Here is a 57,671-nt window from a genome sequence, read left to right as displayed (position 1 = left end):
GATGAAGCTCTCAACGCGTCATTGCGAACTCGCGACAAATTGGCTGCCAATTTTGTGCTGAGCGAAGCAATCCAGATAGCAAGAAAGAGAGCTGGATTGCTTCGTCACCGTCGTTCCTCGAAGACGAGGAACTGTGCTCCTCGCAATGACGAAGCGCTTCAGTTCCAACCAAAGCAATCAAGCCCTCGTAAGACTTCGGCCGCGTCGGCAGTTCCGAGATCAGTCCTGAATACCGTAGCGATGGAGGTCGTTGCCTTCAACGTCGAGCCACTTCTTGGCCCGCTCGACATGATTACAGATGCGAGCCACCACCTTCCAAAACCGTGGCGAGTGATTCATTTCAACGAGATGGGCGACCTCGTGCGCGGCGAGATAATCCAGCACGAACGGCGGCGCCAGGATGAGCCGCCATGAGAACGAGAGCGATCCGGAGGACGTGCATGATCCCCAGCGGCTTGATTGGTCGCGGATCGAAAGGCGCTTGACCTTGACGCCAAGCGCGTCGGCATGGCGCTGCGAGGCTTTTTGTAGGTCTCGTCTTGCTTCCCGTTTCAGGAAATCATGGACCCGCCGGTCGAGATATTCGAGTTCGCCGGCGACACAAAGAATACGCTCGCCACTATCGCGCGTCTCGGTCCACACGGTACCGCGCTCGCCGGCGCGATGCACGATCCGATGGGCGATGCCGCGCAGCGGAATGACCGCGCCGTGGTGGAAGGGCGCCGCCTTCGGCAGCCGCCCGAGACGCGCCGCGATCCAGCCGCCGTGACGTTGCGCAAAGTCTTTTGCTTCCGCGAGCGTTCCTCGCGGCGGCATTGTCAGGATCGCTTCGCGGTCACTCGGATGGATTCGCAAGGTGTAGCGGCGCGCGCGGCGATGCCGGCGCAAGCGGACTGAATAAACCTGGGATCCATGCTTGATGAGAAGCCGGGATGGTTCGGCGGGACGTCGATAAAGGAGCGCACGGGCCATGTCTGCAAATCCGGGACGGGAAATCTCGCCCGGATTCTGCCATATCCGGCGCCACTCAAATCGATCGGCGCAAAAACAAATCATTTGCCCAATATACAGGGGTAATCCATCCCCGATTGGCTATATAAGGGGTGCAGGAACAAGAAAATTTGTATTTCATTCGGCTGAGTTGACCCTCGAAGCGATGAAAATGAATTCATCTCTTGAAAACAAAAGAAATGAACCGATCATTGGAGGGTTACCGCAGGATCCCGCGCCCCTGACTGCGGGATCGATCAGGCGATTGTTTCCGTTCGGATTTACGTGCGATCGATGCAGCGGCCGCAGCGTGCGATGCTTACGCTGGCTGTCTGGCGTTCGACTGCATGAAGTCATTGATGCGAGGGACGATCTCCGATCTGAACCGCGACCCGTTAAACACTCCGTAGTGACCAACATCCTTTTGCACGTAATGGGTTCGCCGGTTGTTTGGGATCGATGTGCATAACGCGTGCGCCGCCTCGGTCTGGCCTAGGCCGGAAATGTCGTCCTTCTCACCTTCGACCGTCATCAACGCGACGCGCGTGATCTTCGAAGGTTCGACCAGCCGGCCGCGATGGGTCATCTCGCCCTCGGGCAGCGCGTGCTTGACGAACACCAAATCAACCGTTTGCAGATAATACTCGGCGGTCAGATCCATCACAGCGAGATACTCGTCATAGAAATCGCGATGCTTGTCGACCAGGTCGCCGTCGCCTTTAACGAGATTCTCGAACAGACTCTTGTGCGCATTCATGTGGCGATCGAAATTCATGCTGATGAAGCCATTGAGCTGCAAGAAGCCGGGATAGACGTCGCGCATCACCCCAGGGTGCGGAAACGGCACCTTGGTGATGACGTTATTGCGGAACCAATCGGTGCCCCTTTCGGCGGCGAGATTGTTGACCGCGGTCGGATTCTTGCGGGTATCAATCGGCCCTCCCATTAACGTCATCGACAGCGGAACATACGGATCGCGCTCGGCCTCCATCACCGACACGGCGGCCAGCAACGGGACCGACGGTTGGCAGACAGCGATGACGTGGACGTTTCCGCCGAGCACATGCAGCATCTCAATCAGATAGTCGACGAAATCATCGAGATCGAAGCGCCCCTCGGCGACCGGTACCATTCGGGCATCGGACCAGTCGGTAATGTAGACGTCATGCGTTGGCATGAACGCTTCGACGGTTCCGCGCAGCAAGGTTGCGTAGTGACCCGACATCGGAGCCACCAGCAGCAGGCGCTGCTGCGGCACGCGCAGTGGATGTGTGTGCATTCGATCGAAGTGGAGCAGACGACAAAAGGGTTTCTCCCAGACCGAGCGGATCTCGATCGGTGTGCGCACACCGTTGACTTCGGTTTCGTGGAGGCCCCATTCCGGCTTCGCGTAACGGCGGGTGGTGCGTTCGAACAGTTCGCAACCCGCGGCGACGGATTTGCCCAACTCGGTATGCGCCCACGGATTGAGCGGGTTCTGGAACAGCATCCTGGTTGCATCGGTGATGGCGCGAGCCGGGTTGAGCGACGCCTGAGCCATTTCGTACATCCAGTACATCGGCGCCGTCATCGACGGGCTGACTTCCGCCGGCATCTCCGGCGGCCGTCCAAATTCACCGATCGGCATTGGCTTGTTCCCCTTTTTTTTGCGTCGCAACATAGTGACCGTTGCGATACAGAGCGTCAATCCACCGCTTGCCTAGATATAGTAGGTTGATGCTTTTAGAGAAACCTCAGGTGGAAAAAATCTCTTTCCGGCCTCGTTTGAGGCCAGGACGCTGCTATGCCGCGCAAGGTGGCGCTGCGTTATCAGTCTCGGAAATTTCATGCGGGCTTGGCCCGGTCCCATGAAATGAAAGCCGGCTCCGCATTTTATTTTGAGATGTCTTTTCCGAAAGCAGTTCTCACCTTTCAGAATGATGCTCTAGTCTTCGAGAATGACCGACGTTGCTGCTTCCGATTTCCGCCATCCCCGCCGCTACGTCCGGCTGGACACTCTTTTGCGGCTGCGGTGGCTTGCGGTATTGGGGCAGCTCGCGGCGATCTTCGTTGTTGAGCAGGGACTTGAGTTCGATCTGCCAACCGCTCCCTGTTTGACGATCGTCGGGTTGTCGTCGCTACTCAATCTCGCTTTGCAAGTCAGCTTCAATCCGATGAAGCGGCTCGAGCCATGGCATGCGGCAACGCTGCTTGCGCTGAACATTGCTCAACTGGCCGCGCTGCTGTTCTTCACCGGCGGTTTGCAGAATCCATTCTCCTATCTGTTTCTGGCGCCGGTACTGATCTCGGCCACCGCCTTGCCGACGCAAATGACCATGGCGCTCGGCGGCTTCGCGGTCGCCTGCGCGACGGTCCTGGGCTTCACGCATTTGCCACTGCCGTGGGATGCATCCAATCCGCTCGTCTTGCCGCCGATCTATCTCATAGGAGTCTGGCTATCGATCGTCCTGGCGATCGGTGTCACGAGCCTTTACACATTCCAGGTGACGGAGCAGGCGCGCAAGCTGTTCGACGCCCTGGCGGCGACCGAACTGGTGCTGACCCGCGAACAGCATCTGACCCAGATCGACGGCCTTGCTGCCGCGGCCGCCCACGAACTCGGAACACCGCTCTCAACCATCTTTCTGATTTCGCGCGAGCTGGAAAAAGCCTTGCAGGAGAATGGCGCTCAGGATCCACAACGGCTCGCCGGCGATCTCGGGATCGTACGGGAGCAGGCGCAGCGTTGCCGCGATATTCTCGCCAAGATCGCGCAACTGTCCTCATCTGGCGCGCCCTTCGATCGTATGCCGCTGTCGACGCTGATTGAGGAAACCGTTGCCCCGCATCGTGACTTCGGCATCGACATCAAGACCCGGATCGAGGCCGCAGGTGACCACGAACCGGTCGGCATGCGTAACCCCGCGATCCTTTACGGCGTCGGCAACATTCTCGAGAACGCCGTCGACTTCGCCCGCAGCGCGGTCGAAGTGAATGCCTGGTGGGACAGAGACAATGTTGAGATCGTCATTGCGGACGACGGACCGGGCATTGTCCCCGACATTCTGAAGAGGATCGGCGAGCCTTATCTGTCGCGCCGTCGCAACGCCGGCGATGCCCAGGGCGGACGTACAGGACTGGGTCTTGGAATTTTTATCGCCCGAACCTTGCTGGAGCGAACCGGCGCTAAGGTATCATTCAAGAACCGAAAGTTTCCTGAGCATGGCGCGGTGGTCAGGATTGTGTGGCCACGTGTCCGTTTTGAAACAGCAAAAACGATTGCGGAGACAATAGGATAGGGATCGCGGCCGTGGATTTGGGCAACAATTGCTTGCGGTGCGGTGTTCAGCGATCATATGATTTCAGACCAATCACGCGAGGTATCAATGTGAACGCCACCCCCGACGTTATCCCGCAAGCCGACCGCTCGCTGCTTATCGTTGAGGATGACAAACCGTTTCTGGAGCGGCTGTCGCGCGCCATGGAAACGCGCGGCTTCACTGTGACCTCATGCGGCAGCGTCTCTGATGGTCTTGCGCATATCGGAAAGTCCGCGCCGGCTTTTGCCGTGGTCGATTTGCGGCTGGGCGACGGCAATGGCCTCGACGTTGTGTCAGCGCTTAAGCGCGAGCGGCCCGATGCTCGAGCGATCGTGCTAACCGGCTACGGCAACATCGCGACCGCTGTGACGGCGGTGAAGATGGGGGCGATCGATTATCTGTCCAAGCCTGCCGACGCCGACGACGTGGTCGCAGCGCTGCTTGCCAGCGGTACAGAAAAATCCGAGTTGCCGCCGAATCCAATGTCCGCCGATCGCGTGCGCTGGGAACACATTCAGCGCATTTACGAGATGTGCAGTCGTAACGTGTCGGAAACGGCGCGGCGGCTCAACATGCACCGCCGCACGCTGCAACGTATTCTGGCGAAACGCGCGCCTCGCTGAGACTGAATTGTTATCCTCCGTTCAAGGGGCGACAGCCGTTCAGCTTTAAGTCAGACGCAGCGTTTCGAGCGAAGTGGCTTATCGCCTTGCGCTGGCGCCGCCCTCGAGTCACATTCATGCTTTAAAATTCACCGTCGGTGTAGCCCTGCGGATCGGCCAGGCGATTGAGACGTTGCGCCGCCGCGATCCCGAAGCGCAGCATCATCGCCTTGCGCGTCGGTGCCGACAGGCGGTGCTCGGGCGCCTCGCAATGCAAGTAGGCGCCATAGGCGTCTGCAACGATTAGCCCCGTATCGCCGGGGAAAATATCGCACGGCAGATCGCGCGTGAAAGCGAAGAACAGGCGATCACAATGCTCTCGGTAATCCTGCCACTTCCTGTCCGCACGCAAATCCTCGGCCGATGACTTGATCTCGACGATCCAGATCTCGCCGCGTGCATTCACTGCAACGAGATCGGCACGGCGCCCGGACGGAAGCGACAATTCGCTGAGACACGCAAATCCAAGCGATCGCAAAAGTCTGCCGGTCCCGCGCGCGATCGCCAGCGCGGTCTCCGACTGGCGGCGATCCGGCAGGGCCACAAAGGCGATGTGAGCGGTATTCGTTTCCATGCGACTATAGCGTCTTCGAGCGACGTGGGTGCCGGTTCGCGTGAAGAAAACGAGTCAAATCAAAACCATAGAACACTACTTCTGATTCCGTCAGAAGCGGAAGGGCTTAGAGCATTTTCCAGCTAAGTGGAATCCGGTTAGCCGTACGAAAATGCTCTTAATCAATAACGTGTGCGTACTCTGACCGCAAAACGGTATCCACCTTTGCGGAGTACGCGCTAGGCTCGGTGTGTCGCCGGTGATGACGTTAAATCGCTTGGCGAGGCCGTAAAAATCGGCATTGTGCGCGTATGAGCCGGGACGACCAAAGCAGCACCAAAGTCGGCGCCACCATCATCCCGGTGACGCCGTTCCGACAGAACTGCACCCTGTTGTGGTGCGAAGCCACCAAGGATGGGGTGGTGATCGATCCTGGAGGCGATATTCCGCTCGTCAGGGCCGCCATTAAAAAGGCCGGTGTGAGCGTCGGACGGATCTGGCTGACGCACGGCCATATTGATCATGTGGGCGGCGCCGCGGAGTTGCGCGACGCGCTGAAGGTCCCCATCGAGGGTCCGCATATCGCCGACAAGTTCCTGCTCGACCATGTCGTCGAAAGCGGATGCCACTACGGCATGACCGGAATGCGCAATTTTGTCCCGGACCGCTGGCTCGAGGAGGGCGACCGGGTCGAGTTCGGCCAACTTGCATTCGATGTGCTTCATTGTCCCGGCCATTCGCCGGGAAGCGTGGTTTTTTTCAGCCCGGAGATGCGCTTTGCGCATGTTGGCGACGTGTTGTTCAACGGTTCCGTCGGCCGCACCGACTTGCCAGGCGGCAGCCATGCCATGCTGATCAAGTCGATTACCGACAAGCTGTTGCCGCTTGGGGATGACGTTGCTTTCATCTGCGGACATGGTCCGGGGTCGACCATCGGCTACGAGCGCGCAAGCAATCCGTTCCTGACCGGCAACGTGTGACTCCTCTCAGGTTCGAGACCAAGAGTGATCGCCTGTCGGTCTCGACACAGAACGGATCACGCCATGCGCAGGACCGCCGCCACTCTCCACGGCGATGGATGATGGATGGTGCCGACACACACCTCGCAGCCGATATCAGCGGGAAATGATGTCGCGGACACGCTGCGAAAGATGGCTGAGATCGAACGGCTTGGTGATCATGTCCATGCCGGGCCTGAGGAAGCCTTTGGCGTTTGCGGCATTGTCGGCATAGCCGGTCATAAAGAGGATTTTCAAATCTGGCCGGAGTTCCCGCGCCTGATCCGCGAGTTGGCGTCCGTTCATGCCCGGAAGCCCGATGTCGGTGAGCAGGAGATCGACAGGAGTGCCCAGTTGCAGGATCCGCAAGCCCGCCGCTCCGTCCGCGGCCTCGCGTGTGACATAACCTTGATCGTGCAGCATTTCGACAATAATGCTGCGCACGACCGGTTCATCCTCGACCACCAGCACGGTCTCCCCGGTCGCGGTGATCCTGTTCACGGGAGACGCCTGACGAGCCTCGGCAATGCTATCATGGCGCGGCAGAGACAGGCTGATCGATGTGCCTCGTTCCGGCACGGTGTCGAGTGCTATGTGGCCATTCGATTGCCGGGCGAATCCGTAGATCATCGACAGGCCGAGTCCGGTACCCTGTCCGATCGGCTTGGTGGTGAAGAATGGATCGAAGGCGCGCGCCGCTATATCGGCGGTCATGCCTGTTCCGGTGTCGGCGACGGTGATGCAGATATAGTCGCCCGGTTGCTTGGCGGAGGCCCCGGACTCGATGGCCTCGAGGGTCACGTTCGCCGTGGTAATCGTGAGCCTGCCGCCGCTGGGCATGGCGTCCCGTGCATTGATCGCGAGATTGAGCAGCGCGCTTTCGAGCTGATTGGGGTCGCACAGCGTCGGCCAGAGCTGTTCTGATGGGGCGATTTTCAGCTCAATGGTCTCGCCGATCGTCCGGCGCAACAAGTCTTCCAGCGAGAGGATCAGCTGGTTGGCATTGACCGGTTTCGGCACCAGGGGCTGTCTGCGGGCGAACGCCAGCAGGCGGTGCGTCAGCGCCGCGGCCCGATTGGCGGAGGTCATTGCGGCCTCGATGTAGCGTCCCGCGCGATCGGTCCGCCCCTGATTGAGGCGCGTCTGCAATAAATCCAGCGAGCCCACGATGCCGGTGAGCAGGTTGTTGAAGTCGTGGGCGATGCCGCCGGTCAACTGGCCGACTGCTTCCATCTTCTGCGATTGACGTAGCGCTTCTTCGGCCGCCCGCAACCGTTCGGCAGCCGCCTTCTCGGCAGTGACATCGCGCGCCACGGCGTAAATCAGGTCCTGATCCGGAACAGCGGTCCAGGACAGCCACCGGTACGAGCCGTCCTGGTGACGAAGCCGGTTTTCGAATCGAACGGTAGCCTTGCCGCGTGCAAGGCGGCGGACCTCAACTCGGGTCTTAACGATATCTTCGGGATGCTCGATCCATTCGGCGGTGCGCTCCATCAGCTCGGCTTCGCTCCAGCCGAGCGTCCTGGTCCAGGCAGGATTGACGGAGCGCCAGATGCCGTTCTGGTCCATGACGAGCAGCAAGTCCCGGGACACGTTCCAGATCCGGTCACGCTCGCGGGTTTTTTCTTCGACGCGCTCGGCGAGCGTCGCATTCAACTCGGCGAGTTTTGCCGCGATCCGCTTCTGATCGTGGACGTCGGTGTTGGTGCCGATCCAGCGGGTGATACGACCGTCGTCATCGCGCGCCGGCACCGCGCGGGATAGAAACCAGTGATAGCTGCCGTCAGACCTCCGCAGCCGAAACTCGATCTCATAGGGTTCGCCGCTGTTCACCGCGCGGGTTCTTGCGGCGGCAGCGGCCGATGCGTCCTCCGGATGGACGATCTTACTCCAGTCGTAGCCGCTGAGTTCGCCCGGTTTTTTACCGACATAGTCGTAGAAGCGTTGATTGAACCAGTTAAATGAGCCGTCGGACGTGGCGGTCCAGACGTGATGCGGCAGCGCCTCTGCAAGCGTACGAAATTCCTGTTCGCGCTCGCGGATCGAACGCTCCGCTTCGACCTGGTCGGTGACATCGATGTGCGCGCCGAACAGACGGAGCGCTTTCCCCTCCGCATCGCGCTCGATCACTGATCGGGCGGAAATCCAGCGTGTCGCGCCGTCGCTCGGCCGGATGATACGGTAGCGTACCGCGTACTCGCGATCACCGCCCCGCACCGCATCGATGAACTGCCCTTCGGCGACCGCGCGATCGTCGGGATGAACGCGGCGAAGCCAGTCTTCACGATTCTCGTGGACGGCTTCGGGCGGAAGGCCATGTATCTTCAAATACTCGGGCGACTTGCGACTGCGATGCCCGGTGCGCAGATCGACTTCGAGGCCGCCGATCCGTCCAATCGCCTGCACGCGCGCGAGCTCGGTCTCCCGCTCCTGCAAGGCAAGTCTGGCAAAATGTTCACGCGTGACATCGCGGCATACGACGAGCACGCCTCCAACACCTTCATCGTTATCGATGGGGCTGAAGCCGTAGGTCCAATAGCCCTGCTCCAACCTGCCGTGCCGCGTGACCGGAACAAGCTGCTCCTCATGCCACGTCGCGCCGCTGCCGGCCATGACGTGCTCGATCTGGGGGCCGATGATGTCCCAGATCTCGGTCCAGCACTCTTTGCCCTTCTGCCCAAGCGCGCTGGGATGCCGCTCCGGTCCCATGGTCTGCCGATAGGCATCATTATAGAACTGGATCAGGTCCGGCCCCCACCAGATGAACATCGGGTGGTTGGTGTTCAGCATGATCCGGACTGCCGTGCGCAGACTCTGCGGCCAGGTATCGGAAGCGCCGACCGATGTAGAGGCCCAATCGAATCGGCGCGTCAAATCACCCATCTCCCCGCCTCCGGCGAGAAAGGCTCCGGAACTGACACCTTCCTTCTCAAACATTGATGGACAAGTTTTGTTAGGTAGCCCGTCGGGAGGGGTGACCCCAATGACGCCGCATACCGGGTCACAATCGGCACAGAACGCGCTGTCCCTCCCTTTGGTTCCAATTATTTTTTTGCGGATGTGACGCCGGCGCCCCCGGAGCCGACGTCGCGCCCCGCTCTCGCGGCGGACAGCCGTCAGTTCAGCTTGACCACTTCCACCCGGCGATTCCTGGCTCGGCCGTCGTCGGCGTCATTCGAGGCGGCGGGCGCCATCATGCCGACGCCGGCTGCGCGCAGCCGCTTCGGATCGATCCCGTGGTTTGCCGCCAACACCTTCACTACCGCCTCGGCCCGGCGCCGCGACAGGTCGAGGTTGTGGTCGAACGCGCCCTGATTGTCGGTGTGGCCGACGATCAGCACTGCGAGCTTCGGGTCGTTCTTGAGCAGACCTGCGATCTCGGCCAGCGTGGGGCCGGACTCGGGTTTGAGCTCGGCTTTGTCGGTGTCGAAGAAGATGCCGTAGAGCGCGACTCGGCCGGTCGTACCGATGCTCCGCGCCATCTCCTCGGCCTTAACCACGACCATCTTCTGCTCGCGGGGCTTGGGTTCGACGATATGGACCAGCGCCACGGTTCGTTCATTAAATGCCTTGCAGTACAGGTTGTCCTCGACCTGAAAGGTTTGCACGGTGACATAGGCATCGCCGCCGCCTTGCGGGATCTTCGCAGCGAAGAACCGCTGATCGTCGACATGGGATGTCAGCGCGCATTTGCCGTTTGAAAAGTCGGCGTCCTTCAGCTGGTTTGCGTAAACGAAATACATCATGAGACTCATTTCGTCGCCGCCGCCCTCGCTGGAGCGCTCGGGATCGCCGCCGCATTCTTCCTTCTTGCAAGTGTAGAGGATTTCGCCACCGGCCTCCTTCACGACGTCCTGATAGTTGCGCAACACCTCCAGCGGCGAGCGTCCGGCCGGTAGCAGATAGGCAATACGAGTGCGCGCGCCCTCGATTTCGATTTCCTTTTTCGGTTTGAACACCTGATTGTTCATCCGATCGCGCTGATCGTCGCCCGCCTTCTCAAGCCTTGACAGCGGCACTTTGAAATCGGTGAAGGCGAGGCGCTCATAGCTCACGATGAACGAGCCGTCGTAACGCTTCAGCAGCGCGTTATCCCTGGCGCCGGCAATATCCTTGGTTGGAATGATAGCGTCGGCGCGAGCCGTGGTCGCACCGAATAAACCGATCGCAACAGTCAGCATGGCAATCTGCTTGAGCATTCTATGAAATCTCCATGGCAAAGCATCACACCAAGCCGATTGGCTGTTCTCTGACAAGGGACTATCGCGTCGAAGGATCGCTGGGGAAAAGGAGTCGATGGACGTGCGCCGTCGGACTCGCCCGACGGGGCGCTGATTACCGTTGCTCAATACTTGACGGACTGCGGCTCCTTAACCCCACGGACCCCGGCGAGGGCCACTGTTCCAGGGGCCGCGGGAGTCGGGCGCCGCGCGGCGGGCAAGACCTTCGCCGGACTGCCCGGCGAGCTTCTGCAATGCGGCGATGCGGTTTTCGGTCGAGGGATGAGTCGCGAACAGGTTATCCATACCGTGTCCCGACAGTGGGTTGATGATGAACATGTGCGCGGTCGCGGGCACGCGCTCCGCCTCCATGTTTGGGATCTGATGCGCGGCATTGTCGATCTTGGCCAGTGCCGAAGCGAGCCACATCGGCTGGCCGCAGATGCGCGCGCCCATCTCGTCGGCGGCGTATTCGCGGGTGCGGCTGATCGCCATTTGCACCAGCATGGCTCCGAGCGGCGCGAGGATCATCATCGCCAGCGAGCCGATGATACCGGGGCCGTTGTTGTCGCGGTTACCACCGAAGAACATGCCGAACTGCGCCAGCATCGAGATCGCGCCCGCGAAGGTCGCGGTAATGGTCATCAGCAACGTGTCGTGATGTTTGATATGCGCAAGTTCATGCGCGATCACGCCGGCCAGTTCCTCGCGGCTGAGCGACTGCATCAGTCCCGTCGTCACCGCCACGGCGGCATTCTCCGGATTGCGGCCGGTGGCAAAAGCGTTGGGCTGCGGATTGTCCATCACGAACACGCGCGGCATCGGCAGGCTGGCACGCGCAGCAAGCTCGGACACCAGCCGGTGCAGGTCTGGCGCGGTGCCGGCATCGGCCTCATGTGCGCCGTACATCGACAACACCATGCGGTCGGAGTTCCAATAAGCGAAGATATTGGTCGCGGCGGCGACGACGAGCGCTATCGTCGCGCCGCTGGCGCCGCCGATCAAATAGCCCACGCCCATGAACAGGCCGGTGAGCCCCGCCAGCAGGATCGCAGTACGGAAATAGTTCATTAAACCTCTCGAAACCCTCACCGGATTTGGTGGCCGGCATCCAGAACATGGGAATTGCGTATCAGGGCGCGCAAGTGCGGCGGCCCGTCGCGGCGCCAGATAGATCGATTTTTCTTCTATGAAGCGATTAGCTGGCCAAATCTGGTTCAGGATCGGCATAGGCATGGCCTGCGACGCTCCCGCCAATTCCAGGACCAGAAACGTCGCCGTTCCAGCGCTCCGAAGCTCCGAGTCATCCGGCGAGATCCGGAGCGACAAGCTCGAAGGTCGCGGTCCCGAAACGGACGGCGTGATCGGACTCGGTAATGGCGAGAAGGTCGGCCCCAAAGGGGCTTGGATCAGGTGATGGGGTTATGGCGCGAGGACTATTTCCGCTTCCGCCGAATAACGGACTGCCTTTGGCCGGACCCGTACCGTGCCGCACATTACGATCAAGGCCTTGCGCAAGGACAGCGCATCGGCAGAGCTTCGATCGCGGAGCAAGAGCGCTGCCTGGCTAGAGTCTTTGATTTGACGCGTTTTTTTCACGCGAACCGGATTCCACTTCGCTCGCGACCGGTTCATGAAGAAAGCCGCATCGCGATGCGATGCGGCTTTCTTGCCCACTCCCCCAAGATTTATTCCGCCAGACCAGGACTTTGAAACCCTGGCCTTTTCCGATCAGTAGTTCGCGACCGTCGGCGTATTGAAGTGATAGTTCAGGCCGGTGCGGAAGATGTGCTCCTCCGCGCCGGTGCTCATTACGAACGGCCCGCCACCGATATTGAATCGTGAACGGCCGAGGTCGACGTAGAGATATTCCGTCGTTGAGGTCCAGTTCGGCCCGAACAGGGGGCCGCCGAACAGGTTCACGATGGGAAGCGGCGTCTCGATGCCACCGCCCACGGTGTAGCCGGTGCGGGTGTTGGAGAAGCTAAAATTGTTGAGCGCAGTCTTGACGTTGCCATAGGCGAAACCGCCGGTCGCGTAGAACATCGAGGGTCCGATGGCGTAGCCGAGGCGGCCGCGCGCGGTGCCAAACCACTGTAGCTTCGAATTGAAATCGACAGAGGCCCCCGGCACGCAGCCGAAGCAGGTCTTATTATCCTCCAGGGTCGAGCCCTGGAAGTCGGTCTCGAGGCCAAAGACGATGTTGCCAGCCTGCCAGTTGTAGCCGATCTGGCCGCCGCCGATGAAGCCGCTGGGCGCGAGATTGAATCGGGCGAGCGGATTTCCAGCCGCATCGGAGATGGTGTTGCGGTTGCGACCGAGTCCGCCGCCGGCATTGCCGCCGATATACAGGCCGTTCCAATTTGCCGTGACTGTCGGTACGTACGGGCTGCCGGGGCCGCCGATGCGATAGTTCACGCCGGCGCGGAAGATATTCTCGTGCAACTCGGAACGCAGCGCCTGACCGGGAAGACCGGCGAAGGCTTGGTTACCCAGATCGAGATAAAGGTACTCGATCTTGCCGGTCCAGTTGCCGCCGAGCGCGGCTTCGACGCCGCTGCCCCAGGTCCAGCCGCTGCGTCCGCCGCCGAACGCGGACGGCACGCCACCTTGAATGACTGTGGTGCCAACGTTACCGTAGGCCCAACCGCCGGTTAGGTAGGTCATCATCGGACCGTTAACCAGACCGACGCGGCCGCGCGCCGTGCCGAACCAGTTGAGTCTCTGATTGTACTGGAGCGCGCCGACAAAGTTGGTCCGGGTGTCGGTCATGTCGGCGCCTTGGAGGTCAGCTTCGACGCCGAATACGATCGGGCCCAGGAACGAATTGGTCTGCCAATTGTAGCCGATCTGGCCGCCGCCAACCGCGCCGAGCGGCTGCAGATGCGTCGAAATTGCCCCGGGGGGACCAAAATTATGCACGGTTTGATTGCGACCAACCCCGAGGCCGGCGTTCACGCCGAAGTAAAGGCCAGTCCAGTCATAGACCGGAGCCATCGGCGGAGCCTTGGTGTAGGGCCGCGGTGCAAGATCCGCCGCCTGGGCGCTCATCGCGGTGCTGGCCAGCAGAACGCCGAGCAGAATTTTTTTCATTTTCATTATGATGGTCCCCGACTGCAAATGACCGCAAGACTGTACGCTTCGGCGGGAAACTTGTCTGTGGTTCGGTAGCCACACCTGATAGGGAATGATGTGGTGACGGCGAAAACCTTGCAAAATCAGCATCAAAATCAGCATCTGGCATAACAATGCCGGACCCTATCGCGGCTTGTCCGCGCCTCCCAAGCCGCGCTGAACCCCACTCCGACCGTTTGCGGGGGGATGCTGATTCGCTTTCGATCCCCGCCAACTCGACCGGACAGGCGGGACGGCCTACCTTCTCGGAGCGTGGGAATCGCTGATCGCGAAAAGCAGCCCTTGCTGCCTGACGGCTTTCTGCGCTGGTTTGCGGCGCGGGGATGGTCGCCGCGTGCCCACCAACTGGCGTTGCTGCGAAAGGCCCGTGCCGGCCGTTCGGCGCTGCTGATCGCCCCCACCGGCGCGGGCAAGACGCTGGCCGGATTTCTGCCCACGCTGGTGGACATCTCTTCTCCCTCTCCCCTTGCGGGAGAGGGAAGGCACCTTCACACCCTCTATATTTCTCCACTGAAAGCGCTGGCGGTCGATATCGCCCGCAATCTGGAAACCCCGATCACCGAGATGAGTCTGCCGATCCGGGTCGAGACCCGCACCGGCGATACGCCGGTGTCACGCCGGCAGCGACAGCGGCGTTATCCGCCGGACATCCTGCTGACCACTCCTGAACAGATCGCGCTTCTGCTGGCGTCGGACGATGCGCCGTTTCTTTTTTCGTCGTTGCGGCGCGTTGTGCTCGATGAACTGCACGCGCTGGTGACCTCGAAACGAGGCGATCTGTTGTCACTGGCGCTCGCCCGGCTGTGGCTGCTCGCTCCGCGAATGCGTACGATCGGCTTGTCGGCGACGGTGGCCGAACCGGAGTCGCTGGCGCGATTCCTGGTGCCGCAGCTCGAAGGCAAGGCCGTTTCGGCTGACATTGTCGAGGCCGAAGGCGCAGCCGCTCCAATTGTCGAGATGCTGGACACCAGCGAACGGCTGCCGTGGGCGGGACATTCGGCGCGTCATGCGTTGACTGAAATCTACGATCTCATCAGGCGCAACAGGACCACGCTGGTGTTCGTCAACACCCGGAGCCAGGCCGAGATGTTGTTTCAGGATCTCTGGCGCATCAACGACGACGGTCTCGCCATCGCGCTGCATCACGGCTCGCTCGACGTCGCGCAGCGCCGCAAGGTGGAGCAGGCGATGACGGATGGCCGGCTTCGCGGGGTGGTCTGCACGTCGTCCCTGGATCTTGGCGTCGACTGGGGCGACGTCGATCTCGTCATCAATATCGGTGCGCCCAAGGGTGCCTCGCGGCTGATGCAGCGGATCGGCCGCGCCAATCACCGTCTTGATGAAGCCTCGCGCGCAGTTTTAGTGCCGGCTAATCGGTTCGAAGTGCTGGAATGCCGCGCCGCCATTGATGCGGTTAACGAAAATGCGCAGGACACGCCGCCGTTGCGCTCCGGTGCGCTCGATGTGCTCGCGCAGCATGTTCTGGGCTGCGCCTGCGGCGAGCCGTTCCGCGCCGATGAGCTTTATGACGAGGTGCGAACCGCCATACCCTATGCGGCGCTGACGCGTGCTGATTTCGACGGCGTGATCGATTTCGTCGCCACCGGCGGCTATGCGCTGAAGAGCTACGAACGATTTGCCCGCATCCGGCAGGACAAAGAGGGGCGCTGGCGCGTCGCCAATCCGAAGGTAAAACAAAGCTACCGCCTCAACGTCGGCACCATCGTCGAGGAGGCGATGCTGAAGGTGAGGCTGGTGCGTTTGCGGCACGGCGGTTCCGGTTCGACTGGCGCGATCGCGCGCGGCGGCCGCATGTTAGGTGAGATCGAAGAATATTTCATCGAAGGCCTGGTTGCCGGCGACACCTTCGTGTTCGGCGGCGAGATTGTGCGTTACGAGGCGCTGTCCGAGGATCAGGTCTATGTTTCGCGTGCCAATGACGAGAGCCCGAAGGTGCCGTCCTACATGGGCGGCAAGTTTCCGCTCTCGACCTATCTGGCCGAGCGGGTTCGCAACCTGCTCGACGACAAGCGCGCATGGCGCGGCCTGCCGGAACAGGTGCGCGAATGGTTGATGCTGCAGTCACATTTTTCGCGTGTGCCGCATGCGCGCGAGATGATCGTTGAAACCTTTCCGCGCGCCGACAAGCATTATCTGGTCTGTTATCCGTTCGAAGGCCGGCTTGCGCACCAGACTCTCGGCATGTTGCTGACGCGGCGATTGGAGCGTGCGCGTGCGCGACCGCTTGGCTTTGTCGCCAACGAGTATGCGCTCGCGATCTGGATGCTGGGGGACGCTTCGTCGATGATCCGGCAGCGCCGGTTCGATCTCGATGCGTTGTTTGATCCGGACATGCTGGGTGATGATCTCGAGGCATGGCTTGCGGAATCCGCGTTGATGAAGCGCACCTTCCGCAATTGCGCAATCATTTCGGGCCTGATCGCCCGCCGTTTCACCGGGGCGGAAAAGAGCCGACGGCAGGTCTTGTTCTCGACCGATCTTGTTTACGATGTGCTGCGCAAGCATCAACCCGATCATGTGCTGCTGCGAGCGGCCCGCGCCGACGCTGCGACCGGACTGCTGGATATCCGCCGCCTGAGCGATATGCTGGCGCGGATCAAAGGCCGGATTACCCATAAGCCGCTCGATCGCATTTCGCCACTGGCGGTTCCGGTGATGCTGGAAATCGGCCGCGAGGCGGTTTATGGCGAGGCGTCCGACGAGTTGCTCGCGGAAGCGGCCGAAGATCTCGTCAAGGAGGCGATGGAGCGGTGATGCCCTCGCGGTCCATATTTGCCTTGTTCCCATGGCCGCCGCTCTTTTCGGAAGATCGTTCGCATGATCTATGAAAGCAACGAGCCTCTTTCCGATTCGGATCATCTCTTGAGCGTGCTTGCGATCAACGACGTCCCGTTCCGCGCGACCGTGCTTGTCGGCGGCGTCGAATTTCTGGCTGATCTTTCGGGCGCGCTGTTCTGGGAACGGGAACGCTTGCTGGTCGTCTCCGACCTGCATCTCGAAAAGGGCTCGAGTTTTGCCATGCGTGGCGTACTGCTGCCGCCTTACGATACGGTCGCGACGCTCGGTCGTCTCGCCGCGGTCGTCGCACGGTTCGATCCGCGTACGGTGATCGCGCTGGGCGACAGCTTTCATGATAGCCAAGCGCATGAACGCCTGTCCGCACCGGACCGCGAGGCGCTTTCGGCTATGCAGGCGCGCCGCGACTGGATCTGGATTTCGGGCAATCACGATCCGGCGTTGCCATCCGATCTCGGGGGCGTTGTCGCCGAAGAAGTTGCGATGGGTGAGATCGTATTCCGCCATGAGCCGACCGGCGCTTTCGGCGAAATCGCAGGTCATCTGCATCCCAAGGCGCGGGTTTCGACGCGGGGTCGTTCGATAGAGCGGCGTTGTTTCGCCAGCGATGGCGCGCGCATGGTGATGCCGGCGTTTGGCGCCTATGCGGGAGGCTTGAGCATCCGAGACAGAGCGTTCGCCAAAATCTTCTCGGCCGATTTCACCGCGCACGTGCTCGGCTATGCCCACATGCATGCGATCGCGGCCTCGCGCTGCTGTTGAAAGCCGCCGCGGCTCATTTCACTCGGACAATGCCGCGCGGCGCTCGTTCGCCGTCGGCGGCGTCAGACGGACGGGGAACCGGAACCGGCCGGTCCGTGTTGTCAACGCGGTCGGAGCTAAGACACACATTCAAGAGCGACAACGCGCGGATAACATGGAAAGTGGACGCCGGAACGAGCCACCTATGAAAGGTGCGCCTTTACGGCCGTTTCGTGATGTCTTCAAAACGCTCGGGCCGGGCCTTATCACCGGGGCCGCGGACGATGATCCGTCCGGCATCGGCACCTACAGCCAGACGGGTGCGCAGCTCGGCTACGGAGCAAGCTGGACGATGCTGCTGACGTTTCCCCTGATGGCAGCGATTCAGGAGATTTCCGCGCGGGTTGGTTGCGTCACCGGGCACGGCATCGCTGGCAACGTCTGCCGCCACTATCCCGCAAGCCTGCTGAACGGCATCGTCTCGCTGCTGTTTATCGCTAACACCATCAACGTTGCCGCCGACCTTGGCGCCATGGCGGATGCGTCCAGGCTGCTGTTCGGCGGTCCAGCCTTTGCCTACGTGCTGCTGTTCGGCATCACCTCGGTCGTGGCGCAGATCTTTCTTGATTACGCGCGCTATGTCGCTGTTCTGAAGTGGCTGACACTGAGCCTGTTCGCCTATGTCGCCGCGCTCGCGGTCGCGCATGTCTCCTGGGGTGAGGCGGTTGCGGGATTGCTGATTCCGCGCGTCGAGTTCAGCGCGCCGTTTCTCACCACCATCGTGGCCATTCTCGGCACGACGATTTCGCCGTATCTGTTCTTCTGGCAGGCCTCGCAGGAAGCGGAAGACCAGCGTGTCGATGCCCGAAAACGACCCCTGATCCAAAGGCATCACGGCGCGCAAAAGGAATTCCACCGCATCCGCGCCGATACCATCGTCGGGATGGCCTTCTCCAGCTTGATCGCGATCGCGATCATTCTCACCGCCGCCGCGACTTTCCATGCCACCGGCAAGACCGACATCCAGACATCGGCCCAGGCCGCAGAAGCCTTGCGGCCGATTGCGGGCCGGTTCGCGGAAGTGATTTTCGCGCTCGGCATTGTCGGCACCGGGTTGCTGGCGATTCCGGTGCTGGCGGGTTCGGCGGCCTATGCCGTTGGCGAGGGGCGACGATGGCCGGTCGGGCTGGCGCGCAAGCCAAAGGAGGCTGCTGCGTTCTACGCGGTGCTGGCGTTGTCGGCGGCGATCGGAATTGTCCTCAATTTCACTCCCATAGACCCCATCCAGGCGCTCTACTGGAGCGCGGTTATCAACGGTGTGCTTGCGGTGCCCGTGATGGTGCTGCTGATGTTGGTGGCGCGGCACCACGAGATCATGGGCAACTTTAGGGTAGGGGGGCCGCTGTATTGGCTCGGTTGGCTCGCCACCGCCATAATGGCGTTCGGTGTAGTGGCGATGGCGATCGCATGGGCGCTATAGGGATATGACTCCAAGACCCTCAATCTCTGCGGAAAACGATCGATGCCATCCAGCCGGCCATCAACGCCATAAGCGCCGTCGCCACGCCGTAAACCAGGCCGTGTTGTTTGGCGGCGGTGGCCACGAACTGCTCGAAACCGACCTTGACGATTTCGAACGCCGTATCGGTCTTTGCGATCAGCGTGCCACCGGCAAGCAGCTTGATTCCGATGGTGTAGGTGCCAATCGGCACCTCTGCCGGGAGCGGGATGCCGGTACGAAACAGGGTCGGGGTCAGGAAAGTCACGGCCGAGGTGTTCTCGCGGTACAGCCCTTGTTCGCTTCGCAGCCTTATGAAGGCGCGCCGGAACGGATCGCTCGGTAGCACGTCGGCGTAGTCGGGACCGACGCGCTGCGTCAGCAGCACGTTGTTCAGTCCGAGTCGCTGCTGGCGCAGGATGTCCGGCGCGGCGATCTTGTCCAGCGGCCGGTCGGCGAACACCGCAAGATAGGCCGGAACCTGGAGGAATTGCCGGGAACTGGCGTTCACCCAGATGCCGAACCACCGCTCCTTGCGGCGCGTGATCATGTCTGCGGGAGGGCCGCTGACAGTTACGACGAGATTGTAGCCGGCGGACGGAAGCGGCGCACCGCCGTCACGCTCGATCGAGCCGAACAGCACCAGTTCCTCGCCGGAATAGTTCGGCGTGACGGTGACGCGATGGTTCGATACGGAGACGATAAGGTGCTCGGCGCGCGCATCGTCCGCGCCGAGCATGACCCATAGCAACAGCGCAAGTCCGGCCGACCATGTTGCGCGCATCCTCATATGCCGCCCGTCGCTTCGCGGACGGCGTAGAGATCAGTAGGTCGGATACCCAGTTCGATCGCGAAGCGAACACCGACCGCCAGAATCAACAGCCCGAGCAGTAACCGAAGGTGTTCGCCCCGGATGCGCTGGCCGGCGCGTGCGCCGAATTGTGCGCCGGTCACACCGCCGGTCATCAGGATCAATGCCAGCACAGCGTCGACGAGATGGTTGGTGGCGGCGTGCAGCACCGTGGCGAACGTCATGGTGATGAGTGTGAGCATCATGGAGGTGCCGATCACAGTCGACGTCGGTACGCGCAGCAGGTAGATCAGCAGCGGCACCAGAATGAAGCCTCCGCCGATGCCCATGATCGCACCGATGAAGCCGATCAAGAGGCCGATGACGATCACCGGAATGGCCGAAAGGTAAATCTTGGAGCGCTTGAACCGGATTTTCAGCGGCAGGCCGTGGACCCAGCCATGGCCGCCCGAGCGGCGCAGCGGAAGGGTCCCTCCTTTGCGGGCCCGAAGCATGGCGCGTAGCCCTTCCCAGGACATCGCCGCGCCGACGCCGGACAGCAGCACAACGTAGGAGAGTGCGATCAAAAGATCGAGTTGTCCTAGCGAGCGCAGACGCGTGAAGGTCCAGACCCCGAATATGGTTCCGACAATGCCGCCGCTCAGCAGCACCAGCGCGAGCATCGGATCAACAGCCCGCTTGCGCCAGTAGGACAGCGCTCCGGAGAAAGATGAGGCCGCGATGTGGCTTGTGACCGTTGCAACGGCAACCGCCGGGGCGATGCCGACAAAGATCAGCAGCGGTGTCATCAGGAAGCCTCCCCCGATGCCGAACATCCCCGATACGAACCCCACAGCTGCCCCCATCGCCAGGATGAGGAACACGTTGACCGGAATATCGGCGATCGGGAGATAAAGCTGCACGCGCGTTGTCTTCGGATTTGGCTGCTGGCTGGCCGGCGCCTTTCGCAGCTTGGACCTTCAGTCGCGGCACGGCCGCGAGCCGCACCCCTGCATAGCCGAAATCATCGGCGGCCGGGGTTAAAGAATTGATGACGGCCGGGCCTGCTGCTCCGCCGTTACACCCGAAGTTGATGAATCTGGATTAACGCGCGATATTCCGCGCTATCGTCGGATTCGCAGTCGCGGACTTGCGCGGCGCGGCTTTGGCGTGGGGCTTTGCGGTCGCGCTGTCCCATCCGCCGGTAGGACTTGGAACGTTGACGGCATCGTTGGGCTGAGGCGTGGGCGCGAACGTTTGAACCGCCAGCTTGGCCGCAGCGAGCGACTGCGGATCGAGTCGCTTGGCGACCTCGTCGCGCTTGCGACCTGAATCCACGTCGCCTTGTGCGGCGGCGAGGCTGAACCACTTGTACGATTTCGCGAGATTCTGTTCGACGCCAATGCCACGGGCATAAAGAATACCGAGATTGAATTGGCTGTCGGCTATTCCCCGCTCGGCCGCCTTGTGAAACCATTGCGCCGCGCTCGTGTAGTTGGCGCCCTTGCCGCCGCCATCGGCATCGAGCACGGCGAGGTTATGCATCGCCTTGGCGTTGCCTCGGTCGGCCGCCTGCATATAATAACGCCGCGCCGTATCGACGTCCTTACTCGCGCCGAGCCCCTTTTCGTGCAGGGTGCCGAGCCTAAACATGGCAGGCACGATGCCGGCATGCGCCGCGCGTTCGTACCACTTCGCGGCCTCGTCGTAATTGATCGTGACGCCTTTGCCTTCGGCATAGCGAACGCCGACTTCGAATGCGGCCGCGGCGTCACCATGGAGCGCGGCGGTGCGCAGCGTAGCGCCGCCGATGCTCTCGGGGAGTGATTCGGAAGGCGGAGTTGCAGCCGGTTCGAGCGTGTGTGCGTCCGGGACCGTACCGGTGACGTCGTCGGCGGATGTGGACTCCGGCTGGCTCGCAGGCGCCGCATCTGACGGGTCTGCGGTCGGAGCCGCACTGTCGCCGGCCGACGGTGCAATCATCGAGTGGCGGTCGATCGGCGTGGGCGCGATCATCGACGGCGATGGCGGAGTTTCAGTGCCGGGTCCGGCGTCGGCGTCGGCTGACGGCTTCGTCACGGGAGCAGCTGGGCTGCTCTTGCTGAGGGTCTCGCGCGGAGAGCTGTCGAGCAGTGTTATCGCGAACTTGAAACTGCTGAGAACGATGACCACCACGCTCGCTCCGACGAGCAGCGAGCGGATATTGGAGGTGATGCCGGATCCGCCTGTGGCAGGACGGGCTGGTTCGATGGCGATCTTGGTTCGGCCAGCCTTGTCGGGCGACGGCGCCGTGGCGGCTGCTGCCTGAGCGGCGCGGCGCGCGGCGGCAATGAAATTTGTTGAACCCGATTGTTCTAGCGCGGCGGCAATGTCGTCGATTACGCTTTTGGAGGCTGCGATGCGCTCTGACGACGAAGCTGCGGGTTCTGTCGTACGGGTGCCGGGCTCCAGCGGGTGATCAGGTGGCAGATCCGGATCAATCGCGGGGCGCGGTTGCGGCGGCCGCGTGGTTGCGGATTGCGGAACTCGCGCGGGATCGAAAGTGTCTCTCGGAATCAGGACTTCACCCACCGTGCGCGGCGGGATCGGCGCCGCTGTTGCGGTGACGGCCGGAGCGGACTGTGTGGCCATCTGCGACAACACGGGGTTCGGCAATTCGGGCTTGGGCGGCAGACCTGTTGTCGTCTGTTTCGGCATCCCGTCGTGGGACGGCTCGGCCCGGACGGGCTGGGCGCGAACCGCGCGAAGGTCGCTTTCGATCATCGCCAGCCGGTCAACGACATGCTCGAGCGTGTTGTGAACGGCCTCGAGCGAGTCCTGGGTATGACGGTCGCTTTCCGATTGGCAGAAGCGCATCTCGGACAGTTCGCGCTTGATCGCCTCGACGACCTCGCTGTCCATGGTCGGGCCGGCGCTTCGTGGACCGTTCTCGGCCAGCGCCGCCAGACCGGCCTGCTGCCGTTCCAGATATTGCAGAATGTCCTGCAAACCTTCCTCGACGCGACCAAGATTGGGTCCTGAATGTTCGCCGGCGGCCTCCAGGCGTTCGAGCAGCAATGAGACCCGCTGTTCGAGGTGCGCCAGCGCCGAGGACGAGTCGTGGCCGGCCGGCAGCCGGTCGAGACGCTCGGACAGCGCCCGCACCGCCTCCTCAAGTTGTTCGGAACTGCTGCCCGAGGCCGGGCTTTCGCGGTTTTCGAGGGTCTCCGTCAGTGCGGCCACGCGCTGTTCGAGCGCGGAGAAAGAATCACCGTGGCTCTTAGATCGGCCGAGCTGATCGACTTTAGACGACAGCATGTTGAGTTCGTCGCTGAGCCGCACCAACGCGTCATTGGAGGCAACGTTGGAAACGATGCCGCGAAGCGCGCCGATTGCGTTCTCGAGCTGCTGCATCGCTCCGGTATCGCCGCGCACGATCGTATCGATCTTGCTGCCGAGATTGCGAATCGCGTCGTCAAATCCTGCGAGCTGTTCCGCCGGTTTCAGCGATCGCAGCGCGTCGTAGATTTCATTGAGGGAGCGTTCGATATTCGACAGCGCCTGACCATCGCTGCCGTTCTGACGGACCTCGTCGATGCGCCGCGAAAGTAAACGAATCTCGTTTTCGATCGGCTCGATGGCACGACGCGGCATAGCTTCGGTAATGACATGACGGAGACCGGCCAGCTCGATGCGGAATGCGGCGATCGACTGCTCGATCCCGTCCGGGCGTTGCAACGATTCGATCTGGCTCGTGATTTTGAACAGTTGCCGTTCGAGGCCGGAGAAATCCGCCGCCGGTCGCGGTGTTCTCATCGCTGAGGCTGCAGGTGCTGAGCTGTAAGAGGACGACGCGCGTGAAGTCTCATCGAGTTCGTGCTGGCGCGCGATGACTTCCGCTATCGCAACTTCGAGCGTGACAGGCTCCGGTGATGGCGATCGATTATAAACCTCGGCTACGCCTCGATCGGCCCTGTAGGCGTGTTGCTGCGTATTCTCTGTGGGTGTCTGGACGGCGACTCGGGCGAGCCGAGCATCGAGCCGCGAAATGGCATCGTTGAGCTGGCGGGCGACCGCGGGTTCGCCGTTTGCGGCCGGGCTCGACAACTGATCGATCTGGCGCGTGATGGAATCCAGCCGCTGATGAATGTCCGCCATGTCGCGGTCATCCTGGCTCGAGACTACCGGCTGCGTTGGATCCGGTATGAAACCGCCAGCGTCGGGGCTGAGCCCGTCGTCGCGGGATACGCCGGCGGACCGCGCGGCAGCGTCCGCACCCTCGCGATCGGATGGTTCGATTCCGTCGTCGCTCGACGATCCACGCGAATTCATGCTTTCGTCCAGTGTCGACCGCGCAAGATGCGCCCTCACGTTCCCAGAGCCTGTCTGGAATAAGACAATTCCAAACCGGCGCGGGTCCCGCCCTCGAGGCTCAACCTTTTCGTGTTACGGTAAACAAGGAGTTAAAGACTTGGGCGCTGCTCGCCAAAACTGTCATTTTGAGACTGTGACGTGCAGGATCAACACCTTAAGCGTGCATAGTTTTTATTTATACAACTTAAGATTGCTGTGTTTCGGTTCTACCGTGCGACCGGGTTTTCGTGATGGTGCTCTGATTATTTCCAAGCATTCCGGAGCCGTCAGGTCATTTAAGCCGAGCCGATTCGTAAGCAAGCTCTACCTTTTGCATCGCAAACGAATAGTCAGCGACCACGAGCTTGGTCCGTCAGAATTCTGGCGGTGGTCGAGCGGCAAGTCGGCTCCAAACTCTCGGTTGACGCCGCAATGCTTTGCGGGCTGCTTGACCGGCCCGGTTGTTCCTGCAATGAGGCTCAGGCGCTTGCAGTGAGAGACGGTGCGTCCGCGCGATGATGTCTCTTTCATCTTTCGCGATTGCGGGCCACGGCTCGATACTCTTCTAAACCGACACCGCGTGCGCTCGATCGCAACGCCCCGCATCGGGATCTTTCATGGCGCGTGACCAGATCGATATGACGCCGCTGCAATCGCGCGACGAACTCGTGGCTTGGCTGGAGGCAGGCGCGAAGCCTTCGTCCGAATTCCGCATCGGCACCGAGCACGAGAAAACTCCGTTCACGCTTCAGGGCCACGACCCGGTGCCTTACGAAGGGTCGCGCGGCATCGGCGCCTTGCTCGAAGGTATGCAACTGCTGCTCGGCTGGGAGCCGATCATGGAGCAGGGCAACATCATCGGTCTTTATGACGTCACCGGGGGTGGTGCGATTTCACTGGAGCCGGGAGGACAGTTCGAACTGTCGGGTGCGCCGGTCGAGACAGTGCATCAGACCCAATCCGAGCTTGCAGCGCATCTGGCGCAGGTCAAGGAGATCGCGACGCCGCTCGGTATTGGATTCCTCGGCCTCGGCATGACGCCTTCTTGGTCGCTGGCGCAGATTCCGATGATGCCAAAGGGCCGCTATAGGATCATGCGCGACTACATGCCGAAGGTCGGCCGCTACGGCCTCGACATGATGTTTCGAACCTGCACGGTGCAGACCAATCTCGACTTCTCGTCCGAAAGCGACATGGTCAAGAAGCTGCGGGTGTCGGTGGCGTTGCAGCCGGTTGCGACCGCGCTGTTCGCAAATTCTCCGTTCACCGAAGGCAAACCGAATGGCTTCCTGTCGTATCGTTCGGAAATCTGGCGCGACACAGACAACGCTCGCGCCGGAATGATCCCCTGGGCGTTCGAGGACGGCATGGGTTTCGAACGCTGGGTCGACTACGCGCTCGACGTTCCCATGTATTTTGTCAAGCGCGGCGAAAATTATATCGACGTATCCGGCTCCTCGTTTCGTGATTTTTTTGACGGCAGGAATAAGGCCATCCCCGGCGAGCGGCCGACCCTTTCGGACTGGGCCAATCATCTGTCGACAATTTTCCCGGAGGTACGGCTCAAGCGGTATCTGGAAATGCGCGGCGCCGACGGCGTGCCTTGGACGCGTCTGCCGGCGCTTTCGGCGTTTTGGGTCGGGTTGCTCTATGACGACGCCAGTCTCGATGCCGCGTGGGACATCGCGAAGCGCTGGAATGCACAGGAACGGCAGGCGTGGCGCGATGACGTCTCGCGCTTGGGGTTCAAGGCTCGGATCAAGAATCACTATCTGTTCGAAATTGCCAAGGAGTGCCTTATGCTGGCGCATGGAGGCCTGCGCCGGCGCGGCCGTATTGACCATTTCGGTCGCGATGAGTCGCGGCATCTGGAGCCGCTCGATCAAATTCTGGATTCGGGCCGCTCTCCGGCAGAGGAGATGCTGGAGAAGTTCAACGGCGCGTGGGCTGGGTCCGTGGAACCCGCCTATAGCGAATACGCTTTTTAGAGGAGCCTTGGGTCGCGTCGCGAACAGGCGGCGGAACGGGCGACAAATACAAATCCGTTCCGTTTGCTTTGCGGGTGTGGGAGATTCGATTCTGCCGAATCGAGGGATCATTGGGTCAGCGGGTTGTTTCGCGGCAATTGTTCATCCGACGTACATCGAGGTCGCGATTTAATGAATCCCATCCGCGCACGTCCTTGTTCGGGATACGTCGTTTTGCGGCAGGTGATGAAAGTCTATGCATTCAAGGTCGGCCTGACGCTGCTGGCAGGGCTGTTGTCGATCTCCGTTCCGGCGACGCGTCCGGCCTATGCCCAGACGAATTTCGATCGGCCGGGCGCTGACTATCTGCGGGCGCCGCTGCGCTCGGGCGATCCGGCCGATTGCGGCTTGGCATGCGAACGCGACCGCCACTGCCGAGCCTGGAGTTTCAGCTATCCCACCGAACGGTCGGAAACCGCGGTGTGCTGGCTCAAGAATGCCGTACCGCCGCGGATCGCGAACCGGTGTTGCGTGTCCGGCGTTCGCGGCGCGGGCGTGATCGAGCGACGGATCGGCCCGGTGGAGACCTCCACCGATCGCTCGGGCGGCGACTATCGCAATTTCGAAGTCAAGAAAGACGATAGAGCCGACGCCGATCAGATTTGCAGGCATGCCTGCGATACCGATAGCAAGTGCCGGGCCTGGACCTATGCGCGGCCGGGATACGCCGGCAAAGCCGCGCGATGCTTCCTGAAAAAGGAAATCAAACCGCCGCATCGTAGACCCGGATTCACGTCCGGTGTCGTGCGATAGCTCGCGCAATCGCTATCCGTGCTGGGCCGGGACGCGCCTTTTGAGATGCCGCAGATTCACACGTCCACATTGGCGCTGAGCGAGTTGTCCTGGATGAACTCGCGGCGCGGTTCAACCACATCGCCCATCAGCTTGGTGAAGATGTCGTCGGCCTCGTCGACCTCCTTGATCTTCACCTGCAGCAGGGTACGCTCGCCGGTGTCGAGCGTGGTTTCCCAGAGCTGGTCCGGGTTCATCTCGCCGAGGCCTTTGTAGCGTTGCAGCGCCACGCCCTTGCGCCCTGAGTCGGTCACCGCCTCGAACAGACTGACCGGACCATGGATTGCGGTTTCCGTATCCTTTCGGCGCAAGAGGCCGGGCCGCGGATAGGCGTCCTGCAGCTTCGCGGCGTATTCATCCAGCTTGCGCGCATCGGCCGAGCCAAGCAGCGCGTCGTCAATGATGGCGACGTCCTTGACGCCGCGCACGGTGCGCTCGAAGAAAAAGCCCTGACCTTCCGCAAAGCGGCCGATCCACCCGCGTTCGACTTCGTCGGCGAGCGCGTCCAGCCGCTTCGCGATGTAATCGGCGGCGGCGTTGGCAGTGGCCAGATTTTCGGTGATCCTCGGATTCATCACGCCGGCGATCGCCGCCTGCTCGATCACCTCGCGGTTGTAACGGCTATGCAGATTCTGCAGCACGTTCCGGATCACGCGGGCGTCCTCCACCAGCGCCAGCAGATCGCGTCCGCCGCGGTTTTCGCCGGTGGCGAGCTTGAACACGCAGTCGTCGAGGCCGGTCTCGATCAGATAGTCCTCCAGCGCCCGCTCGTCCTTCAGGTATTGCTCGGACTTGCCGCGGGTCACCTTGTAGAGCGGCGGCTGTGCGATATAGAGATGGCCGGCCTCGATCAGCGCCGGCATCTGGCGGAAGAAGAAGGTCAACAGCAGCGTGCGAATATGCGCGCCGTCGACGTCGGCGTCGGTCATCACGATGATCTTGTGATAGCGCAGCTTCGCGAGATCGAAATCCTCGCGGCCGATGCCGGTGCCGAGCGCGGTGATCAGCGTGCCGATCTGCTCCGACGACAGCATCTTGTCGAAGCGCGCGCGTTCGACGTTCAGGATCTTGCCGCGCAACGGCAGGACGGCCTGGAATTCGCGGTTGCGTCCCTGCTTGGCGCTGCCGCCGGCCGAGTCGCCCTCGACGATGAACAGTTCCGACTTCGCCGGGTCGCGTTCCTGGCAGTCGGCGAGCTTGCCGGGGAGCGAGGCGACGTCGAGCGCACCCTTACGCCGTGTCAGTTCGCGCGCCTTCCGCGCGGCCTCGCGGGCGGCAGCGGCCTCGACAACCTTGCCGACAATGAGCTTCGCCTCGGTGGGATGTTCCTCGAACCAGGCGGCGAGCGCCTCATTGATGACGTTCTCGACCACGGGCCGTACTTCCGACGACACCAGTTTGTCCTTGGTCTGCGACGAGAATTTCGGGTCCGGCACTTTCACCGAAAGCACCGCGGTGAGGCCCTCGCGGCAGTCGTCGCCGGTCAGCGCGATTCTCTCCTTCTTGGCCATGGCTTCGGCATAGCCGTTGACCTGCCGCGTCAGCGCGCCGCGGAATCCGGCCAGATGGGTGCCGCCGTCGCGCTGCGGAATGTTATTGGTGAAGCACAGAACATTCTCGTGGTAGCTGTCGTTCCACCACAACGCCGCCTCGACATTGATCCCGTTCATGTCGGCGCGGATCATGATCGGATCCGGTACCATCGCTTTCTTGTTGCGGTCGAGATATTTGACAAACTCGGTGACGCCCCCGTCGTACATCATCTGCTCGCGCTTCTCGACGGCGTGACGCATGTCCGAGAGCAGGATGTTGACGCCCGAGTTCAGAAACGCGAGTTCGCGCAGACGATGCTCCAGCGTGGCGAAATCATATTCGACGCTGGTGAAAGTCTCGGTCGACGCGAGAAAGGTGACTTCGGTGCCGCGCTTGCCGCCGGCGTCGCCGACGACTTTCAACGGCGCCAGCGCATCGCCATGGGCGAATTCGATCAAGTGTTCCTTGTCCTTGCGCCAGATGCGCAGGATCAGCTTGCTGGAGAGCGCGTTGACCACAGAGACGCCGACGCCGTGCAACCCACCGGAGACCTTGTAGGAATTCTGATCGAATTTTCCGCCGGCGTGCAGTTGCGTCATGATGACTTCAGCCGCGGAAACGCCTTCACCCTTGTGAATGTCGACGGGAATGCCGCGACCGTCGTCGCGTACGGTCACCGAATTGTCGGCGTTGAGGATGACCTCGACGGCGGTGGCATGTCCTCCCAGCGCTTCGTCGATGGCGTTGTCGACTACTTCATAGACCATATGGTGCAGACCGGAGCCGTCATCGGTATCGCCGATATACATGCCCGGCCGCTTGCGCACGGCGTCGAGGCCCTTGAGAACCCTGATCGATTCCGCGCCATATTCGATTGGCGTGACAGATTCGGTATCGGCAATTTGCTGCCGGGCAGGTTCAATCATGAAAGGCCTTCAGAGGGTGTCCCGAGATATATGCGGTACATGCGGCTGAGAAGTCTATTTCTGGCATGAAAGCGGCACCGCGCCTAGCGCAAAGTGACCCGCTTCAAGTTATTGAATAGATGTGATTTTTATCCGGTTTTTCAAGGACGGGAAAAGGCGATTCGCGGGGCCCTTAAAACGGCGATTCGCGACTCTGAAAACAGCCGCTAGGCCGCATTCCGATTGCGGCGGATAACAATCCGCTCAACCGCATCCGGAGCGGATCCGATACATCGAACTGATGGTCGCCGAGGAGCAAGTCAGTTGGCTGGTTTGAACCTCGGCGTAGACATGCGCTTTACATCAGTAAGCCTGCAGCGCCAGCACATCGCCATCGGGCCCGAGCATCAGGCCCCAGGCATCGTCGGCGCCGAACTCAATCTGACTCGACTTGGCGGGGCGTCCGGCCACCTTCGTTGCGTACTTGTATTTGCCGGGCGGCAAATCGAGCGCGGGATGCTGGCTTGATTGCGGGCCGCCTGCGCCTGCCGCCAGTTTGATGGTCTGCTTGTTGATGGTGATGGTGGCGTCCGATTGTCCCATGTTGCCCAGCATCAGCCTCGCCTGACCCGGCTTCGGCAGCACTTCGCCCTTGGCGGCGGCGGCCGGAATCTTCTGCGCGAGGTTGACGGTGGTCTCGGCGTTCTGGCGGCCGAGCTTCAACATGGCCGGGCCGTCGGGAGAGGTGAATGCCAGTTGGACGTGATCCGGTTGGGTGATCGCGCGGTCCGGCAACTCCTTCCATCCGCGTTTGCCCAGTTCCTCGCGATAGAAGGCAAGCACGGAAGCCAGATCGGCCGGAATACTGGCCTCGAGTTCCTGGCGGAACGGTGCATCGCTGCCCGGCAGCTTGCCCGTTGAGAGGGAACTCAAGGTATGTTCCTTCGGGACCGGCAACGCGGAATCCGGCTCAGCTTCGAGCGGTTTTGGGGCCGCTTTCGCAGCCGACTGATCATTGGTGGCATCGGCGTCGGCATTCGCCATCTCGAGACCCGAACCGTTCGCGCTGACATTGGTTTTCGGGCCCATCTGCATGACGGTGATCGAAATCTCCTTGCCGCCCTTGGAGAACTGCATCGCGGCCATGTTGGGATTGTTGATGACCGACGGCTGCGCCTTCCAGCCGAGCGGCTTCAGGGCGCTGCGATAAAAACCTGCAAGCGCTTTCACACTCGATTGTGATTCGAACTCGAGTTTGCCGTCCGAGCCATCGAACTCGACATTCTCCGCGCCTTCCGGCAGCGGGATTGGCGTGGCCTTGCCCGACTGCGCATGCAAGGGAGCATCCGACAGCTTCGCGGATTGTTGCGCGCGATGAGCACTGTCGGCTGCGATCAGCTCCGTCGCCATCGACATCGCGTCCTTCATGAAATCGTCGTCGGCCTGCTTTTTCGCGCGCGCCCGGGCGGCCAGTGCGGCCGGCGTCACCTGCATGACGAAGCTGACGAGGGTCAGATCATGTTTGTGGCCGAGCTTGAGCGTGCCCGTCTCTTCAGGGGAGGTGAAATTGAGCGACACCTCGTCCGGTGTGATGATCGCTCCCTTGGCCTCTTCCTTCCAGTTACGCGCGGACAGTTCGCGACGATAGAAGGCGAGCACGGCAGGCATCTCGGCGGTCACCGTGGCGTGCGCCTCCCGGTGATCCGACGTCACGTTGCCGGTGGTTCCGGCGTTTATGATACGGTCCGGCCGCGGCAGGCCGTCCATATCGGGACCCGCATGAAGATCCTGCGGCAGGGCAAATGGCGCGATCCTGATGTCGACAGCGGTTTTGTCGTCATCGAGTCGCCGTAACAACACCATGATCGGTAACTGCCTGTCACGATCGTCACGCCTGAAATGGGCGCGCGCACCATTGTCGATCTTGTCGTCGATTGCGGCATTCGGCCAGCGCGTCTTGGCGTCGTCGGCGGATAACGCCGTCCACCCGGTTGCGGTGAGTTCGCGATTGAAGAAATCAAGATTCGCGTCGGTGTTGCCGGGGGCTGTGCAGCTGAAGTAAGGCCTGCGCTCATCGTAGACGATATCCGTTGCTCCCGGTGGAAACGGAATGTCGGCGTAGATCCGGTTGGCGCTGTAATGGACCGCGGATCGGTCCGGGCGGCCGAGAGCCTGTGTGAAGGATACCGACAGGCCATGGACGCCCTTCTTGAACAGCAGACCGGTCGCCGTCTCCTCGAGTGGCCGCACATATTGCATCCAGCCAGTGTCGGTCATCAAAGTCTTCACCGACTGAACTGTGGAAGGCACCACGCCCTGCACCGTGTAGACCACGCGGTCGGGTTGCGAGTCCGTGGTTTCCTGCGCGTCCGGAAGGCGCGGCAACTGGTTGACCTCGACCATGCCGCTCTCCGCCATCGCTACTGACGCGCCGGCAATCCACGCCAGCCAGAATGCAGCCAGAACGTATCGACGTGCCGGCGCGTGAGGTCGGCATTTCGGTGCTGGCATGATTGATCTCTCCGGAAAACACCAAAAGGGGCGGGCGGCAAGTGCGCCGGTCAGGATGTCGTACAAAGCCTGGAGCATGGTCCCGAAAAATGAGAACCGATTTTCGGATAGGATCATCCCCGTTCAAAAGGACGAGCATGGAGTCTGATTCAACGCCGTTGAACAAACTCTAGTCGTGCAGGATGAACCTTTGGTTCAAAGCGATGCCGGTGCCCGGCGGGCGATCCGTCCCGAGTCGACGTCGAAAATCTCGCTGCCGGCGCCGACGTTGGCGAACGCGGCCGGGTCGGCTCCACTCATCCAGACCTGGGCGCCGAGACCTTTGAGTTCGCCGAACAGCGCGCTGCGGCGGTCAGGATCGAGGTGCGCCACCACCTCGTCGAGCAGCAGCAGCGGTGTGATCCCCGTCATCTCGGCCACGAGACCCGCATGGGCCAGCACGAGCCCGATCAAGAGCGCTTTCTGCTCGCCGGTGGAGGCGTCCTTCGCCGGCATGTTCTTGGGCGCATAGATCACTTCGAGGTCGGTGAGGTGCGGGCCATCGAGCGTGCGGCCGGCGGCGGCATCGCGGGCGCGGTTCGCGCGCAGGATCTCGCGGTAACGGTCTTCCACTGTCGTGGCCGGCGCGGTGAGCAGGGCGTTTTCCATCCAGCCGCCGATACCGATTCTTGCCGAAGGGAATGAGGAGGCTCCGCCGCGCGCCTCCAATGCGGCGGAAAGGCGAGTGACGGTTTGTGCGCGCATCGCTGCGACCGCAACGGCAAGCTCTGCGGTTTCACGTTCGACGGCGCTGCACCAGAGATCGTCGTAGTTGCGCATCTCGAGCAGGCGGTTGCGCGAGCGTAGACTGCGCTCCAGCGCCGCGACGCGGCCGGAATGATCGTTGTCGATCGCCAGCACCAGGCGGTCGAGGAAGCGTCGCCGTTCCGATGCCGCACCAGCGAACAAGCCGTCCATCGAAGGCGTCAGCCACACCATGCGCAGGTGGTCGCCGAAAGCGGCTGCCGATGCGACGGGCTCGCGATCGATCCGGTAGCGCCGGGCGCTTGGTGCGGCTTCATCATTCGGCGCGTCGATGCCGGTGCCGAGCGTCGCAAGACCGAGCGCGCCCTGCACCTCGGCCGACACCGCCCAGGAGCCGTCGTCCGTGTTGTCAGCGATGTCTTCGCGCGTGGCACGCCGCAATCCGCGTCCCGGCGACAGGAGCGATACGGCCTCAAGGCAATTGGTCTTGCCGGCGCCGTTTGGCCCGACCAGCACGACCATCTCGCTATGCGTCTCGAACGTCGCGGCGCGGTAGTTGCGGAAGCGGGTGAGGCTCAAACGGCGAATGCGGGAGGGGATCATGGGCAACGATTATCACATCCCCGGTCATCATCCGCGAAGGCACGATGATCCGGTCGTCCATAAGGTGCGATGCGGGCAATGGATGTCCAACGGAATACTGTATGCCCGCCTTCGTGGGCGTGACTTTGATGTTGGTTCGTTGTCGCCGGGTGCGGCTAAAGGGCCATCACACCCGCATCGGCATCAGCACGTAGAGCGCGCCCTTGGAATCCCTGTCCTGCACCAGCGTTGGTGACCCGGGGTCGGCGAGCTTTAGCACCGCAGCTTCGCCTTCGATTTGCGCGGCGATGTCCAGGAGATAGCGTGAATTGAATCCGATATCGAGTGCGTCGGAGGCGTATTCGACCTCGAGTTCCTCGGTGGCGCTGCCGGAATCGGGGTTGGTCACGGACAGAACCAGCTTGCCCGCTGATAACGCCAGCTTCACGGCGCGGCCGCGCTCACTGGAAATCGTCGAGACGCGATCGACCGCGGCCTCGAAGTCCTTTTTGTCGACGACCAGTTCCTTATCGTTGTTCTGCGGGATCACTCGGCCGTAGTCCGGGAAGGTGCCGTCGATCAGCTTGGAGGTCAGCACGACGTGGCCGATGGTGAAGCGGATCTTGCCCTGCGACAATTCGATCCCGATCTCGGCCTCGCTGTCCTCGATCAACCGCTGCACCTCGCCGACAGTCTTGCGCGGGATGATGACGCCGGGCATTCCCTCAGCACCCTTGGGCAGCGCGAGATCGAGTTGCGCCAGGCGGTGACCGTCGGTCGCAACGCCGCGCAGCGTCGCGCTCTTTGCGCTGCCCGCGCCGTGCAGGTAGATGCCGTTGAGATAGTAACGGGTCTCTTCGGTCGAGATCGCGAACTGGGTACGATCGATCAGCCGTTTCAGGTCCGCTGCAGCCAGCGAAAAGGCATGCGTCATGTCGCCAGCCGCGAGGTCCGGGAAATCGTTCTCCGGCAGCGTCTGCAGGGTGAAGCGAGAGCGTCCGGCGCGGATGGTTAAAACCGAGCGGTCGCCGTCGCCTTCCAGCACGATTTGCGAACCGTCGGGCAGCTTGCGGACGATGTCGTAGAACATGTGCGCCGGAACCGTGGTCGAGCCGCCGGTTCCGGTTTCCGCCACCAGCGTTTCCGTCACCTCCAGATCGAGATCGGTGGCCTTCAGCGACAATTTGGCGGTTTCGGCGCGAACCAGCACGTTTCCCAAGATCGGGATCGTATTCCGCCGTTCGACCACGCGATGCACGTGGCTAAGCGATTTCAGCAGTTGCGCGCGTTCGACGGTGACCTTCATTGCAAATCCGCCCGATCAAATTCCCGTCATGTGCTGAAAATGCCGCGGGACCGCGGCACGTAAACCCCGAGTTCAACGCCGATTTTGCTTAAATTCGGCGGGACCGCAAGGTGGCGCGGAAGCCCGTCCGGCGCAAGCCTGCGGCTCGCTCCGGTCTGGCCTTTTCCCGATATTTTGGCAGAAAGTTCGCGCCGCGCCTATTCCTGAAGCTGGCGTTTCAGCAATTCGACTTCGTCGGAGAGCGTCACGTCTTTCGACACCAGCGCCTCGATCTTGCGGACGGCGTGCAGCACGGTGGTATGATCTCGCCCCCCGAACCGGCGGCCGATCTCGGGCAGGGAACGCAGCGTCAGCGTTTTGGCGAGATACATTGCGACCTGCCGCGGCCGTACCACATTGGCGGTGCGGCGCGAAGACAGAAGGTCCGAGCGGCTGACATTGTACTGCCGCGCGACGACCCGCTGGATGTCCTCGATCTTGATGCGCCTCGGTTCTTGGGGACGGACCAGGTCACGGACCTCGCGCTCGGCCATTTCGAGAGTGACCGGCTGGGCGTTGAGCTTACTGTGCGCCAGAAGCCGGTTGATCGCCCCCTCGAGGTCGCGCCCGTTGTGCGTGATCGTTTTCGCCAGATAATCCAAAACCTGCTCAGGCACGTCGAAACTGGCGTGATGCGTGCGCGCAGCTTCAACGCGCGATCTCAAAATGCCAAGCCGAAGCTCCTCGCCGAGCGAACCCATTTCGACCACGAGCCCGCCGGCTAGCCGGGATCGTACGCGATCGTCGAGGCTTTCCAGGTCGGACGGCGGCCGGTCGGCTGCAATGACGACCTGGCGGCCCGCATCAATGAGCGCATTCAACGTGTGGCAGAATTCGGCCTGTGTCGATTTGCCTTGCAGGAACTGCAAGTCGTCGATGACGAGAACGTCGATGCCGCGGAGTGCTTCCTTGAAAGCAAGCGCAGTCTGCGTTTTGAGAGCGGCGACGAAGCCATACATGAACTTCTCCGCCGTCAGGTAGAGCACTCTGCGCTCGGTGCCCGCATTGCCCGCCCACGTGACGGCTTGCAGCAGATGGGTTTTGCCGAGACCGACGCCAGCGTGGATGTAAAGCGGATTGAACATCACGCTGTCGCCGCGCCGGCCTTCCGCCACCTGACGCGCCGCCGCATGGGCCAGCGTATTGGAGCGTCCGGTGACGAAACTTTGAAACGTCAGCCTCGGGTCGAGGGGCGAACCGCCGAGGGCGTCGTGGTTGGCGGACGCCGGCGCGGTCGCAACCGTTTTCAGCTCATTGCCGTTCCGGCCCTCACTGCGTTCGAGACGGTGCACATCGGTTGCGGGCGCTTCCCTGACCGGCGCGGCGCAGCGCATGGCCGAGCGCACGGTAAGATCGATCCGGTGAACGTCCGGCAGTTCGGCCTGCCAGCAGGCCAGCACACGCTCGGCGTAATGCGCCTGGATCCAGCTTTTCAGGAACCGCGTCGGCACCGACAGACGGACGCTCTCGGCATGGACGCTCTCCAGATCCATTCTCGCGAACCAGCTCGAATAGATGTCCTCTCCAACGGTCGAGCGCAATCGACCCTTCACACGCGACCAGCGCTCCTGTTCTGTGTCTGACATTTCTCGTGACGACTTTTCTGGTTTGATGATGTTCGGATGCGGCTGCTTCTCCGGAAGGCCACGCATTCGCTGTGATCCTTCGGAGCGCTTCGTTTCGGCCATGAACAATCGTTCGGCAAAGCACCGCGAGCGATTTAGATGGCTGAAAACGGAACGAAAGCGATGTCAGTAGCGGCTAGAGGGTCCGCCCGAAGATTGACTGAGCGCGCGCAAAAATGTCGTCGTGTTCGTGAAAACGTCCGTAAGATAATCCCATGAATGAAATCTGGTGGTGTTGTTTTTGTTTGACATAAACCCCCTCCTCGCTGCGACGGACCGAGCCGAGACATTTTCTCACATCAATTTCAAATTCAATCTGCGAAACCCGACGCCATATTGTCGGATCGCTACGCGCGCACTCTAACTCACTAAGTCAACTCGCCCGCTCCCCGTGGCGGAGATGCGGCATGGCCTAAGCGTATTCCCTCGCTGGCAAACGCTTGACGTAAACGTCTCAGTCGAGAAATTTCGGCACAGAACATCCGTTCTCATGTTGCTATGAGTTGCCATTCGCTATCACATGGAAAGCGTCACTAACGTGAATACCGCCGCCGATATGCACGTCCACCCAAGGCTCTCTTAAACAGCACTATCTGAAGAGCCGCGAGTGTCGCGAACGCTCAGAGAAATACACCACGCCTCAATTCTCGCAACGTCTTTCGCGTCGCGGCTGCGTCGCGCAAATCGAATGAGGACACAGGACCTGCTCCACCTCCAGCGCGTCCAATCAGCAACGGTTTGAATCTGCGCGCGGATTCGATCTCCTTCGTGAGGTGTTACAAATCCGCCGCGTTGTCTAAAATATTTTAAGAAAGGATGAAGCGGAGCGAAGCGCGAGGTCGTTTTGGAAGTGTTCTGTCACACTATGGAGATAAGTGATTAGCTCGGCGCATTTTTTTCTGGCTGTTTTTGCGGGTAACCCGCGTCAGCCGTGCGCTCATTTGGCTGTCTTTTGAACCCTTGCGAAGTTTCCGGTTATATCAGGATGGAAATATCGAAATGGGAGTCGTGCGAAAGCGTCGACTCTGAATGAGAGTAGGCCGCCGAACTCAACCGGATGGCTATTGTGATGGGTCCAATCGACCAGATCGTGGTGTTTGTCGTCGTACCTCGTATTCGCATCGTGGAAGGTGAGCGAATCGAATGGCCGTGGCAATGGATGCCTGATGTCGTCGCAAGGCGATGCGGCGTAACGTGTTGAAGTGTTCTTTCTCCACTTGATCTGGTGAATAAAAGATTCTGGCACGTCCGCGCAAAAAAAGGGCCTGGCGATTGGCCAGGCCCTTTGAGATATTCTGACGAATAACGTCTTCGATCAGTTCATTTTGCAAGCTTGGCGATTCGATGCGTCAGCCGGGAAACCTTGCGGCTCGCATTGTTCTTATGAATGATGTTTTGCTGGCCAGCCCGCATCAATTCCGGCTCTGCGCGCTTCATCGCCTGGACCGCGGCGTCGCGATCGCCCTTCGCGATTGCTTCCTCGACGATCCGGACCGAGCCGCGCATCAGGGTGCGCCGCGACCTGTTGATGGCGGTCCGGCGGGCAATCTTGCGTGTCGCTTTCTTGGCGGATGTCGTATTGGCCATGGTCTCGAAGTATCCTTCGGCAGTGCTCTCGCGAGAGGCCAGCCAGTGGCCGGTCATTCGATTGCGCGGATGAGCCTGAATGTGTTTTCCGGTGTTCTCGAAAATGCCGTCCTCAAAACTTGCGAGGGGCCTTTTTCAAAGAACAGCGGCGGCAGGATCACCCCACCGCCATCAGCGGTCTTATAGAGCCCCTGTTTTCGAGCGTCAACGCCTCCCGGCAGGTCCGGCGTCCGGGTGGGTGGGCAAAGAAGGGTCTTCGCAAGGACTCGAAAGAGACGCTGGCGAGGTTGAATTTCGTGCCTTTGAGGACTAAGGGGCGAGCTGCAACTGCGGACAAGGAGCTGGTACGGGCATGATCCGGGCGATTTTTCGTTTCATCGGGTTGCTGCTGCTGGCCGGCGGCTTCATTTTTCTGGTTTATGATGGCGCTCGGTCAATCGCCGACCAGACCCTGCGGTTGACCAAACTCGGCGAATTCTGGAACGATATTCATCAAGCCAGCCAGCAAGCGGTTCGTACTCAGATCGAAGCCTCGGCACCCTGGATGTGGGATCTCGTCAAGCTGGTTTTGAATCAGCCCGCTTTCGCAGTGCTCGGGGGTGTGGGCATTCTTCTGATGCTGCTGTTCCGGCCACGACCGCCCTTGATCGGCTACTCACGGGAATAATCGCCGGACATCGGTGCCAATCTCGCCACAAAGAAGAGGTTACCTTCTGTTAACCATAGCGGGTGCAGAACCGGGTGATCTCGTGACAAGGGACAGGCCCCGGTGCAGCTCTCGCGCGCGTTTCCAATATCTTTGGTTGCTGCGCTAACCGCGCTGGCGTTGTCGGGATGCATGCGGCAGCCGACGGCAATGGTCCGTCCGCATAACTCTCTCGATGCGCTGGCCTATGGAGGACGGATGGCGTTTGCGCCGCCGCCGGCCGCCCCTCGCCGTGGCCTATGGAACACGCCGGGTCTGTGGGAAACGCCAGCTATCGCCGCTACGCCCGTTGTCTACGCTGCCGCGCCGCCGCCGGTTGTGCACGATCCCGCCTACCGGCTCGATGCCGGCGACCGGCTGCGCATCGTGGTCTACGGCCAGGAGGGTCTCACCAACACCTATCTGGTCGGTGCCGGCGGCAGCATCACCATGCCGCTGATCGGCGCCGTCACCGCGCGCGGCCGCACGCCGGCTGAACTGTCCGCCGCCATCGCCGCGCGGCTGCGCAACGGCTACATCCGCCAGCCTTATGTCGCCGCCGAGGTCGAGGCCTACCGGCCGTTCTTCATTCTTGGCGAGGTGGCGGCTCCCGGCCAATATCCGTTCGTGCCGAATATGACGGTCGAAAGCGCCGTCGCCATCGCCGGCGGCTTTTCCCCCCGCGCCAGACGCGACCTCGTCATCGTCACCCACACCGATGCCCGCGGCGTCGTCCGCATCAGCGTCCCCCCCGCTACGCCGCTCAGCCCCGGCGACACCGTCCTCGTCGACGAACGCTGGTTCTGAGGCGCCGTTCTTACTCCTGAGATGTCCGGCGAAGAAGGCGAGGCGCGCACGCCGACCAGATCGATGGGCCGCGACATCTGACCTTACGGCGGCATGCAAGCCAATTGCTATTCCTCTCGACGATAGCCGCAGTTATCGCCACATCCAGTTATGGCCCCAATCGCCCTTCCAGCCCACGAGACGTCCTCTGCGGAACTGCAAATAGAGTCTATGCTTTTGGTTGAAGAAGCCGCTGGCGCTGAAGTTTCGGAGCGCTAGAAATACTTCGTCGCCGGGAGGGCCTTCAATGTAGTTCAGTGACCCGCCGAGTGCATATGCGGCAGTTATTTCATCCATACCGATAGCCAACGGGATGTTGTTTGAAAGCGTTGCCGTGAATGGCGGGGAAGATGTCGGCCCCACGACCGTCGGCTGCGCGTGTGCCGGAGCGGTCCAGGCGGTTAAAAATGCAACAAGGCATGTCGACCCGAAGACCCATCTCGACCCAAAGACCAATGTCCGCTGTTTCATGATGCCGCCTAGCTGGCACAAAAGAATGGAAATCATCAGAAATTCGCGACTCGCAACTCGCAAAAAGCTTTGATGCTGGATTCTAACACATTCGCGCTTTGTCTCCACGTGTGTTGGCAGGATCAGTGATCATTCTCACCGGTCCGTTGAATTTCCGGCGAGCAACTTACGCAGCGTTAACACTGCCCTTTAATCTTCGCGAATCTACTTATCAGCTAAAGTGACGCAGCGTTGGGCTGGCACCAATGAGGACCGATGACGCTCACAACCGGATCGCGCACAAGGCGCCGCCTGCTTCTGGCGTCCGACCGGACCGACCGCAGCAGCGATCTGTGGGCCATTCTGCAATGCGCAGCCGACGTTGATACCACACTGACTTCCGGGATTCCGGACAGGCCGGACGGTCGATTTTCGGGCATCGTCGTCGATATCAATCTGCGTTCCCCCGAAAGCGTGCTGCAGGTACGCAGCAAGCTGTGCGCCGAGGTCTATCGATCGATGCCGCGGCTGTTCGTTCTTGCAGATGCCCTTCATCACGAATCGATGCAGGCGTGGGCGCTCGGCGCCACCGATACCATCTCGCGCCCGTTGGATGCGCAAGTCGTTCTACAGCGTGTCCGTGCCGCATTTCCGGACGACAACGATAGTGGCGCGGCGGCGAACGCCAACGTTCTGAATCGCGGTATTGCCGCAGCTCATGCCGTGCTGGTGAAGATCTTCGAGAATCTTCCAGCCGGCGTTCCGCTCTCATTCAGCGATGTCATGGAGGCGGAGCAAGAGATTTTGATGGCGATCAAGCTCTCCTCGTTGCGTGACTGGTTGGCCACCGTTGGCCGCCACCATACTCATACCTACCGTCACTGTCTGTTTGTCACAGGCTTCGCCGCCGCTTTCGCGCAGCAACTCGGAATGCGCGAGGAAGATCAGCGCCGGCTTGCTCGCGCCGCCTTGCTCCATGATGTGGGCAAGGCCTTCATTCCCGTCGCGATTCTCGACAAGCCAGGCAAGCTCGACAACGAGGAGAAGAATGAAATTCGTCGGCATGCGCGCCTTGGCTACGAAGCCTTGCTGAGGCAGGGCGGCTTTCCGTCCGAGATGCTCGACGTTGTTCTGCACCATCATGAGATGCTTGATGGCTCGGGCTATCCGGATGGCCTGCGTGGCGATCAGATTAGCGACATCGTGCGCCTCACCACGATCGTGGACATTCATGCCGCGCTGGTCGAGAAGCGGGCCTATCGCCTTCCTTTCACGCACGCCAAATCCTTTGCGACCATGGAAGAAATGGGCGGCAAGATCGATCAGCATTTGCTGCAGGCGTTTCGTCCGGTGGCGCTGGGTTGTTGACCTGTCGCGCCGGGGCGCGTGCCCATCATCCGGACAGTCTCCATATCCGGGCAGTCTCCGAGCAGCCACGGTGATTTTCGAAGGACGGCGCGTCTGGGCGTTGCCTGCCTCGCGTCAATCGGCTAAATGGAATGCCTCGCACCCGTAGCTCAGCTGGATAGAGCGTTGCCCTCCGAAGGCAAAGGTCACACGTTCGAATCGTGTCGGGTGCGCCATTTGCGTACAAAACCACGAACACTTCCGTTCTCGGTCTGTTTGCCGGCGATGGCTGCCTGCAGGATATCCTTGCCGCCGATGATCCGGATGACGCGGTCGTCGACCTCGACCGCGTCGATGATCGAGCGGATATAGCCTTTGCGGGTGTTGGTGTCGCCAGCATCCAGCTTCGACTTCATCAATCGCGCGAAGGCATCGATTTTCTCCGCATTGACGGCAGCGGCTATCTCTCTGGATGTGTGTTCGTCGAACGCCCCGATGATTTGACGGACCAAGATCTGACTGGGGTCATCACCGGTCGGCTGCGTTACCGACACCACTTCCACACCGTGCTTGCGCAACTTGCGGATCGTCAGCTCCATCTCGGCAACGTTGCGAAAGAAACGGTTGAAGGCATAGAACACAATCGCGTCGTAGGGATGATCCGGCGCGCAAGCACGATCGATCATATTCTGCAGTATGGGCCTGCGATCGTCGGTGGCCGTTTTTGCCTCGACGTATTCCTCTGCAATCAAAAAATTGTTCTGCTCGCAGAAGTTCGACGTGATCTTCCGTTGGCTCGGGATGGAGGCTTCGTTGGCAAACTGCCGTCCATGCTGACGCGATAATACGTGGCGACGCGTCGCGGAGTGTCGTGTTGATTTTGAATTTAATTATGAAATGCATGCTTGTTCATTGAAGCGTCCGGTCTATCGGATAACAATCCGTCCGCCCAGATTGGCGCAGCTGATGTGCTGCGGTGTCAACGATTATCTGCGGGTGAGCGCGTGCCTACCTTTCGGTCTGCCAAGAGGTCAGATAATTCGTTTCCGAGCAGTATTTCGATGGCGCGCAGCTCTCGCTCCAGGATTGGAATCTCGGCGGGCCAATCGACCGTTACCTGAAAGTTAGGAGATGCGGTTGCCAGGTTCCTTGGCTCCGGCCGATCGATCGGATCGGCTGATCGTCGCCTTCCGATCGGACAGCGAGACGGCGAGTTGCCTTCACAGCGACCGTTCGACAGAAGCGCGCCGCTCCCGGTCAATCTCAGCGATGATGTCTTTGACGATACCGGTCGTGCCATCGATGACGGCCACATCGTCGATTTGGCAACGGATGCCGAAGCGGATGCGGTCGCCGTGGCGAGGGACAAGCGATAGGGGCGACCAGAGGGCGTGACGGCATTGAGCGTGACATCGTCGCCGGATAGGACGCCCTCGACCCGCAGTCGCCGGCGGACTTCAGCGTCCAGGGCCAACCGTGTGGCGTTAGACTTGCAGATGAGGAGGTGAGATTTGTCCGGTGCGGCAGCGCGCTCGACGAACAGGTTGTCAACCGCGGCCTTGATGGTTGCGGCTTGTCCATCCGACTCGAAGATCTGGCCGCGGCTCGCCATGGTTTCGATAGCGCTCGCCACGTCGCCTTTGGCCAATTGCTCGACCATGACGCGCAGCTCGGGATCGCTTTGTCGAACAATCTTCGATATCTCGGCTACCTCGATGGTGCGGGCAATCAAATCGATTCCCAAGCCCGCAGGGACCGCGAGCGTCTGAACGCGATCCCCCAGATAGAGAACGGGGGCATTGGTGCGTTCCACTTCGGTGAGCAGCGCATGCATGGCGCGAACGCTAATTTGGGAACTTTCGTCAACCAATAAAAGAGTGCGGGTATCGCAGAAGCGGCCGCCGGCTGCGCTGACCGCAAGCCAGGAATCAAGGACGCGGCTTCGATCCGTGAACTTCTGTTGGGTCCGGACAACTCGTCTTCGAGCATCCGCGCTGTCCGCCAACTGACGCCAGTCGCGATGATGCGGTATTCGCCCTCCAGGGAACGGCATACCGGAACCAATGTAAAAGTTTTTCCAGTACCGCTCCGCGCTTCAATAAAGTCGAGATAAGTCGCCAGACCTGCGCGTGATCGTCTCAGGCTTCGAGATCGGCACCGCCTGGCGCCGATCTCGAAGGACAACCGCTCATACCACTCGGTCAAGCTCGACGATCCGTCCTTCACCGCACCCATCTACGCCAACGAAGGCGACGATGACGAGTTCGCGCTGATCGACCATCGCGGCGTCCCGCAATACGGCGGCGCGCCGCGGACAGCGGCCTGCAGCGTACACATCGATGGCGTTGCATCGACTTTCTTCAAACAGCGGCCGGTTTCGCTGACAACCGCAACATCAGGAGATATAGTCGTGCAGGCCTTGGCGTGTGCTGCGTGCGCCTTGGTTTTCACCCCACAACGGAGACCGAACCAAACCTGTTTTCGAGGTACGCAGACATATGCCTTCAAATCATTCCACGCCGCCGCCGTCCAAGGGGCGCATCAATTCTACGCTTCGCCGCTTTCTCGACAATGAAGCTTCCGGCGGGATTCTTCTGATGGCCGTTGCGTTCTTCGCGATCATTACCGCCAATTCTCAGCTCGCCGAGGTCTATTTTTCCAGCCTTCACGCTTATCTAGGCCCATTAAGCCTACAGCACTGGATCAATGATGCGTTGATGGCGGTGTTCTTCCTGCTTGTAGGGCTGGAGATCAAGCGCGAGATGATGGATGGGCAGTTGTCGAGCTGGAATCGGCGGCTGTTGCCTGGCGTGGCAGCTGTGGGCGGAATGCTTGTTCCAGCCGTCATCTATATCGTTTTCAACCGTGCTGACGCGAAGGCCATTCACGGGTGGGCTATTCCATCTGCCACCGATATCGCCTTCGCACTGGGAGTGCTATCGCTGCTCGGGTCGCGTGTTCCGGCCTCGCTTAAGGTATTTCTAGCCGCGCTTGCGATCATGGATGACCTTGGCGCCATCATCATCATCGCGCTGTTCTACACCAGCGGACTTTCGCTGCCGGATCTTGCCGGCGCAGCGATCGTTGTGGCGGTATTGTTTGCGCTCAACAAGTGGAGCGTGAACTCCCTCATTCCCTACTTGCTCCTTGGGGTCGTGCTCTGGCTGCTGGTGCTTCGCTCAGGCATCCATGCGACAATCGCCGGCGTCCTATTAGCGCTGACGATCCCGATTAAACTGACACCCGGCACACCTGAAGCGTCGCCAGACATCTCGCCGCTTCACAGGTTGGAGGGAGCACTTCACGTTCCGGTCGCCTTCCTGATCGTGCCCAGCTTCGGCTTTGCCAATGCTGGCGTTTCGTTTGCCGGAGTCACACCCGCAGTTCTCATCGAACCCCTCTCCTTGGGTGTAGCTGGAGGGCTGTTGTTGGGAAAACTGATCGGCGTGTTCGGCGCTGTTTTCCTAATGGTTCGCAGCGGGCTGGCTGACCTCCCGGCGATGGCAAGCTGGAGCCAGGTATGCGGTGTCGCTCTGCTGTGCGGTATCGGTTTTACGATGAGCCTGTTTATCGGATTGCTCGCCTTTGATGATCCTGCGCTTCAGGATCGGGTGAAGTTCGGAATCCTCGCCGGCTCGCTTGTAGCCGGTATCGCCGGTTACATCGTGTTGCGGATCTCCCACCGAAGGAAGCCGTCTCCCGCACATGCTTGAGAGCTTCGCGCCGCAGACAGCGGCCCGTTATTATGCGGAGCGACACAACGACAAAAGCTCCGAAAAACCGGAGCCCTCAGCTCATGACTCCGCATAATCCCGCGCTACGCATAATCGGTGTTATGCGGTGCACCGCATAACGTTGAGTTCTGGGCTGCCTGGAAGAAGGTCGCGCAGAACGACCGCGAGTATCTCCATTGTCGGCCACTACAGCCGGAAAGCCTGCAAGGGTTATCACTGACCAAGTTGCGGGCCGCTATCTCAACTGTTTACGTTTTAAGCAGCAGCCGCCAGCAGTGCGTTAGCAGCCGGAGGCCAAGCTCGGCGCCATACCTTAGTTGCACGCCTTAGTTGCACGGTGCGATACTTTAGTAGTCGCAGTTTATGTAAAAAAAATTTACTTTCTTATCGGTATAATTTTCCGAACGTCGTCGATTTCGCTCTTCGACAGTGCATTGCAGAACGGCTTTGTGACGCTGGATCCATTAGATCATGTTTTTGCAACAGCGGTCCGATCTTCTCTTTTTCGAGGCTCAGTTTGCAGTCCTCATTGACCATCTGGCCATCCTCAAAATCGATCTGAGCGGCCCAATCGTCAGCACCGATTCGAAATTCCTTGAGTTGATGGGCTATTCCCTCAGCGATGTGACGAGGCAGCATCGCCTGTTCGAAGCAACGAGCAGACGTCGCCGGCGTGCCGGGATTTCTAGCCCTCGTCTCGGGCGCGATGATCCTTTTGGAGTAACTCGCCGTCTCGCTGGCTTCTGCGAAGACGTTCCTGGAAGTCGGACGCTGCGTTCCCAGCATCCCAGGACAGTCCACTCTGAGCTTCGCCCCAGAAACTTTTAAATTCAAATAACAATTTTATCCTGATCGAGGAGCCAAGAATGTTTAGCCGCAAAAACCACGACAATGCCCAGGCTCGTTTGGATGCGATCAGCAGGTCGCAGGCTATGATCGAGTTCACGCTGGAGGGCACCGTGTTATCAGCCAACCAGAATTTCCTTGATGTTTTCGGCTACAGGCTGGACGAGATCAAGGGCAAGCATCACTCCATGTTCGTGCCGGCCGAGCAGAAGAATGGGGCCGCGTATCGCGAATTCTGGGCGGCGCTGAATCGCGGCGAATTCCAGATGTCGGAGTTCAAGCGGGTCGCCAAGGATGGCCATGAAGTCTGGATCGAGGCGTCCTACAATCCGGTGCTCGACGGTAACGGCAAGCCACTCGTCATCGTCAAGTTCGCAACCGACGTCACCCTGAAGAAGCTGCGTAGCCTCGCCGATGCGTCGAAGATCGCCGCCGTCGACCGCGCTCAAGCCATGATAGAGTTCAAACTCGACGGCACGATCGTCACCGCGAACGAAAATTTTTTAAGCACCATGGGTTATTCGCTCGCCGAAATCCAAGGCAAGCATCACAGCATGTTCGTCGAGCCTTCCGAACGTGACAGCACGGGCTATCGGGAGTTCTGGGCCGCGCTAAATCGTGGTGAATATCGCACGGCCGAGTACAAGCGGATCGGGAAGGGCGGCAAAGAGGTCTGGATACTTGCGACCTACAATCCCCTGCTCGACGAGGCCGGTAGGCCGGTAGGCCGTTCGGCGTCGTCAAGTACGCGACTGATGTGACGGTTCAAAAGCTCAGGAACGCCGATTCCACGGAGCAGCTAGCGGCCATCGGAAAGTCGCAGGCCGTGATTGAGTTCAACATGGACGGCACGATCATTACCGCAAACGATAATTTCCTCGGAGCCCTCGGCTATTCCCTGAGCGAGATCGAAGGCAAACATCACAGCATATTTGTTGAGCCATCGGGGCGGGACAGCGCCGATTATCGCGAGTTCTGGGCTAGCCTCAATCGCGGTCAATACCAATCAGCCGAATATAAACGAATCGGCAAAGGCGGTCGGGAAGTCTACATCCAGGCGTCCTACAATCCCATTCTCGATCTCAATGGTAAGCCATTTAAGGTCGTGAAGTATGCGACGGATGTGACGAAGCAGGTATTGGTGCGGCTCGGCAACGAGCGGGTACGCGCCATGATGGAGTCAGTCGCGGCAGGTGCCGAGGAGCTCAACGCCTCGGTGCGCGAGATCTCGGAGGCCATGACCAAATCAAGAGAAACCGCCATGGGTGCGGTGGACCAGGTTGCCACGGCCGACGCTCAGTCTCTGCGCCTGACCGATGCAGCCAAGTCCATGAGCGGCATCGTCGAGTTGATCGATAATATTACTGGCCAAATCAACTTGCTGGCGTTGAACGCCACGATCGAGTCGGCACGCGCAGGCGAAGCCGGCCGGGGCTTTGCGGTGGTGGCGTCCGAGGTCAAAAGCCTCGCCAACCAGGCAAAAGCGGCGACAGATAAGATTGGAGCCGAGATCGGCAGTCTCAACGCGATTTCAGTGGACGTCGCGGACGCGCTTACCGCCATCAAGCAGGCCATCACCGCGGTCAGCGAATATGTAACTTCGACAGCGACCGCTGTTGAAGAGCAGAGCACAGTGACCAACGAGATGTCGAACAGCATGCAGCGGGCAGCAGCAGAAGCGGCCGCGATTGCGCATGGCTAAGTCTGCTCCGACGGGATTGGGTCTTTCCGTATCATACCGCGGCCAGGTGCGCCTGTCCGCAGCAGCCTGCAGCGTGCAACCATCACCGTCTGCCCGAAATGCCTCGCCAGCGACATCGCGGACGCGCCCGGCCTGCGCGCCGAGCTCGCGCCGTACCAGCGCGCGCTGTGGCAGATCGCTGCCATGAAAATGCGCCCGATCCACACAACCTCACTCGTTGTCCTCACAAGAACCTGACCCCAAGCTTGCTGCATGATTGGTCCCGCTACGCGAGCAAGGTGCTGCCGAACCTTTGTAGTTTAGCGGCCGAGCTTCAAAATGATTGGTGACCGTCCATGAACGCTGCTGCATCGAAGCGCGACCGCCAATTACGTTTCCAATGGATTGAGCTGCAGTGTCACGCTGCTACTTTGCGGCATTCCTCCGCGCAAGTCTTGCAATCCTCGCCACATGTCTTGCATTCCGCGGCATCCGGGAATTTCTCGCATTCTTTCTGGCAATCCGAACAAATTTGTCCGACCACCTTGGCGAACGCAGGAACGTGGGGCGAGTTGACGGCTGCCAGCGTCCGCAATGCGCCGCAAGCCGCGATCAATTGGTAGGCGGAGTTGGTGCAGGCCGCCATGCTCGTATCTTTCATGCTCAGCATGCCGAGACAATGCCGCATGCAGGTGCTGGAAAATCGGATTATCCACATGGCGATCCAGGCCGAAGATGCCGAAGCAACCGTAGTGGAGTCGAAGCGTAGGATCGTCTTATTGGCGAGCCGAACCGAGTCGATATTGCGTTGTTGGTTTTGCAATACGAAATCGGGATTGGCGGCCTGTGGTATCGTTGGCGCCGTCGTCTTCGTCACCTCTCCGGGTATCTGCGCGCGCCACCTTTCCGCGTTCATGTAGAAGCGTGTCTCTGCATCCGGCGAAAACTGATAGTCGAAATTCGCGTTGAGACGTTCCGTGTCGGTTCTGCTGTGCTCACGATACCCGTCCTCGCGCTGGCCGAGGCCGTAATGAAATAGTCGGTTGGGCCATAAGCTCCGCCGGAACTGGTCTGCGTGTTCAAATAACCGAAGCTACCTGCTCAAACCGCGGCCTCGAACGTCGAAGCATCACGGCCGGTAGGGCAAATGTCCGCTTTGGATCGATTGTGTTGAAAAAGTCCTTTTCGCTGATGCATGAAAATTCTCAGAGGCGCTCGTGCGTCTCACTCGCTTCGATGTGAGGGACCACATCACTCACCGTAAAAGCCACCGCTGGCGTGCTATCTGCTCTATGGAGCCTCACAGCAGCTGAAATCGCCAACATGCGACATTTGCGAAATATTTGGAGCCCTGTGATTTTGGAGTTTTTCAACACAATCGGTCGCAGCCTTTTCCAAACCGGTCAGGCCGTGTCTGCTCAACCTTGGAAACCGGTCATCCCGCCGCGCCGCCATCGAAGATACCAGCACCATTACGATCGTATCGCCTACCGGCAACGCTCGGGCATCGAAGGCTTCTTCGCAGAACTCAAGCAATGGCGACGCATCGCCACTCGCTACAACAAGCTCGCAAAAACCTTCATGGCCTTCGTCAAAATCGCAAGTATCATGCTCTGGATCAAATAATTAAATCGTCTCTACAGTCTAAAGGGTTCAGATACCTAACGTACCGTCTGCACAAAACGCATGCGTTCGTGTCATCCAACCACTGCGGATATCTGTGGACGATGAGGTGCGAGCCGCGTCTCACTCCTCAGGTAAGCGAGGTGATTCCTTCGGCTCCTTCAAGGCGTTTACAAAGAGGAATTAATTTTCACGACCGCGCGATACGAAAAAATCGGAGAGCCGTGAAAAAAGATTCGCGCTTTGTCAATTTTCGTCGCATACTCTTGTACTATCCTTTCGTATATGACGAAATGCACTGAATTGCGCTCTGCCTTCCTCTCGCAGAAAGGAACAGCGTCATGACTCAGCGTACCCGCGTCAAGCATGAGAAGATCCTCCAACAGCGGCTCAACGACGAGGCTCTGCATCTCGGGGACGAGGCCGTGGACCTCCCGTCCGGCAAACAGCGCAAGCTTCTTTTGAAGCCGGTCGAGCAGGCCGAGAAAGCATCGCGCATTAGACGCGTCCGTCGCGGGCGCAAAAATGACCGACCCATCCAAGCCCCCGATCATAATGCACGCGACCGATGCGCTTCGGCGTGCGCGCAAGCTCCCGGTGGGCGCTGCGAGGAACGACCTTCGACAGCTGGCGAGAGCGCTACGAGACCTTCACCGGATGGACGCGCATGCCCATCTCCGAAGCATCGAGTGCTCCGAGAGTGTGCGGTGAGCCGATGGGCGACGCCGACAGTTCCAAATGGATGCCCAATCAGAACATCGGACGCTATCGCGCGATAGCGGACGAGTGCTATGCCCGCGCCGAGCACGCTAGATATGTGCTCGACAAGGAAGCATGGCTGAAGCTCGCCGCCGACTGGAACGCGCTCGCAGAAGACGCAGCTCAGAGGCGCGACGATGGGTAAGTCTCTAAGAGCAGCCGTATTAACGGAACTAGCGCGCTTCATCGCAGACTATGCTCATGAGTTGTGGTCGTACACGGTCTTGCACGGCCCCGCACCTTTTGCCTCAAAGCGCCCAACGGGGTCTTGCACCATTGGGAGTATCCGCATGAGCGAACCGACCCAAGAACATATCGAGCGGCGCGTCTACGAGTTATGGCAGCGGAAGGAGGCGGCTCGCCGGAGCGCCGACGAGACGCCGCGATTCGCGCATCAGAACTTGATGGTGTAGGAGAGGTCGAAGCTACGCGGCGCGCCGAGATACACTTGGGTCGGGCTGTATCCGGACCAGTTTGCGTAGAATGCGTTGGTGAGATTGCGGCCGCGCAGCCGCAACGTTCCACTGCCGATATCGTAGGCCAGCCAGGCGTCAAGCAAGGTTCGCTCTCTCACCTCGATGGTGTTGGCGGTGTCGGTGTAGAACGAGCCTACGTACTGCGCCGATGCACCGATTGTCAGCGGCACCGGATCGAACCGATAGCTGGTGGAGACCATGAATGCCTGCGCCGGCACATTGATCGGGCGGTTTCCACGCAGATCTCGGGTGGCACTGTACAGCTCAGTGAACTCCGCTTTGATGAAGGAGGCGTTCGCGCTCACTTTCCACTGCGGCGTCATCGCCACTGCGACGTCCAGTTCAACGCCGCGAGAGCGCTGGCTGCCGCCCTGCACTGTCAACGCCGGAGTTGTCGGATCACGGGTCAGGATATTGTCCTGCTCGATCTGATAGACCGAAGCGGTTGTCACCACGCGGTCATTCCAGAGCAACGACTTGATTCCGCCCTCGATCGAATATCCCATGGACAGATCGAACCGCCCGTTGGCGGTGTTGCTGAGCAACAGCGTCGTGATCGGAACGGCAGCCCGGTTATACTGGCCAAATACCGCCGTCCCGGGCGTTAGGTTGTAAACCGTTCCGACCCGCCACGAGAGATTGTCGAAGGTCTTGTCAAAGCGGGTGACCGCGCTCGTGTTCAGATCGTCGATCCGACGATCGAGCTTCATGCTCTCGTGCCGGATGCTGGCGAGCATCAGCCAGTCCGGCGTCAGGTTGACGGCGTTCTCCGCGAAGGCTGCAAACGTTTTAAGGCCACTGGTGAAGTCTTGTCGTGTCGGGAAGTTCGCTGCCGTATCGGCAGGGAAGTAGCCACGAACCGGATTGAACGGATCGACCGGCGTGGTGGATCCGAACCGTCTGTTCGAGTCGAAATCGATATCGACGTACTCAAGCCCGGTCGCGAAACGGTTGCGGAATCCTCCGATGATGCCGTCGTAGGACGCCACCGCGCGTTCCGACCAGAATTGGTGCGCGTGCGTAATTTTTGTCGTCGAACGGTCAAGCAATCCGGTCACGGCATTGAACGTGAAGTCTTCGGAATTGGCCCAGTAGCGGTCGGCCTTGAAGAAGCTCAGGTCGTTCTTTAGTGTCCAGTTGTCGGTCAGCTTGTACTCAGTGCCGCCGCGCAGCCACATAGTGTCTGACGTCATCAGCCCATTCTCGACATTATAGTTTTGGTTGCGGATGGATCGGTCGATCACAAGCCCGCCGGGGGCCGAGACGAGGTTCGTGGGATCGCGCGCCACCGAGCGGGCGATCAGCGGGATGCCCTGATAGGGTGTCCGGAACTCGTCGTGAAAGAAGCTGACGGAACCTGTAAAGGTGAGCCTGTCGGTTGGTGCGAGCATTCCGCTGGTCGTGGCGCCCACCTTGCGCGATCGGGTATCGTCGATAAAGCCGTCGGATTGTCCGTAGCTCAGCGTCGAGCGGACGGCCGCGTTTATTGAGAGCGGAGCATTGATGTCGATACCCGTCCTCAGCGAGTTGAAGCTGCCATAGCTCAACAGGCCTTGGGCGCCTGCTTGGCCGAGCATGGGCTGCTTGGTTACAAGGTTCACGGCTCCGGCCAGCGCTCCGATACCCTGAATGACGGAAGCAGGTCCTTTCAGAATCTCGACACGTTCGAAATTGAACGTGTCGAAATCCCGGGAGACGATCAAAGGATCTGGCGCGCGAACGCCGTCGATCGCATATCCGGTTGCCGCGCGGGAAAACCCGCGCATGGAGATCACGCCGGGTTCGCCGGGAAGGTTCCCCGACATGACGCCCGGAACCGAATTGAAGGTCTCAACCATCGTGCGGAGGCCCTTTTCCTGCATATCCCGCTGTGTGACGATGTTGACGGTCGCCGGTGTCTCACGCGGCGTCAGCCCGACGAGGCTGCCGGCCGCATTCGGGACACCGAGGTTCAGCGGGCCTGGCGCTCCTTCCACATTAATCGTGCCGAGCGTGGTGGCGGGAAGCGTGGCTGACGGAAGCGTCGCGGACGTTCGGGAATCCGCTTGATGCGTTGCGCGTCGTCCGGCGGAGGCGCGCGACGCACGGTCTGGCTGGGATTGTTGGGACTGCCGGGCCGGCTCGGTGACCGTCACTGGCGGCAACATGGTGTCGGAGTTCTGCGCGAAAGCAGTCGAAGGAGATTCAATCGCGGTCACAGTTGCAAGCACGCAGCAAAGCGCGCCGCCCCCGCCGAGAGCGCGGTAGTTCGACATGATACATATCCTGATGCCGGGCAATCGCCCTGGGCGTTCAATCAAACAGGTTCGATCGTCACGAAAAGTCGCGCCGGTCGTGCGGATTTGTTGAATCAGGAAATGAACGGAGGCGCGCGCGCCTGCGCGTTGGAGCGGGCCGCGAGCGGCCGCAGGTCAAAAATCAGGTCGCGCCAGACGACGCGGGTTGCGTCACGCTCGATCCTGATCGCGAAGGCTTGCGGGTCGGGGGGCGGTGCCGCAGCGTGGTGGATAACGCAACACAAGGCGCAGCAGGCGCCGTGTGTCTGTTGCGGATCGGTCTCTCGATCTTGCGGAGAACTCGCGTCGGGCGCGTGCGAGCATATCGCACCCGCCAGTGGGTCGGCCGTGGTCGTGCTGAACGCCAGGCACGCAGCGACGGGTGCGAATATCTGCACCAGCATCGCAAGCGTGACGATCGGAAGAAATCTTCCCAGTCGCCGGCGCATGATCCCTCAGCCTTTCGCGACGAAGGTCACGGATTCAAGTATCGAGACAGAATTCGCGTCCGGCTCGCATCAATTGTGCGTTGGACACGAACGCACATTCATAGCGCGGCGCATTTTCAAGATGATGTGGTATCATGCCGCACCGATTGCGCAACGCATCCCGAGCAGCGCTTCAGACAGTGTCATTGAAGATTTTCCGACCACTGATACCGTTGCTTAAGCGTGAAGCGCGCGTGCGCGGATGACGGAAGGGAAACAACCAAATAGGGATGACAAGATGGATGGTTCGTTGAGATGGCGACCTCCAGGGCATGCGGCTCGCTTTCTTCAGTGTTTGTGATGCGGGATTGGCGGGTGATCGCCCGCTTCGTCTATCCGCAGCAGTCCCTCAAAACGAGCAAACATCGCGAGGCGCTCTGCCGCGACGCTTTGCTCTGCCTTGGTGAGGGCCTGCGCAAGCGCGTCGGCGGCGTCGGAAGCAACGCCCGCCTGTCGCAAGGCATCGGCGGTCTTGATTCCATCACCGGCGCAGAGAATCAAAGTCCAGCGGCCATGCTTGTTCTGAAGCAATGCCCGCCCTCCCATATCGCCTTGGGTCCAGCCCGCGATCGCATAGCCCGCTCCGACGACCAACGGCTCGATGACAAGCTTTTGCTCCGGTTTGTCGAAGGCCGTGTGCAAAAGATGCCGTACCGCGTCTTCATCCGCACCCGCCCCTGCGGCTCCGGTCAGGCCAAAAAGCGCAACGATCAAGGCAACCAATGTCCGCAACATAGTCTACTTCTCCTCACATCCTGTAGCGCAAGCCACCGTAGATGGTTCGGCCGTAGCCCGGGTTGAACAGGGCGGATGCCGGGGTGGCGATATCGGCGGTGATCGTGCTCGAGATGTAGTGGGTGTCGAGCAGGTTGCGCACTTCGAGATAGCCGGACCAGCCGGGGCCGCCCGCATCGTGCCCGATCCTGAAGTTCAGCAGCGCATAGGGGTCGATGGTCAGACTGTTGGCGTTGTCAGCGAAAAACGCCTGCGGCATCCATTCCACGTTCGGACCAGCGTAAAAGCCGTTCGGATGCTTGTAGATCAATTCGGCGCGAATCGTGTGAGGTGGTACGCTTGGCAGGCGATTGTTGCCCCAGCGCGCGTCGCCGTTGAAGAAGAAGTCGTTGTAGGTGTAGGCGAGATTGAACCAGAAGCGGTCCTCCGGCGCGAAGGCCGACTTGATGAACGCCACGCCCAGCCCGGCTTCGACGCCCTGGTGCACGGTCCTGTCCGCATTCACCACGCTGCAGAGACTGAACGGCGACGACCTCAGACACTGCAGCTCATTCCGAAGCTCGGCACGGTAAAGCGCGAGATCCCATGTGAGGTCAGGGCGCCGGCCGCGGGTGCCGATCTCATAGGTCGTCGCGGTCTGGGCGTTGACGTTCGAACTCACAGGCGAATTGAATGTATTGGCGTCAAAGGTTGGGGCCTCGGCACTGCGTGAGATATTGGCGAACACCTGCCATGCCGGGTCGACGTCCCAGAGCGCGCCGACTTTCGGGTTGAAGATGTCATAGCTGCGGCGGCCTGACTGGTCGCCATTCGACAGGATGCGATCTTCCTGGTTACGGACCGCATGCAGGAACTGGCCACCGGCGATCAAAGCAAGGTTCGGGAGCACAAAGAGGCTGTTCTCCGCATATACCGAATGGTTCTGGGATTTTTGCAGTGCAGACGTCAGCAACTCGCCTTTCACGGCGTTGCCGGGGTTATCGTATTCCTTATAGTCGATCACACCGGCCTGAAGATTGACGCCGGCAATCAGCCGATTGCGAAAGCCTCCTATCATACGATCGTCAGTGGTCCGGGCGAAGCCGCCATAGTCGGAGACGTAGTAGTCGAGATATCGATAGATCGGATGATCGACGTGGCGCTGGTGCGTGAAGACGCCGAAGTCCACCGTCGTCGGGCCGAAGCGCAGTGTGGTCTTGTTGGCGACACGCATTGAGTCGATATTGCGCTGCTGGTCTTGCCGCACGAATTCAGGGTCGGCGGACCGTGGCGTGTTCAGCGCGATCGTCTTCGTCAATTCACCCGGCAGGCGCTGGCGCCATGTATTGGCGTTCACATAAAATCGCGTTTCCGCATCCGGCGAGAACCGGTAGCCGAAATTGCCGTTGCCGCGCTCGAGGTGACCGCTGCTGTGGTCACGGAACCCGTCCTCACGCTGCACCGATCCGTTGAAGAACCAGTCGTACGGTCCCCGCGCGCCGCCGGTGCTAAATTGCGATTTCACATAGCCGTAGCTGCCGGCGTCGATCCGCGCGTCAAGGGTGTTCGCGTCCCGCCCGGTCGGTGTGACGAAGTTGATCGCGCCGCCGAGCGAGTTGGCCCCGAACCGCAGCGCGTTGGCGCCCTTGAAAACCTCCACATAGCGATAGGCGGTGGGATCAATTTCGAACAGGTCGAACAGGCCGTCCGCAGTGTTGATCGGGATACCGTCCATATAGACGTTGATGCCTCGGTTGCCGAAGTTTCGCGTGAGCCCCGAACCGCGGATCGACACCCGGTTGTCGATGTTCGACTTCGGTTGGGTGATGACGCCCGGCACCCAGCCGAGCACATCCCTGATCGTACTCGCAGGCCCGCCCTTGAACTGGGTGTCGGGCACCACCGCGACGGCGCCCGGCGTGCGCTGGATGGCGGCGGTCGCCTCGGCGGTGGTCGGCACGGTCAGGCTGCCTCCTCCGGAGCCGGCCGAAGGCACCGGAGCAGTGGCCGATGGCGAAGCCGCGTGGCGGGCGGTTTGCCGTCCGGCCGACGACCGCGTCGTGATACGCGGTTGGGCGAGCCTTGCCGTTTTGGGCGCGGTCTCGACGACGATCGGAGGCAAGTCGGTTTGCGATTGGTTTTGGGCGAACACCGGTTCGGGTAAAAAAAGCGCGATTGCACTCGCGGCGCACAGAGCGCGCGGCAGGTGTGACATGGCACATCCTCAACAGGGTTACGTAAGGAGGGATCGGTGAGCGGCAGAACTATGCGATCTGCGGCGGACCCTGCGGGACTTGAGGCGATCGTTGTTTGCTGACGAAGATTGGCGCGCGTGGCCCCTGCCAGATAACGGCCGTCCTGATGACCCGGACAAATGCAATTGTGACGAGCGGGGGCGGCAAGGCGCCGGTCGATACGAACGAGCAGATAATGCACGGGTGATGGACGGCATGCGTGGTGCCGCCCGGCTGCGGCAGATCGCCTGTCCCTTCGGGATTGGCATGGCAGATCGCGAACGAATCCACCGGCGCGGCAACCGCCATTTGCGTCGCCAGCATTCCGGTGAGCAGCAGTTGCAGCACGAAAACGCCGGCTGCCACTATGGCAACCCATGCCCCGCTTCTCGACCGTGAAAATGCCAGCACGTTCCGGACCCCACCTTTAAATATTAACGGGAGTTGAAGCGCACTGTATAGATAAATTTGGAATATCCGCTCACCGATACGCCTGTGTCGGATAGCTGGTGGCTTGAGCTGCTTTGGAGCGCGTGAGACCGTTAATCGGACTTGACCAGGCAGGGCTAGCGTGCCTGAATTTAACGATTAATAGACTTATAAAGTCTGTTTGGAGTGAGTCCTGTGCTTGCGGCATTGAGGAGAGGATGCGCGAGGATCGCCATTGCAGCGCTTTATGCGCTAGCGATGATGACTTTGGGCATGGCTCACCCACCTGCCAGCCAACATCTGCCTTCTGCCGAACTCGCCCAATATGCTCTTCCCGACGGTTCTTTTCCTGTCCTGTGATCCGGAGATTCCGGCAGCACTGACGAAGATCCTACGGTTCTAAAACCAGCCTGCTGTGATGCCTGCACACTTATTGCAGGTCCTGGCGTCGTCGGTGCATCGCCTGTTGTCGGTTCTGCTCAACTGGTGTTGCTGAGGCGTTTTTCGCTAGCCGGTTATGCATATCGACCCGTTGTACGGGCCTCTGACAATTTCCTGTCACGCGCGCCTCCGCGCATGACCTGACGCGTCGCTGCTAACAGCTCATTATTCATTACAACTGAACGTAACTGGCGATCTGCTCGCGCAGAGCGGCTGTGCCCAGGCTTCACAGGCTTGAACTTGCGGCGAGTTATTTGTTCCGCATGAAAGGAACCTTGTGTCTATTTCCACTCTTGATCAAACCGCTGATCTGCTACTCGCAGCAGTCCAGATCGCTATCTATGCACTGTTCGTAGTTTCGTTGTTCGAAACCAGGAGAACGTCAGTCCAGCACAAGCTGTATCCCGGTGTCCGGCGAGCAACGCTTTCAAAACGGCACCATGCTCGAATCTCGTACGCTGCAATTGCCGGCATCGCTCTGCTGATCGGTGCATCTGGCCCTCTGTACGCACAAGGGCATCCGCAAGATCCGACGGTTGTTACTGCTCCCAATTTTTCGCCTGGGGCACATGCATCGCCTCCTCAAGCGTCTTTGCCGTCGCCCTCCAGCGCATCGGGGCCGTCTTCCACCGAGGCCGCGCCGTCCCCCGCCGGTGACGCCGGCGCCAACCTGCTGGAGCAGGCGTCACCTCACGACCTGTCTCCGTGGTCGATGTTTATGTCGGCCGATATTGTGGTCAAGCTGGTGATGATCGGTCTTGCGTTTGCCTCGCTGGTGACGTGGACGATCTGCATCGCGAAAATGGTGGAGCTGTCGCTGGCGCGGCGCAAACTGGGCGCGGCGCTGACGGAGGTCAGCGGGTCACGCTCGCTGGCGGAAGCGCAGATGGCGCTTGGCGCAAAGGATGGCGTGCTGGCGTCGTTGCTGGCGTCGGCGATGCACGAGGCGCGGCTGT

44 protein-coding genes, 1 tRNA gene and 2 pseudogenes are annotated in these 57,671 nt (G+C 60.6%); 20 read left to right on the top strand and 27 right to left on the bottom strand.

What is annotated here, in order from left to right; genetic code table 11:
• Positions 1-219: 219 nt before the first annotated feature.
• Both GGQ85_RS10085 and GGQ85_RS10080 read right to left on the bottom strand, forming a co-directional pair.
• Positions 220-1,056: a M48 family metallopeptidase gene (locus GGQ85_RS10085; RefSeq protein ID WP_079445266.1), complete on the bottom strand. Its 837-nt coding sequence runs from the start codon at positions 1,054-1,056 to the stop codon at positions 220-222.
• A 253-nt stretch (positions 1,057-1,309) separates the two neighbouring features.
• Entirely contained in the window at positions 1,310-2,617 is a 1,308-nt protein-coding gene (locus GGQ85_RS10080) for a polyhydroxyalkanoate depolymerase (protein ID WP_309774374.1), read from the bottom strand.
• 310 nt (positions 2,618-2,927) lie between these two features.
• Between GGQ85_RS10080 and GGQ85_RS10075 the strand changes: the two genes are divergently transcribed.
• Together GGQ85_RS10075 and GGQ85_RS10070 are read left to right on the top strand one after the other, a co-directional pair.
• A complete protein-coding gene (locus GGQ85_RS10075) occupies positions 2,928-4,268 on the top strand; it encodes an ActS/PrrB/RegB family redox-sensitive histidine kinase (protein WP_309774372.1) in 1,341 nt (446 codons plus the stop codon).
• Between the two features lie 89 nt (positions 4,269-4,357).
• Positions 4,358-4,912, top strand: coding sequence for an ActR/PrrA/RegA family redox response regulator transcription factor (locus tag GGQ85_RS10070; RefSeq protein WP_079445268.1), 555 nt, complete (start codon positions 4,358-4,360; stop codon positions 4,910-4,912).
• Positions 4,913-5,033: 121 nt separating this feature from the next.
• Here the strand turns inward: GGQ85_RS10070 and GGQ85_RS10065 are convergent, their stop codons facing one another.
• Positions 5,034-5,525: an MmcB family DNA repair protein gene (locus GGQ85_RS10065; protein WP_079445269.1), complete on the bottom strand. Its 492-nt coding sequence runs from the start codon at positions 5,523-5,525 to the stop codon at positions 5,034-5,036.
• A gap of 290 nt (positions 5,526-5,815) precedes the next feature.
• Between GGQ85_RS10065 and GGQ85_RS10060 the strand changes: the two genes are divergently transcribed.
• Entirely contained in the window at positions 5,816-6,484 is a 669-nt protein-coding gene (locus tag GGQ85_RS10060) for an MBL fold metallo-hydrolase (RefSeq protein ID WP_309774370.1), read from the top strand.
• Between the two features lie 135 nt (positions 6,485-6,619).
• Here the strand turns inward: GGQ85_RS10060 and GGQ85_RS10055 are convergent, their stop codons facing one another.
• The 3 genes from GGQ85_RS10055 to htpX all read right to left on the bottom strand — a co-directional run bounded on the left by GGQ85_RS10055 (position 6,620) and on the right by htpX (position 11,793).
• Positions 6,620-9,439 carry a hybrid sensor histidine kinase/response regulator gene (locus GGQ85_RS10055; protein WP_309774368.1) on the bottom strand — a complete coding sequence of 940 codons (2,820 nt, stop codon included), beginning with the start codon at positions 9,437-9,439 and terminating at the stop codon, positions 6,620-6,622.
• A 179-nt stretch (positions 9,440-9,618) separates the two neighbouring features.
• Positions 9,619-10,701 carry a DUF4892 domain-containing protein gene (locus GGQ85_RS10050; protein WP_309774367.1) on the bottom strand — a complete coding sequence of 361 codons (1,083 nt, stop codon included), beginning with the start codon at positions 10,699-10,701 and terminating at the stop codon, positions 9,619-9,621.
• A 171-nt stretch (positions 10,702-10,872) separates the two neighbouring features.
• A complete protein-coding gene (gene htpX, locus GGQ85_RS10045; protein ID WP_309774366.1) occupies positions 10,873-11,793 on the bottom strand; it encodes a zinc metalloprotease HtpX in 921 nt (306 codons plus the stop codon).
• Positions 11,794-11,911: 118 nt separating this feature from the next.
• On the opposite strand from htpX, the gene GGQ85_RS10040 reads away from it, so the two are divergent.
• Positions 11,912-12,139: a hypothetical protein gene (locus tag GGQ85_RS10040; RefSeq protein WP_309774365.1), complete on the top strand. Its 228-nt coding sequence runs from the start codon at positions 11,912-11,914 to the stop codon at positions 12,137-12,139.
• A 314-nt stretch (positions 12,140-12,453) separates the two neighbouring features.
• Here the strand turns inward: GGQ85_RS10040 and GGQ85_RS10035 are convergent, their stop codons facing one another.
• Entirely contained in the window at positions 12,454-13,815 is a 1,362-nt protein-coding gene (locus tag GGQ85_RS10035; RefSeq protein WP_309774435.1) for an outer membrane protein, read from the bottom strand.
• Between the two features lie 294 nt (positions 13,816-14,109).
• Here GGQ85_RS10035 and GGQ85_RS10030 point away from each other — a divergent pair, with 294 nt between their 5' ends.
• The 3 genes from GGQ85_RS10030 to GGQ85_RS10020 all read left to right on the top strand — a co-directional run bounded on the left by GGQ85_RS10030 (position 14,110) and on the right by GGQ85_RS10020 (position 18,895).
• Positions 14,110-16,632: a ligase-associated DNA damage response DEXH box helicase gene (locus tag GGQ85_RS10030; protein WP_309774364.1), complete on the top strand. Its 2,523-nt coding sequence runs from the start codon at positions 14,110-14,112 to the stop codon at positions 16,630-16,632.
• A 63-nt stretch (positions 16,633-16,695) separates the two neighbouring features.
• Complete coding sequence (gene pdeM / locus GGQ85_RS10025) at positions 16,696-17,436, top strand: ligase-associated DNA damage response endonuclease PdeM (RefSeq protein WP_309774363.1); 741 nt, start codon at positions 16,696-16,698, stop codon at positions 17,434-17,436.
• Between the two features lie 184 nt (positions 17,437-17,620).
• Positions 17,621-18,895, top strand: a complete 1,275-nt coding sequence (locus GGQ85_RS10020) for an NRAMP family divalent metal transporter (RefSeq protein ID WP_309774362.1) — start codon at positions 17,621-17,623, stop codon at positions 18,893-18,895.
• A gap of 19 nt (positions 18,896-18,914) precedes the next feature.
• Here GGQ85_RS10020 and GGQ85_RS10015 read toward each other — a convergent pair whose 3' ends face one another.
• The 3 genes from GGQ85_RS10015 to GGQ85_RS10005 form a co-directional block, all read right to left on the bottom strand.
• The gene (locus GGQ85_RS10015; protein WP_374708872.1) at positions 18,915-19,697 is read right to left on the bottom strand and encodes a TIGR02186 family protein; all 783 of its coding nucleotides are present in this window, start codon (positions 19,695-19,697) and stop codon (positions 18,915-18,917) included.
• A 2-nt stretch (positions 19,698-19,699) separates the two neighbouring features.
• The gene (locus GGQ85_RS10010; RefSeq protein ID WP_309774360.1) at positions 19,700-20,626 is read right to left on the bottom strand and encodes a sulfite exporter TauE/SafE family protein; all 927 of its coding nucleotides are present in this window, start codon (positions 20,624-20,626) and stop codon (positions 19,700-19,702) included.
• A 181-nt stretch (positions 20,627-20,807) separates the two neighbouring features.
• On the bottom strand, positions 20,808-24,014 hold the full coding sequence (locus GGQ85_RS10005; protein ID WP_309774358.1) for a hypothetical protein: 3,207 nt from the start codon (positions 24,012-24,014) through the stop codon (positions 20,808-20,810).
• Positions 24,015-24,652: 638 nt separating this feature from the next.
• On the opposite strand from GGQ85_RS10005, the gene GGQ85_RS09995 reads away from it, so the two are divergent.
• On the top strand, positions 24,653-26,023 hold the full coding sequence (locus tag GGQ85_RS09995; RefSeq protein WP_309774357.1) for a glutamate--cysteine ligase: 1,371 nt from the start codon (positions 24,653-24,655) through the stop codon (positions 26,021-26,023).
• 225 nt (positions 26,024-26,248) lie between these two features.
• Positions 26,249-26,815, top strand: a complete 567-nt coding sequence (locus GGQ85_RS09990) for a PAN domain-containing protein (protein ID WP_309774434.1) — start codon at positions 26,249-26,251, stop codon at positions 26,813-26,815.
• A 56-nt stretch (positions 26,816-26,871) separates the two neighbouring features.
• Here GGQ85_RS09990 and gyrB read toward each other — a convergent pair whose 3' ends face one another.
• The 6 genes from gyrB to rpsT form a co-directional block, all read right to left on the bottom strand.
• Entirely contained in the window at positions 26,872-29,313 is a 2,442-nt protein-coding gene (gene gyrB / locus GGQ85_RS09985) for a DNA topoisomerase (ATP-hydrolyzing) subunit B (RefSeq protein WP_309774356.1), read from the bottom strand.
• A gap of 342 nt (positions 29,314-29,655) precedes the next feature.
• Entirely contained in the window at positions 29,656-31,803 is a 2,148-nt protein-coding gene (locus GGQ85_RS09980) for a hypothetical protein (protein WP_309774354.1), read from the bottom strand.
• A 195-nt stretch (positions 31,804-31,998) separates the two neighbouring features.
• Positions 31,999-33,150, bottom strand: coding sequence for a DNA replication/repair protein RecF (gene recF / locus GGQ85_RS09975; protein ID WP_309774353.1), 1,152 nt, complete (start codon positions 33,148-33,150; stop codon positions 31,999-32,001).
• A 166-nt stretch (positions 33,151-33,316) separates the two neighbouring features.
• Positions 33,317-34,435, bottom strand: coding sequence for a DNA polymerase III subunit beta (gene dnaN, locus GGQ85_RS09970; protein ID WP_309774352.1), 1,119 nt, complete (start codon positions 34,433-34,435; stop codon positions 33,317-33,319).
• A 197-nt stretch (positions 34,436-34,632) separates the two neighbouring features.
• Entirely contained in the window at positions 34,633-36,060 is a 1,428-nt protein-coding gene (gene dnaA, locus GGQ85_RS09965) for a chromosomal replication initiator protein DnaA (protein WP_309774433.1), read from the bottom strand.
• Between the two features lie 1,359 nt (positions 36,061-37,419).
• Positions 37,420-37,686, bottom strand: coding sequence for a 30S ribosomal protein S20 (gene rpsT, locus GGQ85_RS09960; RefSeq protein ID WP_079445307.1), 267 nt, complete (start codon positions 37,684-37,686; stop codon positions 37,420-37,422).
• Positions 37,687-38,038: 352 nt separating this feature from the next.
• Between rpsT and GGQ85_RS09955 the strand changes: the two genes are divergently transcribed.
• Positions 38,039-38,353, top strand: a complete 315-nt coding sequence (locus GGQ85_RS09955; protein ID WP_079445286.1) for a hypothetical protein — start codon at positions 38,039-38,041, stop codon at positions 38,351-38,353.
• Between the two features lie 102 nt (positions 38,354-38,455).
• Positions 38,456-39,178, top strand: a complete 723-nt coding sequence (locus tag GGQ85_RS09950) for a polysaccharide biosynthesis/export family protein (RefSeq protein WP_309774351.1) — start codon at positions 38,456-38,458, stop codon at positions 39,176-39,178.
• A gap of 132 nt (positions 39,179-39,310) precedes the next feature.
• Here the strand turns inward: GGQ85_RS09950 and GGQ85_RS09945 are convergent, their stop codons facing one another.
• Entirely contained in the window at positions 39,311-39,724 is a 414-nt protein-coding gene (locus tag GGQ85_RS09945; RefSeq protein WP_309774350.1) for a hypothetical protein, read from the bottom strand.
• A 219-nt stretch (positions 39,725-39,943) separates the two neighbouring features.
• Here GGQ85_RS09945 and GGQ85_RS09940 point away from each other — a divergent pair, with 219 nt between their 5' ends.
• Entirely contained in the window at positions 39,944-41,035 is a 1,092-nt protein-coding gene (locus GGQ85_RS09940) for an HD domain-containing phosphohydrolase (RefSeq protein WP_079448219.1), read from the top strand.
• A gap of 138 nt (positions 41,036-41,173) precedes the next feature.
• A tRNA-Arg gene (locus GGQ85_RS09935) sits at positions 41,174-41,250 on the top strand.
• Here the strand turns inward: GGQ85_RS09935 and GGQ85_RS09930 are convergent.
• Positions 41,221-41,766 (bottom strand): recombinase family protein, encoded by a 546-nt coding sequence (locus tag GGQ85_RS09930; protein WP_309774348.1) that lies wholly within the window; start codon positions 41,764-41,766, stop codon positions 41,221-41,223. The genes GGQ85_RS09935 and GGQ85_RS09930 overlap by 30 nt on opposite strands.
• A 227-nt stretch (positions 41,767-41,993) precedes the next feature.
• The gene (locus tag GGQ85_RS09925) at positions 41,994-43,067 is read right to left on the bottom strand and encodes an AAA family ATPase (RefSeq protein ID WP_309774347.1); all 1,074 of its coding nucleotides are present in this window, start codon (positions 43,065-43,067) and stop codon (positions 41,994-41,996) included.
• Between the two features lie 108 nt (positions 43,068-43,175).
• Here GGQ85_RS09925 and GGQ85_RS09920 point away from each other — a divergent pair, with 108 nt between their 5' ends.
• Complete coding sequence (locus tag GGQ85_RS09920; RefSeq protein ID WP_309774432.1) at positions 43,176-43,589, top strand: DUF736 family protein; 414 nt, start codon at positions 43,176-43,178, stop codon at positions 43,587-43,589.
• Positions 43,513-44,727: a Na+/H+ antiporter NhaA gene (nhaA, locus tag GGQ85_RS09915; protein WP_309774346.1), complete on the top strand. Its 1,215-nt coding sequence runs from the start codon at positions 43,513-43,515 to the stop codon at positions 44,725-44,727. Before GGQ85_RS09920 ends, nhaA begins: the two co-directional genes overlap by 77 nt.
• Positions 44,728-45,132: 405 nt before the next feature.
• Here the strand turns inward: nhaA and GGQ85_RS09910 are convergent, their stop codons facing one another.
• Positions 45,133-45,534 (bottom strand): hypothetical protein, encoded by a 402-nt coding sequence (locus GGQ85_RS09910; protein ID WP_309774344.1) that lies wholly within the window; start codon positions 45,532-45,534, stop codon positions 45,133-45,135.
• Between the two features lie 80 nt (positions 45,535-45,614).
• Between GGQ85_RS09910 and GGQ85_RS09905 the strand changes: the two are divergent.
• Positions 45,615-47,296 (top strand): annotated as a pseudogene (locus GGQ85_RS09905) (methyl-accepting chemotaxis protein).
• A gap of 397 nt (positions 47,297-47,693) precedes the next feature.
• Here GGQ85_RS09905 and GGQ85_RS09900 read toward each other — a convergent pair.
• The gene (locus GGQ85_RS09900; protein WP_309774342.1) at positions 47,694-48,191 is read right to left on the bottom strand and encodes a four-helix bundle copper-binding protein; all 498 of its coding nucleotides are present in this window, start codon (positions 48,189-48,191) and stop codon (positions 47,694-47,696) included.
• A 503-nt stretch (positions 48,192-48,694) separates the two neighbouring features.
• On the opposite strand from GGQ85_RS09900, the pseudogene GGQ85_RS09895 reads away from it, so the two are divergent.
• Positions 48,695-48,901 (top strand): annotated as a pseudogene (locus tag GGQ85_RS09895) (transposase); the annotation flags it as partial.
• A gap of 167 nt (positions 48,902-49,068) precedes the next feature.
• On the opposite strand, the gene GGQ85_RS09890 reads toward GGQ85_RS09895, so the two are convergent.
• Entirely contained in the window at positions 49,069-49,440 is a 372-nt protein-coding gene (locus tag GGQ85_RS09890) for a hypothetical protein (protein ID WP_309774340.1), read from the bottom strand.
• A 125-nt stretch (positions 49,441-49,565) separates the two neighbouring features.
• Here GGQ85_RS09890 and GGQ85_RS09885 point away from each other — a divergent pair, with 125 nt between their 5' ends.
• On the top strand, positions 49,566-49,802 hold the full coding sequence (locus GGQ85_RS09885; RefSeq protein ID WP_309774339.1) for a hypothetical protein: 237 nt from the start codon (positions 49,566-49,568) through the stop codon (positions 49,800-49,802).
• A gap of 145 nt (positions 49,803-49,947) precedes the next feature.
• Positions 49,948-50,070 (top strand): hypothetical protein, encoded by a 123-nt coding sequence (locus GGQ85_RS09880; protein WP_309774338.1) that lies wholly within the window; start codon positions 49,948-49,950, stop codon positions 50,068-50,070.
• On the opposite strand, the gene GGQ85_RS09875 is transcribed toward GGQ85_RS09880, so the two are convergent.
• The 5 genes from GGQ85_RS09875 to GGQ85_RS09855 all read right to left on the bottom strand — a co-directional run bounded on the left by GGQ85_RS09875 (position 50,052) and on the right by GGQ85_RS09855 (position 56,211).
• A complete protein-coding gene (locus GGQ85_RS09875; RefSeq protein WP_309774337.1) occupies positions 50,052-52,388 on the bottom strand; it encodes a TonB-dependent receptor in 2,337 nt (778 codons plus the stop codon). The genes GGQ85_RS09880 and GGQ85_RS09875 overlap by 19 nt on opposite strands.
• Positions 52,389-52,483: 95 nt before the next feature.
• Positions 52,484-52,858 (bottom strand): DUF2946 domain-containing protein, encoded by a 375-nt coding sequence (locus tag GGQ85_RS09870; RefSeq protein ID WP_309774336.1) that lies wholly within the window; start codon positions 52,856-52,858, stop codon positions 52,484-52,486.
• 327 nt (positions 52,859-53,185) lie between these two features.
• Entirely contained in the window at positions 53,186-53,632 is a 447-nt protein-coding gene (locus GGQ85_RS09865; protein ID WP_309774335.1) for a copper uptake system-associated protein, read from the bottom strand.
• A gap of 13 nt (positions 53,633-53,645) precedes the next feature.
• On the bottom strand, positions 53,646-55,826 hold the full coding sequence (locus GGQ85_RS09860; RefSeq protein ID WP_309774334.1) for a TonB-dependent receptor family protein: 2,181 nt from the start codon (positions 55,824-55,826) through the stop codon (positions 53,646-53,648).
• 49 nt (positions 55,827-55,875) lie between these two features.
• Positions 55,876-56,211 (bottom strand): hypothetical protein, encoded by a 336-nt coding sequence (locus GGQ85_RS09855; protein WP_309774333.1) that lies wholly within the window; start codon positions 56,209-56,211, stop codon positions 55,876-55,878.
• 1,096 nt (positions 56,212-57,307) lie between these two features.
• On the opposite strand from GGQ85_RS09855, the gene GGQ85_RS09850 reads away from it, so the two are divergent.
• Positions 57,308-57,671, top strand: a 364-nt coding sequence (locus GGQ85_RS09850; protein WP_510184773.1) for a MotA/TolQ/ExbB proton channel family protein, incomplete at its 3' end; no start/stop codon positions are given.

This window comes from Nitrobacter vulgaris (assembly GCF_031453995.1).
Classification (GTDB): Bacteria; Pseudomonadota; Alphaproteobacteria; order Rhizobiales; family Xanthobacteraceae; genus Nitrobacter; species Nitrobacter vulgaris.
This window is presented reverse-complemented; position numbering and strand designations above follow the sequence as displayed.

Coding starts and splice junctions, on each gene's coding strand:
- GGQ85_RS09865 (WP_309774335.1), bottom strand. CDS start 53,632: ATGTTGCGGACATTGGTTGCCTTGATCGTTGCGCTTTTTGGCCTGACC.
- GGQ85_RS09995 (WP_309774357.1), top strand. CDS start 24,653: ATGGCGCGTGACCAGATCGATATGACGCCGCTGCAATCGCGCGACGAA.
- recF (WP_309774353.1), bottom strand. CDS start 33,150: ATGATCCCCTCCCGCATTCGCCGTTTGAGCCTCACCCGCTTCCGCAAC.
- GGQ85_RS09880 (WP_309774338.1), top strand. CDS start 49,948: ATGAGCGAACCGACCCAAGAACATATCGAGCGGCGCGTCTACGAGTTA.
- GGQ85_RS10050 (WP_309774367.1), bottom strand. CDS start 10,701: ATGCTCAAGCAGATTGCCATGCTGACTGTTGCGATCGGTTTATTCGGT.
- GGQ85_RS09910 (WP_309774344.1), bottom strand. CDS start 45,534: ATGCTGGGAACGCAGCGTCCGACTTCCAGGAACGTCTTCGCAGAAGCC.
- GGQ85_RS09875 (WP_309774337.1), bottom strand. CDS start 52,388: ATGTCGAACTACCGCGCTCTCGGCGGGGGCGGCGCGCTTTGCTGCGTG.
- GGQ85_RS10005 (WP_309774358.1), bottom strand. CDS start 24,014: ATGAATTCGCGTGGATCGTCGAGCGACGACGGAATCGAACCATCCGAT.
- GGQ85_RS09870 (WP_309774336.1), bottom strand. CDS start 52,858: ATGCGCCGGCGACTGGGAAGATTTCTTCCGATCGTCACGCTTGCGATG.
- GGQ85_RS10055 (WP_309774368.1), bottom strand. CDS start 9,439: ATGTTTGAGAAGGAAGGTGTCAGTTCCGGAGCCTTTCTCGCCGGAGGC.
- GGQ85_RS10065 (WP_079445269.1), bottom strand. CDS start 5,525: ATGGAAACGAATACCGCTCACATCGCCTTTGTGGCCCTGCCGGATCGC.
- GGQ85_RS09940 (WP_079448219.1), top strand. CDS start 39,944: ATGACGCTCACAACCGGATCGCGCACAAGGCGCCGCCTGCTTCTGGCG.
- pdeM (WP_309774363.1), top strand. CDS start 16,696: ATGATCTATGAAAGCAACGAGCCTCTTTCCGATTCGGATCATCTCTTG.
- GGQ85_RS09955 (WP_079445286.1), top strand. CDS start 38,039: ATGATCCGGGCGATTTTTCGTTTCATCGGGTTGCTGCTGCTGGCCGGC.
- GGQ85_RS09990 (WP_309774434.1), top strand. CDS start 26,249: ATGAAAGTCTATGCATTCAAGGTCGGCCTGACGCTGCTGGCAGGGCTG.
- GGQ85_RS10060 (WP_309774370.1), top strand. CDS start 5,816: ATGAGCCGGGACGACCAAAGCAGCACCAAAGTCGGCGCCACCATCATC.
- GGQ85_RS09900 (WP_309774342.1), bottom strand. CDS start 48,191: ATGAACGCGGAAAGGTGGCGCGCGCAGATACCCGGAGAGGTGACGAAG.
- GGQ85_RS10020 (WP_309774362.1), top strand. CDS start 17,621: ATGAAAGGTGCGCCTTTACGGCCGTTTCGTGATGTCTTCAAAACGCTC.
- dnaN (WP_309774352.1), bottom strand. CDS start 34,435: ATGAAGGTCACCGTCGAACGCGCGCAACTGCTGAAATCGCTTAGCCAC.
- dnaA (WP_309774433.1), bottom strand. CDS start 36,060: ATGTCAGACACAGAACAGGAGCGCTGGTCGCGTGTGAAGGGTCGATTG.
- GGQ85_RS09980 (WP_309774354.1), bottom strand. CDS start 31,803: ATGCCAGCACCGAAATGCCGACCTCACGCGCCGGCACGTCGATACGTT.
- GGQ85_RS10040 (WP_309774365.1), top strand. CDS start 11,912: ATGAAGCGATTAGCTGGCCAAATCTGGTTCAGGATCGGCATAGGCATG.
- GGQ85_RS10015 (WP_374708872.1), bottom strand. CDS start 19,697: ATGCGCGCAACATGGTCGGCCGGACTTGCGCTGTTGCTATGGGTCATG.
- GGQ85_RS09945 (WP_309774350.1), bottom strand. CDS start 39,724: ATGATTTCCATTCTTTTGTGCCAGCTAGGCGGCATCATGAAACAGCGG.
- GGQ85_RS09925 (WP_309774347.1), bottom strand. CDS start 43,067: ATGCCGTTCCCTGGAGGGCGAATACCGCATCATCGCGACTGGCGTCAG.
- GGQ85_RS09860 (WP_309774334.1), bottom strand. CDS start 55,826: ATGTCACACCTGCCGCGCGCTCTGTGCGCCGCGAGTGCAATCGCGCTT.
- GGQ85_RS10075 (WP_309774372.1), top strand. CDS start 2,928: ATGACCGACGTTGCTGCTTCCGATTTCCGCCATCCCCGCCGCTACGTC.
- gyrB (WP_309774356.1), bottom strand. CDS start 29,313: ATGATTGAACCTGCCCGGCAGCAAATTGCCGATACCGAATCTGTCACG.
- htpX (WP_309774366.1), bottom strand. CDS start 11,793: ATGAACTATTTCCGTACTGCGATCCTGCTGGCGGGGCTCACCGGCCTG.
- rpsT (WP_079445307.1), bottom strand. CDS start 37,686: ATGGCCAATACGACATCCGCCAAGAAAGCGACACGCAAGATTGCCCGC.
- GGQ85_RS09885 (WP_309774339.1), top strand. CDS start 49,566: ATGCCCATCTCCGAAGCATCGAGTGCTCCGAGAGTGTGCGGTGAGCCG.
- nhaA (WP_309774346.1), top strand. CDS start 43,513: ATGCCTTCAAATCATTCCACGCCGCCGCCGTCCAAGGGGCGCATCAAT.
- GGQ85_RS10080 (WP_309774374.1), bottom strand. CDS start 2,617: ATGCCGATCGGTGAATTTGGACGGCCGCCGGAGATGCCGGCGGAAGTC.
- GGQ85_RS10085 (WP_079445266.1), bottom strand. CDS start 1,056: ATGATTTGTTTTTGCGCCGATCGATTTGAGTGGCGCCGGATATGGCAG.
- GGQ85_RS10035 (WP_309774435.1), bottom strand. CDS start 13,815: ATGAAAAAAATTCTGCTCGGCGTTCTGCTGGCCAGCACCGCGATGAGC.